This is a genomic window from Streptomyces sp. NPDC001902 (genome assembly GCF_042891295.1).
Taxonomy (GTDB): domain Bacteria; phylum Actinomycetota; class Actinomycetes; order Streptomycetales; family Streptomycetaceae; genus Actinacidiphila.
The window spans coordinates 1-56,676 of record NZ_JBIATA010000033.1 but is presented as its reverse complement, the minus strand read 5'-3'; the positions used below and the strand labels follow the sequence as shown (position 1 = coordinate 56,676).

General features: G+C 73.7%; 48 protein-coding genes (1 of these 48 only partly in view). 29 read left to right on the top strand and 19 right to left on the bottom strand.

Features of this window, described 5'->3' with window-relative positions; genetic code table 11:
* Positions 1–709, bottom strand: partial view of an endonuclease/exonuclease/phosphatase family protein gene (locus ACFYYN_RS37155; protein WP_500549261.1) — the 5' end (the start) only. Its footprint begins 1,055 nt before the window's first position; 709 of the gene's 1,764 nt are visible here — the first part of the coding sequence; it begins with the start codon at positions 707–709; its stop codon lies beyond the left edge, outside the window.
* 343 nt (positions 710–1,052) lie between these two features.
* Positions 1,053–1,952, bottom strand: a complete 900-nt coding sequence (locus ACFYYN_RS37150) for a glycoside hydrolase family 19 protein (RefSeq protein ID WP_500326311.1) — start codon at positions 1,950–1,952, stop codon at positions 1,053–1,055.
* A gap of 280 nt (positions 1,953–2,232) precedes the next feature.
* Between ACFYYN_RS37150 and ACFYYN_RS37145 the strand changes: the two genes are divergently transcribed.
* On the top strand, positions 2,233–3,603 hold the full coding sequence (locus ACFYYN_RS37145) for an FAD-binding oxidoreductase (RefSeq protein ID WP_500549260.1): 1,371 nt from the start codon (positions 2,233–2,235) through the stop codon (positions 3,601–3,603).
* An 18-nt stretch (positions 3,604–3,621) separates the two neighbouring features.
* Here ACFYYN_RS37145 and ACFYYN_RS37140 read toward each other — a convergent pair whose 3' ends face one another.
* Positions 3,622–4,593 (bottom strand): aldo/keto reductase, encoded by a 972-nt coding sequence (locus ACFYYN_RS37140; protein ID WP_500337359.1) that lies wholly within the window; start codon positions 4,591–4,593, stop codon positions 3,622–3,624.
* A gap of 397 nt (positions 4,594–4,990) precedes the next feature.
* On the opposite strand from ACFYYN_RS37140, the gene ACFYYN_RS37135 reads away from it, so the two are divergent.
* The 9 genes from ACFYYN_RS37135 (at position 4,991) to ACFYYN_RS37095 (ending at position 13,869) form a co-directional block, all read left to right on the top strand.
* A complete protein-coding gene (locus ACFYYN_RS37135) occupies positions 4,991–5,785 on the top strand; it encodes a hypothetical protein (protein WP_500549259.1) in 795 nt (264 codons plus the stop codon).
* 66 nt (positions 5,786–5,851) lie between these two features.
* On the top strand, positions 5,852–6,664 hold the full coding sequence (gene ppk2, locus ACFYYN_RS37130; protein WP_500549258.1) for a polyphosphate kinase 2: 813 nt from the start codon (positions 5,852–5,854) through the stop codon (positions 6,662–6,664).
* A 250-nt stretch (positions 6,665–6,914) separates the two neighbouring features.
* Complete coding sequence (locus tag ACFYYN_RS37125; RefSeq protein ID WP_500549257.1) at positions 6,915–7,667, top strand: class I SAM-dependent methyltransferase; 753 nt, start codon at positions 6,915–6,917, stop codon at positions 7,665–7,667.
* 48 nt (positions 7,668–7,715) lie between these two features.
* Positions 7,716–8,681, top strand: coding sequence for a GerMN domain-containing protein (locus ACFYYN_RS37120; RefSeq protein ID WP_500549256.1), 966 nt, complete (start codon positions 7,716–7,718; stop codon positions 8,679–8,681).
* Between the two features lie 84 nt (positions 8,682–8,765).
* The gene (locus ACFYYN_RS37115) at positions 8,766–9,413 is read left to right on the top strand and encodes a CBS domain-containing protein (protein WP_500549255.1); all 648 of its coding nucleotides are present in this window, start codon (positions 8,766–8,768) and stop codon (positions 9,411–9,413) included.
* 88 nt (positions 9,414–9,501) lie between these two features.
* A complete protein-coding gene (locus ACFYYN_RS37110) occupies positions 9,502–10,569 on the top strand; it encodes a zinc-dependent alcohol dehydrogenase family protein (protein WP_500549254.1) in 1,068 nt (355 codons plus the stop codon).
* 165 nt (positions 10,570–10,734) lie between these two features.
* The gene (locus ACFYYN_RS37105; protein ID WP_500549253.1) at positions 10,735–12,678 is read left to right on the top strand and encodes an APC family permease; all 1,944 of its coding nucleotides are present in this window, start codon (positions 10,735–10,737) and stop codon (positions 12,676–12,678) included.
* Between the two features lie 99 nt (positions 12,679–12,777).
* Positions 12,778–13,311: a hypothetical protein gene (locus ACFYYN_RS37100; protein ID WP_500549252.1), complete on the top strand. Its 534-nt coding sequence runs from the start codon at positions 12,778–12,780 to the stop codon at positions 13,309–13,311.
* A 63-nt stretch (positions 13,312–13,374) separates the two neighbouring features.
* On the top strand, positions 13,375–13,869 hold the full coding sequence (locus ACFYYN_RS37095) for a universal stress protein (protein ID WP_500549251.1): 495 nt from the start codon (positions 13,375–13,377) through the stop codon (positions 13,867–13,869).
* Positions 13,870–13,872: 3 nt separating this feature from the next.
* Here the strand turns inward: ACFYYN_RS37095 and ACFYYN_RS37090 are convergent, their stop codons facing one another.
* Positions 13,873–15,381 carry an alpha/beta hydrolase gene (locus tag ACFYYN_RS37090; RefSeq protein ID WP_500549250.1) on the bottom strand — a complete coding sequence of 503 codons (1,509 nt, stop codon included), beginning with the start codon at positions 15,379–15,381 and terminating at the stop codon, positions 13,873–13,875.
* A 96-nt stretch (positions 15,382–15,477) separates the two neighbouring features.
* On the opposite strand from ACFYYN_RS37090, the gene ACFYYN_RS37085 reads away from it, so the two are divergent.
* Entirely contained in the window at positions 15,478–16,392 is a 915-nt protein-coding gene (locus ACFYYN_RS37085; protein WP_500358695.1) for a helix-turn-helix domain-containing protein, read from the top strand.
* Here the strand turns inward: ACFYYN_RS37085 and map are convergent.
* Positions 16,379–17,146, bottom strand: a complete 768-nt coding sequence (gene map, locus ACFYYN_RS37080; protein WP_500549249.1) for a type I methionyl aminopeptidase — start codon at positions 17,144–17,146, stop codon at positions 16,379–16,381. The genes ACFYYN_RS37085 and map overlap by 14 nt on opposite strands.
* A gap of 66 nt (positions 17,147–17,212) precedes the next feature.
* Here map and ACFYYN_RS37075 point away from each other — a divergent pair, with 66 nt between their 5' ends.
* Complete coding sequence (locus ACFYYN_RS37075) at positions 17,213–17,491, top strand: helix-turn-helix domain-containing protein (protein ID WP_500549248.1); 279 nt, start codon at positions 17,213–17,215, stop codon at positions 17,489–17,491.
* Between the two features lie 424 nt (positions 17,492–17,915).
* On the opposite strand, the gene ACFYYN_RS37070 is transcribed toward ACFYYN_RS37075, so the two are convergent.
* On the bottom strand, positions 17,916–19,289 hold the full coding sequence (locus ACFYYN_RS37070; protein WP_500549247.1) for a hypothetical protein: 1,374 nt from the start codon (positions 19,287–19,289) through the stop codon (positions 17,916–17,918).
* Between the two features lie 198 nt (positions 19,290–19,487).
* Here ACFYYN_RS37070 and ACFYYN_RS37065 point away from each other — a divergent pair, with 198 nt between their 5' ends.
* Together ACFYYN_RS37065 and ACFYYN_RS37060 are read left to right on the top strand one after the other, a co-directional pair.
* Complete coding sequence (locus ACFYYN_RS37065; protein WP_500549246.1) at positions 19,488–21,566, top strand: SpoIIE family protein phosphatase; 2,079 nt, start codon at positions 19,488–19,490, stop codon at positions 21,564–21,566.
* 153 nt (positions 21,567–21,719) lie between these two features.
* Positions 21,720–24,161 (top strand): SpoIIE family protein phosphatase, encoded by a 2,442-nt coding sequence (locus tag ACFYYN_RS37060; RefSeq protein WP_500549245.1) that lies wholly within the window; start codon positions 21,720–21,722, stop codon positions 24,159–24,161.
* A gap of 144 nt (positions 24,162–24,305) precedes the next feature.
* Here ACFYYN_RS37060 and ACFYYN_RS37055 read toward each other — a convergent pair whose 3' ends face one another.
* On the bottom strand, positions 24,306–24,803 hold the full coding sequence (locus ACFYYN_RS37055) for a cupin domain-containing protein (RefSeq protein WP_500549244.1): 498 nt from the start codon (positions 24,801–24,803) through the stop codon (positions 24,306–24,308).
* A 164-nt stretch (positions 24,804–24,967) separates the two neighbouring features.
* Between ACFYYN_RS37055 and ACFYYN_RS37050 the strand changes: the two genes are divergently transcribed.
* A complete protein-coding gene (locus ACFYYN_RS37050; protein ID WP_500549243.1) occupies positions 24,968–26,029 on the top strand; it encodes an NAD(+)/NADH kinase in 1,062 nt (353 codons plus the stop codon).
* On the opposite strand, the gene ACFYYN_RS37045 is transcribed toward ACFYYN_RS37050, so the two are convergent.
* Positions 25,914–26,939, bottom strand: coding sequence for a LysR family transcriptional regulator (locus tag ACFYYN_RS37045; protein ID WP_500549242.1), 1,026 nt, complete (start codon positions 26,937–26,939; stop codon positions 25,914–25,916). The genes ACFYYN_RS37050 and ACFYYN_RS37045 overlap by 116 nt on opposite strands.
* 70 nt (positions 26,940–27,009) lie before the next feature.
* Between ACFYYN_RS37045 and ACFYYN_RS37040 the strand changes: the two genes are divergently transcribed.
* The gene (locus ACFYYN_RS37040; RefSeq protein WP_500549241.1) at positions 27,010–28,167 is read left to right on the top strand and encodes a TDT family transporter; all 1,158 of its coding nucleotides are present in this window, start codon (positions 27,010–27,012) and stop codon (positions 28,165–28,167) included.
* 10 nt (positions 28,168–28,177) lie between these two features.
* On the opposite strand, the gene ACFYYN_RS37035 is transcribed toward ACFYYN_RS37040, so the two are convergent.
* Positions 28,178–28,960 carry a glucosamine-6-phosphate deaminase gene (locus ACFYYN_RS37035; protein ID WP_500549240.1) on the bottom strand — a complete coding sequence of 261 codons (783 nt, stop codon included), beginning with the start codon at positions 28,958–28,960 and terminating at the stop codon, positions 28,178–28,180.
* A gap of 253 nt (positions 28,961–29,213) precedes the next feature.
* Here ACFYYN_RS37035 and ACFYYN_RS37030 point away from each other — a divergent pair, with 253 nt between their 5' ends.
* Both ACFYYN_RS37030 and ACFYYN_RS37025 read left to right on the top strand, forming a co-directional pair.
* Complete coding sequence (locus ACFYYN_RS37030) at positions 29,214–30,272, top strand: AI-2E family transporter (RefSeq protein ID WP_500549298.1); 1,059 nt, start codon at positions 29,214–29,216, stop codon at positions 30,270–30,272.
* A gap of 242 nt (positions 30,273–30,514) precedes the next feature.
* Positions 30,515–34,807, top strand: a complete 4,293-nt coding sequence (locus ACFYYN_RS37025) for a discoidin domain-containing protein (RefSeq protein ID WP_500549239.1) — start codon at positions 30,515–30,517, stop codon at positions 34,805–34,807.
* A gap of 196 nt (positions 34,808–35,003) precedes the next feature.
* On the opposite strand, the gene ACFYYN_RS37020 is transcribed toward ACFYYN_RS37025, so the two are convergent.
* Complete coding sequence (locus tag ACFYYN_RS37020) at positions 35,004–35,465, bottom strand: lamin tail domain-containing protein (RefSeq protein ID WP_500549238.1); 462 nt, start codon at positions 35,463–35,465, stop codon at positions 35,004–35,006.
* Between the two features lie 328 nt (positions 35,466–35,793).
* On the opposite strand from ACFYYN_RS37020, the gene ACFYYN_RS37015 reads away from it, so the two are divergent.
* Complete coding sequence (locus ACFYYN_RS37015; RefSeq protein WP_500549237.1) at positions 35,794–36,657, top strand: class I SAM-dependent methyltransferase; 864 nt, start codon at positions 35,794–35,796, stop codon at positions 36,655–36,657.
* On the opposite strand, the gene ACFYYN_RS37010 is transcribed toward ACFYYN_RS37015, so the two are convergent.
* Positions 36,620–37,210: a TIGR03086 family metal-binding protein gene (locus ACFYYN_RS37010; RefSeq protein ID WP_500549236.1), complete on the bottom strand. Its 591-nt coding sequence runs from the start codon at positions 37,208–37,210 to the stop codon at positions 36,620–36,622. The genes ACFYYN_RS37015 and ACFYYN_RS37010 overlap by 38 nt on opposite strands.
* Before the next feature lie 213 nt (positions 37,211–37,423).
* Here ACFYYN_RS37010 and ACFYYN_RS37005 point away from each other — a divergent pair, with 213 nt between their 5' ends.
* Positions 37,424–39,853 (top strand): SpoIIE family protein phosphatase, encoded by a 2,430-nt coding sequence (locus ACFYYN_RS37005; protein ID WP_500549235.1) that lies wholly within the window; start codon positions 37,424–37,426, stop codon positions 39,851–39,853.
* Positions 39,854–40,260: 407 nt separating this feature from the next.
* Here ACFYYN_RS37005 and ACFYYN_RS37000 read toward each other — a convergent pair whose 3' ends face one another.
* The 3 genes from ACFYYN_RS37000 to ACFYYN_RS36990 form a co-directional block, all read right to left on the bottom strand.
* On the bottom strand, positions 40,261–42,402 hold the full coding sequence (locus ACFYYN_RS37000; RefSeq protein WP_500549234.1) for a protein kinase domain-containing protein: 2,142 nt from the start codon (positions 42,400–42,402) through the stop codon (positions 40,261–40,263).
* 114 nt (positions 42,403–42,516) lie between these two features.
* Positions 42,517–43,653 (bottom strand): PP2C family protein-serine/threonine phosphatase, encoded by a 1,137-nt coding sequence (locus ACFYYN_RS36995; RefSeq protein WP_500549233.1) that lies wholly within the window; start codon positions 43,651–43,653, stop codon positions 42,517–42,519.
* 98 nt (positions 43,654–43,751) lie between these two features.
* Complete coding sequence (locus ACFYYN_RS36990) at positions 43,752–44,510, bottom strand: IclR family transcriptional regulator (RefSeq protein ID WP_500549232.1); 759 nt, start codon at positions 44,508–44,510, stop codon at positions 43,752–43,754.
* Between the two features lie 154 nt (positions 44,511–44,664).
* Between ACFYYN_RS36990 and ACFYYN_RS36985 the strand changes: the two genes are divergently transcribed.
* Positions 44,665–45,039, top strand: a complete 375-nt coding sequence (locus ACFYYN_RS36985; RefSeq protein WP_500549231.1) for an effector-associated constant component EACC1 — start codon at positions 44,665–44,667, stop codon at positions 45,037–45,039.
* 82 nt (positions 45,040–45,121) lie between these two features.
* On the opposite strand, the gene ACFYYN_RS36980 is transcribed toward ACFYYN_RS36985, so the two are convergent.
* Positions 45,122–46,099, bottom strand: a complete 978-nt coding sequence (locus tag ACFYYN_RS36980) for a phosphotransferase (protein WP_500549230.1) — start codon at positions 46,097–46,099, stop codon at positions 45,122–45,124.
* A gap of 113 nt (positions 46,100–46,212) precedes the next feature.
* Here ACFYYN_RS36980 and ACFYYN_RS36975 point away from each other — a divergent pair, with 113 nt between their 5' ends.
* The gene (locus ACFYYN_RS36975; RefSeq protein WP_500549229.1) at positions 46,213–46,950 is read left to right on the top strand and encodes a dienelactone hydrolase family protein; all 738 of its coding nucleotides are present in this window, start codon (positions 46,213–46,215) and stop codon (positions 46,948–46,950) included.
* Positions 46,950–47,240, top strand: a complete 291-nt coding sequence (locus tag ACFYYN_RS36970) for a DUF6295 family protein (RefSeq protein ID WP_354800525.1) — start codon at positions 46,950–46,952, stop codon at positions 47,238–47,240. Before ACFYYN_RS36975 ends, ACFYYN_RS36970 begins: the two co-directional genes overlap by 1 nt.
* Before the next feature lie 12 nt (positions 47,241–47,252).
* On the opposite strand, the gene ACFYYN_RS36965 is transcribed toward ACFYYN_RS36970, so the two are convergent.
* Positions 47,253–48,452: a damage-control phosphatase ARMT1 family protein gene (locus ACFYYN_RS36965; protein ID WP_500549228.1), complete on the bottom strand. Its 1,200-nt coding sequence runs from the start codon at positions 48,450–48,452 to the stop codon at positions 47,253–47,255.
* A gap of 179 nt (positions 48,453–48,631) precedes the next feature.
* Here ACFYYN_RS36965 and ACFYYN_RS36960 point away from each other — a divergent pair, with 179 nt between their 5' ends.
* Positions 48,632–49,513: a ribosomal protein L7/L12 gene (locus tag ACFYYN_RS36960; protein ID WP_500549227.1), complete on the top strand. Its 882-nt coding sequence runs from the start codon at positions 48,632–48,634 to the stop codon at positions 49,511–49,513.
* Between the two features lie 48 nt (positions 49,514–49,561).
* Here ACFYYN_RS36960 and ACFYYN_RS36955 read toward each other — a convergent pair whose 3' ends face one another.
* Positions 49,562–50,431: an alpha/beta hydrolase family protein gene (locus tag ACFYYN_RS36955; RefSeq protein WP_500549226.1), complete on the bottom strand. Its 870-nt coding sequence runs from the start codon at positions 50,429–50,431 to the stop codon at positions 49,562–49,564.
* 85 nt (positions 50,432–50,516) lie between these two features.
* A complete protein-coding gene (locus tag ACFYYN_RS36950) occupies positions 50,517–51,500 on the bottom strand; it encodes a MerR family transcriptional regulator (protein WP_500549225.1) in 984 nt (327 codons plus the stop codon).
* Positions 51,501–51,690: 190 nt separating this feature from the next.
* On the opposite strand from ACFYYN_RS36950, the gene ACFYYN_RS36945 reads away from it, so the two are divergent.
* Positions 51,691–53,328, top strand: coding sequence for a carboxylesterase/lipase family protein (locus ACFYYN_RS36945; RefSeq protein WP_500549224.1), 1,638 nt, complete (start codon positions 51,691–51,693; stop codon positions 53,326–53,328).
* Between the two features lie 128 nt (positions 53,329–53,456).
* Entirely contained in the window at positions 53,457–53,696 is a 240-nt protein-coding gene (locus tag ACFYYN_RS36940) for a WhiB family transcriptional regulator (protein WP_499515665.1), read from the top strand.
* 123 nt (positions 53,697–53,819) lie between these two features.
* On the opposite strand, the gene ACFYYN_RS36935 is transcribed toward ACFYYN_RS36940, so the two are convergent.
* Entirely contained in the window at positions 53,820–54,173 is a 354-nt protein-coding gene (locus ACFYYN_RS36935) for a DUF3040 domain-containing protein (protein WP_500326379.1), read from the bottom strand.
* A 119-nt stretch (positions 54,174–54,292) separates the two neighbouring features.
* Between ACFYYN_RS36935 and ACFYYN_RS36930 the strand changes: the two genes are divergently transcribed.
* The 3 genes from ACFYYN_RS36930 (at position 54,293) to ACFYYN_RS36920 (ending at position 56,588) form a co-directional block, all read left to right on the top strand.
* Positions 54,293–54,535 carry a DUF5133 domain-containing protein gene (locus tag ACFYYN_RS36930; RefSeq protein ID WP_500326381.1) on the top strand — a complete coding sequence of 81 codons (243 nt, stop codon included), beginning with the start codon at positions 54,293–54,295 and terminating at the stop codon, positions 54,533–54,535.
* A 521-nt stretch (positions 54,536–55,056) separates the two neighbouring features.
* Positions 55,057–55,236: a hypothetical protein gene (locus tag ACFYYN_RS36925; RefSeq protein ID WP_500549223.1), complete on the top strand. Its 180-nt coding sequence runs from the start codon at positions 55,057–55,059 to the stop codon at positions 55,234–55,236.
* Between the two features lie 152 nt (positions 55,237–55,388).
* Complete coding sequence (locus ACFYYN_RS36920) at positions 55,389–56,588, top strand: glycoside hydrolase family 64 protein (RefSeq protein ID WP_500549222.1); 1,200 nt, start codon at positions 55,389–55,391, stop codon at positions 56,586–56,588.
* The last annotated feature ends 88 nt before the right edge of the window (positions 56,589–56,676 follow it).

The window sequence follows — 56,676 nt, the reverse complement described above, 5'->3', positions numbered from 1 at the left end:
TCCACAGGCCGCCGAGCGCGACGGAGAAGGAAGTGCCCGCCGTCTGCTCGGCGGTGGTGACGGCGTCCACGACCGCGTGCGGGCGCGGGATGACCGGACGCGGCACGAAGCTGAAGGGCGCGGTGCGGGCCAGGATGCCGTAGCCGTCCTTGGCCAGCAGGTAGGCCGTGTACGGCCCGCCGCTCAGCCCGGAGGTGTCGATGCTGATGTCGCCGGACGCCGCGGGGGTGTACTCCCAGGCGAGGGAGGCGCCGTTGCCGGGGACCCGGTCGCCGTCGTAGACGCCGATCCAGTTCTTGGGGTCGGGCGCGTCCGTCGTCCAGTGGAAGGAGACCTTGTCGCCCTCGAACGGCTTGGGGGTCCGCAGCTCGACGAGGTCGCCGGTGGGCGGGCCGGCGAAGGTGAACGGCTCGGTCTTGGCGAGAATGCCGTAGCCGTCCTTGGCCAGCAGGTAGACGGTGTACGGGCCGCCGCTCAGCCCGGAGGTGTCGAGGGTCGTCCTCCCCGAGGTTCCGATGACGTACGTCCACACCAGCGAGCCGCTGCCGCTGCCCGGCTGGCGGTCCCCGTCGTAGACGCCGATCCAGTTCTTGGGGTCGGGCGCGTCCGTCGACCAGGTGAAGGTGAGTTTGTCGCCGCGTTGCGGAGCCGTCGTGGAGTCGAGCGCGACGCTGCTCCCGGATGCGGCGACCTGTGAGAGGGATGGCACGGTGTTGGGTCCTCTCCGCCCCGGCGCCGCCGCGGCGGCGTTCGGGTGGGCAAAGTTGTCTAGATAACTTCGCTCCCAGCAAGCCGTCCCACGGCGACGAACCCGTGAACGACGGGTTGCCGCCGTCCGGGAATCAGGCGGAAATCTGAGGTTGGCGCGCGCGGCGGGACAGGCCGCCATGCGCCCCCACGACCGCCTTGAGCAGCGATGTCACGGGGATCGGCATGCTCCACGACGGGTTCCGCACCCCGAGCGGCGGCCTCCCCCCGGGCCGCCGCTCGGGGGGGAGGCGGCGCCATGCACCGTTCAACGGTGCACGTTCCGCTGCGCGCAGGCGAGGCGTTCAGCAGGTGAGGTTGCCGCCCGGGGCGACGCCCAGGATCTGGGTGAAGCGCTGGTAATTGTTGACGCGGCTCTGCACCTGCGCCGGGTTGCGGCCGTCGCACTCCAGGGACCCGTTGATGGAGCGGATCGTCTGGCCGAAGCCTGCCTGGTTCACCATGGCGTTGTGCGGGGTCATGGTGCCGGGGCCGCTCTGGGTGTTCCAGTACCAGAGGCCGGTCTTCCAGGCCACGGCGGCGTCCTGCTCGACGAGCCAGGGGTTGTGGAGCAGGTCGATGCCGAGGGCGTCGCCGGCCGCCTTGTAGTTGAAGTTCCAGCTGAGCTGGATCGGGCCGCGGCCGTAGTAGGCGGACTGGCCGGCGGGGCAGCCGTAGGGCTGGCTCGTGTCGCAGTAGTGGGGGTAGTTGGCGGTGTTCTGCTCGACGATGTAGACCAGTCCGCCGGTCTCGTGGGCGATGTTGGCGAGGAAGGCGGCGGCCTCCTGCTTCTTCACGGTGTCGCTCCCGGTCTTGGCGAAGCCGGGGTACGCGGAGAGGGCGGCGACCAGGCCGCTGTAGCTGTAGAAGGAGTTCCGGCCCGGGAACATCTGGTTGAACTGGGCCTCGCTGACCACGAACCCGGAGGGGTTGCCGGGGTTGCCCGGGTCGGTCGTGCCGCCGCCGCAGGTGCCCTGGTCGGCCCAGACGCCCCATTCGCCGGTGGTGCCCGGGGTCTCGCCCTGCGTCCACCACTTGGCCTGCCAGTTGTGGCCGCTGTAGGAGGCGGTCATGCCGCCGGTGTAGACGGCGCCGGCGCTCCACGGCGTGGCGCAGGTCGCGGCGGAGGCCGTGCCGGCGGGGAGCGCCACCGCCAGTCCGGCGGCGGCCGTGAGGGTGGTCAGGGCGGCGAGGGTACGTCGCATCACCGTAACTGCTCCTTGTGTGGGGGGAGTTGCGTGTCGCACTCAGCAATGAACCGGATTGGCCTATACCTGTCAAGGTCTAGACCAACATCCCTCGCACGGCCCGGCCACGGCCCCGGGTTGAGGCCCGGCCCCGTCGGCGTAGCGTGGAATCAGGCCGGTGCCGGTGGCGGGCGGGCCCGGGGGGGAAGGTGCGCGTCGCGCCGAACCGCACCGCCGGCCCCAGGCGGGCCCCGCCCCCGGGCGGGCTTGCGTCGTCAGCGCACGAGGAGCGTCGGCCATGGGCAAGCCCTCAATCGACCAGCTGCGGGAGCGCGTGCGCGGGGCGGTGATCACCGCGGACGAGGACGCCTACGACGGGTCACGGCAGGTTCACAACGCCATGATCGACCGGCGGCCGGCCGTCATCGTGCGCTGCGCCAACGCCGGCGACGTCATCGCCGCGGTGGACTACGCCCGGGAGAACGGGCTCGACCTGGCCGTGCGCGGCGGCGGCCACTCCGTACCGGGCTTCGGCACCTGCGACGACGGAGTCGTGGCGGACCTCTCCGCGATGCGCTCCGTCCGCGTCGACCCCGGATCACGCGCCGCCCGCGCGGAGGGCGGCGCCACCTGGGGCGACGTCAACGCCGCGACGTACGCCTTCGGGCTGGCCACCACCGGCGGCATCATCTCCACCACCGGCGTCGGCGGCCTCACCCTCGGCGGCGGCATCGGCTATCTCAGCCGGGGCCTCGGACTCAGCTGCGACAACCTGATCTCGGCGGACGTCGTCACCGCGGACGGGCGCTTCCTCGTCGCCAGCGAGAAGGAGTACGACGACCTCTTCTGGGCGCTGCGCGGCGGTGGCGGCAACTTCGGCGTGGTCACCTCGTTCCAGTTCCGGCTCAGCCCGGTCAAGGACATCTACGGCGGCCCCGTCTTCTACGACCTCCAGGACGCCGGCAGTGTGCTGCGCGCCTACCGCGAGGTCATCGCCGACGCCCCCGAACAGCTGGGCAGCTTCCCGGCGTTCCAGATCGCCCCGCCCCTGCCCTTCATCCCGCCGGAGCGGCACGGCAGGGTCCACGTCGCCACCGTGAGCTGCTGGGCCGGCCCGCTCGACGAGGGCGAGCGGGCGCTGCGGCCCTTCCACGACATGGCGCCGGTCGTCGCCGAGCACATCGGCCCGATGCCGTACCCGGCGCTCAACACCGCCTTCGACGGCCTCGTGCCGCCCGGCCTCCAGCACTACTGGAAGGCCAACTTCGTCACCGAGCTGACCGACGAGGCCATCGCCGCGCACCTCGAGCACGCGCCCGGCCTGCCCGCCGTGAACTCGACCGTGCACATCTACCCGATCGACGGCGCCTGCCACCGCGTCCCCGCGGACGCGACCGCCTTCGCCTACCGCGACGCGTCCTTCGCCACCGTGATCGCCGGCATGTGGCCGGATCCCGCGGCCAACGAGGCCAACGTGGCCTGGGTGCGCGACTACTACCGCGCCCTGGCGCCGCTCTCGGAGGAGGGCGGGTACGTCAACTTCATGGCCGGGGACGACCAGGGGCGGATCCGGGCCAACTACAAGGGCAACTACGACCGGCTCGTCGAGGTCAAGCGGACGTACGACCCCGGGAACCTGTTCCACCTCAACCAGAACATCACGCCTTGACGGCGGCACGGTGGCGGCTCAGGAGAAGCCCACGACGCCGTGCGGCCGGTAGGGGCTCTCCAGTTCCTTCAGCTCCTCCTCGGTGAGGCGCACGTCCAGCGCGGCGACGGCGTCCCGCAGGTGCGCCTCCTTGCCGACGCCCACGATCGGCGCCGTGACCCCGGGCTTGCCCAGCAGCCACGCCAGGGCGATCTGGGCCCGCGACAGTCCGCGCCGTGCCGCGATGGTCGCGACGGCCTCGACGATCACGCGGTCCTCCTCGAGGTAGAGGGTGCCGCCGAACTCATCGGTCTCCTGCCGGGCGCTGACGGCGTCCCAGTCACGGGTCAGCCGCCCCCGGGCGAGCGGGCTCCAGGGTGTGACGCCGACGCCCTGGTCCGCGCAGAGCGGCAGCATCTCGCGCTCCTCCTCGCGGTGGAGGAGGTTGTAGTGGTTCTGCATGCTGACGAACTTCGTCCAGCCGTGGCGCTCCGCCGTGTACTGGGCCTTGGAGAACTGCCAGGCGTACATGGAGGACGCACCGATGTACCGCGCCTTGCCCGACTTCACCACGTCGTGCAGGGCCTCCATCGTCTCCTCGACGGGGGTGTGCGGGTCCCAGCGGTGGATGATGTACAGGTCCACGTAGTCCGTCCCGAGGCGGCGCAGGCTCGCGTCGATCTCGGTGAGCACGGCCTTGCGCGACAGGCCCGCCCCGTTCGGGCCGGGGCGCATGCGGCCGTTCACCTTGGTGGCCAGCACGATCTCCTCGCGGGACGCGTACTCGGCGAGGGCCCGGCCGACGATCTCCTCGCTGGTGCCGTCGGAGTAGACGTTGGCGGTGTCGAAGAACGTGATGCCGGCCTCGACGGCGCCGCGTATCAGGGGGCGGGCGGCGTCCTCGTCCAGCGTCCACGGGTGGCTGCCGCGCTCGGGTGTGCCGTAGCTCATGCAGCCCAGGCAGATCCGGGAGACGTCCAGACCGGTGCTGCCGAGTTTCGTGTACTCCACGTCCATGCCTCCGCGGGGTGGTGTGGTGCCGTCGGTTGCCGAACGGCGCTCCCGAGTATGCAAGCCGGTGGATCTCCGCGTCGACGGGCCCCGGCACCACGCGCGGTGGGGACCGTCAACGATGTCCGACAGGGGAGGAAAGATCCCCTGTGCACCACTGCGGGACTTCCGTCCCGTGAGCGACGTGGGCGATGTCACATGCCCCGATTTGTGCCGTTCATCGTGGCCATGACCTGCGGCTTTTCGGAATCACTCGCTCCGCTTCCGGCGACTGTGCAGGTCAGGCCCTTGCGCCCGCGGGAATGCTCCCGCAGAGTCCTGACGTATCCGGCCCCGGCCGCGCAGCGCGGCAGCCGGCATTCCGGGCGGGGGCTAGCTGAAAGGGTCCTCGTCTCACATGCGCAACCAGGCCAAGCACCGCCGCGGGCGTTCCCTGCGGCTCAAGCTGTCCGCCGCGGCTGTCGCCTCCGCCGCGGCCTTCGGCGGCACCGCGTGGGCACTCCAGCAGTCCGGCTCGGACGGCGCCGGGGCGGACCGCTCGTCCGGCTCGTCCAAGGTCCACGTCACCTCGATCCTGCCGAGCGCGTCCGAGCAGCCGGAGCACGGCCTGGTCGACGCCGACAGCGGCCGGCGTGACGCGGCACCGGAGGCGAAGGAGACGAAGGGTGCCGGCACGACGCCCTCGAAGGGATCGGCCCCGCCCAAGGCGAAGGTGAAGGCCAAGGCCAAGAAGCCCAAGCCGGTGAAGACCACGCCGAAGCCCGCCCACACCGGGCCGGCCCAGCCGAAGCCCCCCGCGAGCACGCCGACCCCCAAGCCCAGCCACACCGCCACCCCGCCGGCGACGCCCACCCCGCCGCCGACCACCCCGCCGCCGACCACGCTGCCCCCGACGCAGACGCCGGACCCCACGCCGCCGGCGTCCACCCCGTCCCCGACCGCGGCACCCACGACGGACACCCCGTACGCCCCCGCCTCCCCGGTCGCCGAAGCGGCCGAGCCCCCGGCGGCGGCCACCCCCCGGACCGCCCCGCAGCGCGCGGACGACGCCGAACTGCTGCCCCCCTTCGCCACGGTTCCGCACCCGCACGCCCACGGCCGCGGTCACGCCCGCGGCCCCTGGCTCCCGTTCCCGGCGACCGCCCCCGGTCACGCCGTCGGCGGCCCGGGCGGCACCGGCCCGCTCGGCTGAGCCTCCCCCGGGGCCCGCCCGGGGACCCGTACCGTGGGCGTCCTACGGAAGCGAGGGCACCGGGGCATGGGTGACAACAAGCGCCAGGACCGCCTGCCGCGCGGCATGTACGAGCGGGAACTGCTGCGGCTGCAGGTCGAGTTGGTCAAGCTGCAGGAGTGGGTCCGGGCCGGCGGGCACAGGCTCGTCATCGTCTTCGAGGGACGCGACGCGGCCGGCAAGGGCAGCACGATCAAGCGGGTGACGGAACACCTCAACCCCCGCATCGCGCGCATCGCGGCGCTCCCCGCCCCGACCGAACGCGAGCGCACCCAGTGGTACTTCCAGCGCTACGTCGACCATCTGCCGGCCGGCGGGGAGATCGTGCTGTTCGACCGGAGCTGGTACAACCGCGCCGGTGTGGAGCACGTGATGGGCTTCTGCACCCCCGAGGAGCACGTGCGCTTCCTGCACCAGTGCCCGATCTTCGAACGGCTGCTGATCGAGGACGGCATCATCCTGCGCAAGTACTGGTTCTCGGTCAGCGACGCCGTGCAGGAGCAGCGGTTCCGGACCCGCCTGGAAGACCCGACCCGGCGCTGGAAGCTGTCGGGGATGGACCTGGAGTCCATCACCCGCTGGGAGGCGTACTCCCGCGCCAAGGACCAGATGTTCGTGCACACCGACATCCCCGAGGCCCCCTGGTACGTCGTGGGCAGCGACGACAAGCGCGCGGCCCGCATCAACATGATCGCCCACCTGCTCGCCGGCATCCCCTACGAGGAGGTCCCCCTCCCCGCCATCGAACTCCCGCCCCGCCCCGAGTCGACCGGCTACCAGCGCCCGCCCCGCGACCTGCAGACCTACGTCCCGGACCACGCGGCGACCTTGGGGCAGTGACCCCACTCGGGCCCCTCGTGCCGGCGGCTGGGAAATCCGTCGGGAAACCGTCCCTGGCGCGCCCGGGAAAGGGGCCGGGGCGGGCGCCGGAGGGGTTGCGGGCGGACTCGCGGAGGGGGCGCGGGCAAGGGCGGCCCGGGGGTGGTGCCGGGGTGGGGGAGGCGGGCGTACGGGCGGTTGGGGCACCCGGGCTGAGCTGGGCTTTCGAGGCTGCGAGCCCTAGCGTCTCCCCATCGGGAAAGGGGATCTGATGGACCGTGGTATCCGTGACGTCGACGACGTGCTGAGGCTCTTGGACGACCTGTTCGCGGCGGGGGCCGACCGCTGGACGGAAGGGGCCGCCGACTGGTGGGACGCGTTCTACGCGGACCGGTCCCGGCCGGTGCCGTTCTTCGTGGACAAGCCGGACGAGAACCTCGTGGAGTGGCTCGACCGGGGCCTGATCGCGCCGGGCGGCCGGGTCCTCGACCTCGGGTGCGGTCCGGGACGCAACGCGCGGTACCTGGCCGCACGGGGGTTCACGGTGGACGCGGTCGACCTCTCCCCCGCCGCGATCGCCTGGGCGCAGGAGCGGGCCCGCGAGGCCGGTGCGGCCGTGCGGTTCCACCGCGGTGACGCCTTCGCCCTGGCCGGGACGGTTCTGCGCGGCCCGTACGACCTGGTCCACGACTCGGGTTGCTTCCACCATCTGCCGCCGCACCGGCGCATCAGCTACCTCGCGCTGCTGGACGGGGTCCTGGCACCCGGCGGGCATCTGGCGCTGACGTGCTTCGCCGCCGGCGCCATGGGGTCCGAGCTCGACGACGCGGACTTCTACCGCGAGTCCCGGCTGCACGGCGGCCTGGCCTACAGCCCGGAGGCGCTGCGCCGGATCTTCTCCGGACTGGCGGAGGTCGAGCTGCGCCGCATGCGCGGTGAGCCGGCCGATTCCGCGTGCTTCGGTGAGGACTTCCTCTGGGCGGCGCTGTTCCGCCGCCCCGCAGGGGTCGTACCCGGTAGCTGACCCTCCCGGGTGATGGCGTACGCGGGCGGGAGCGGGCACTCTGTGCGCATGCCGGAGGGGAGGATCCACATGGACGGTGCCCGGCCCGCCGCCGCACGCCCCGCGCGGGCGCTCGCCGCCGCGCTCGTGCTCCTCGCCCTGCTGTCCGCCTGCGGCGGCTCCGGCCGGGAGGCCTCCGGGGCCCCCTCCCGGACCGCCGCATCCGGCGAACCCGGCACTGCGCCGGCCACGCCGGGCGGCGGGTCGCCTGACCCGACCGCGTCGGCGTCGGCATCGGCATCGGCATCGGCATCCACCACGGCGACGCCCCGCCGGGTCCACGCGGCCGTCTACTTCCTGCACGAGGGCAAACTGTCGGCTGCGCCGCGCACGGTGACCGGCCCGGCGACCGCCGCCGCGGCCCTGCGGGCCCTGCTCGCCGGCCCGAACGGCTTCGAGCGCGGTCACGGCCGGGCGACGGCGATCCCGTCAGGGACGGCGCTGCGATCGCTGGCCGTACAGGACCGCGTCGCCACCGTCGACCTCTCGGGCCGCTACGACGACGCCGTCCCCGGCACACCCGTGGAAGCCCGGCTCGCCCAGGTGGTGTTCACCGCGACGGCGTTCCCCGGCGTCGAGAAGGTGCGCCTGCGCGTGGACGGCGGGCCGCCGGCCGGACTCGGCACGGTCGCCACCGGCCCGCCCGTCGGCCGCACCGACTTCGAGGAGCTCTCCCCCGCCGTCCTCGTGGAGTCACCGCTCCTCGGCGACACCGTCACCGCCCCGCTGCGCGTCCACGGCACGGCCGACACCTTCGAGGCGGAGTTCCGGCTGCGGATCTCCGACGGGGCCGGCCGCACGGTCGCCGACCTACGGGTGGCGGCCACCTCGGGCAGCGGCACCCGGGGCACCTTCGACGTGACCGTGCCCTACCGCGCGGCCGGTGGGCCGGGCACCCTCACGGCGTACGTGCTGTCCGCCGAGGACGGCCGCCGGGTCGTCCTCGACACGGTGCCGCTCACCCTCGCGGGGTGAGCGGGTCCCGGCCGGACCGTGCGCACGCCGCCGCACCGGCCGAGACTGGGACCAGGGGACGCGTCCCGGGTTCAGGAGGCCGCCATGAACGCCGTCCGGCAGCCGATGACGGTGGGCGACGTGATGACGTGCAGGGTCGTCGCGGTCACCCGCCGCGCGTCGTTCAAGGAGATCGTGCGGGCCCTGGAACAGTGGCACGTCAGCGCGGTACCGGTGGTGGAGGACGGGACGCACGTGGTGGGCGTCGTCTCCGAGGCCGACCTGCTGCGCAAGGAGGAGCACCGCGTGGACGGGCCGCGCCCGGTGGGCGGGGTCGGCGCGTCGGGCAGGGCGGCCGCGCTCACCGCCGAGCAGTTGATGACCGCGCCCGCGGTCACCGTGCGCGCCGACGCCTCGCTCGCGCAGGCGGCCCGCGCCATGGCGCGGCACCAGGTCAAGCGGCTGCCGGTCGTCGACGCCCGGGGCATGCTCAAGGGCGTGGTCAGCCGGGGCGACCTGCTGAAGGTCTTCCTGCGGTCCGACGAGGACATCGCCCGCGACGTCCGGGAGAACGTGGTCGCACGGCTGTTCCCCGGCGCGTGGCGGTCCCTCGAGGTCGACGTCGAGGAAGGGGTCGTCACCCTCAGCGGGCTGCTCGGGGACCGCTCCCTGGTGCCGGTGGCTGACCGCCTGGTGCGGTCCGTCGAGGGCGTCGTCGACGTGCGTTTCGATCTGACGCCGAACCGGGTGTGACGGGCGGTCCCGGCGCCGGATGCGAGGGCCGCCCGCCGCGCCCACGCTGGTAGGGGGGACACACCTCAGCCCGAAGGAGCGGAACGCCATGAAGGCATGGGTCTTCCAGGGTCCGGGACGGGCCGCCTGGCAGGAGGTGGCCGACCCGGTCCTCCAGGACGCGAGGGACGCCATCGTCCGCGTCGACACCGCAGCGATCTGCGGCACCGACCTGCACATCCTCAAGGGCGACGTGCCGGACGTCGCTCCCGGTACGGTGCTCGGCCACGAGGCCGTGGGCGAGGTCGTCGAGACCGGCGCGGAGGTGGACGCCCTCCAGCCCGGCGACCGGGTGCTGGTCAGTTGCGTATCCGGGTGCGGACGCTGCCGGTTCTGCCGTGAGCAGGCCTACGGGCAGTGCCTGGACGGCGGCGGCTGGGTGCTCGGGCACCTGATCGACGGCACGCAGGCGGAGTACGTGCGCGTACCGTACGCCGACACCTCCCTGCACCCGCTGCCGCACAACGTGGGCGGGCACGACGCCGTCCTGCTCTCCGACATCTTCCCCACCGCCTACGAGGTGGGCGTGCTCAACGGCGGGGTCCGGCCCGGGGACACGGTCGTGGTGGTCGGCTGCGGTCCGATCGGCCTGGCCGCCGTCGCCACGGCCCAGCTGTGCTCCCCGCACACGGTGATCGCCGTCGACCTGGCCGCGGCGCGCCTGCAGGCGGCGAAGAACCTGGGCGCGGACGCCGTGGTCACGGCGGGCGAGCAGCCCGAGCAGCTGGTCGACGACCTCACCGGAGGGCTCGGCGCGGACGTGGTGATCGAGGCCGTGGGGCTGCCGGAGACCTTCGAGATGTGCACGCGGATGGTCCGGCCGGGCGGCCGGGTGGCGAACGCGGGGGTGCACGGCCGACCGGTCACGCTCCACCTGGAGCAGCTGTGGAACCGCAACGTCACCATCACCACGGGCCTGGTCGACACGTACTCCACGCCCACCCTGCTGCGCCTGCTGGAGGCGCGGAAGCTGCCCACCGGCGCGTTCGTCACGCACACCTTCGAACTGCACGAGACGGCGGAGGCCTACGACGTCTTCGCGGCGGCGGCCGACACCGGAGCGCTCAAGGTCGTCCTGGGCGGACCGCACCATGACGTCCTCGTGCCCATGTCCTGACCGGGCCGGCGGGCGTAAAGGGCGCGTCAGGGACGTAACCCCCACTCTTGACGGAATCTTAACGGCGCGAAGCGGCGGTACGGGACATCGGGCGCCGACCGATGCGTACGCTGACCAGGCCATCTCGTGGTGGCGGGAACCAGTGGCAGCACGTCAGGAGCATCGATGACCTCCCCCGTCCCTACGAGTCGGCTGCGCGCGTGGATGCTCGAGGGCCTGTCGGACATGGCCCGGCACCAGCAAGGCGGGCAGGCGGTCCCGGAATGGCACGACCACGGCCAGCGCTGGTGGCGGGTGATGTGCCTGACGGGTGTCGACTACTTCTCCACCCTGGGCTACCAGCCCGGCATCGCGGCGCTGGCGGCGGGCCTGCTCTCGCCGGTGGCCACCATCGTGCTGGTGATCGTCACGCTCGCCGGCGCCCTGCCCGTGTACCGCCGGGTGGCCGAGGAGAGCCCCCGCGGCGAGGGCTCGATCGCCATGCTGGAGCGGCTGCTGTCGTTCTGGAAGGGCAAGCTCTTCGTCCTGACGCTGCTGGGCTTCGCGGCGACGGACTTCCTGATCACCATCACCTTGTCCGCGGCCGACGCCTCCACTCACCTGGTGGAGAACCCGCACCTGACCGAGGCGCTGCACGGGAAGCAGATGCTCATCACGCTGCTGCTGGTCGCGCTGCTCGGCGCGGTCTTCATGAAGGGCTTCCTGGAGGCGATCGGCGTCGCGGTCGCCCTCGTGGGCCTCTACCTGGCGCTCAACGTGGTCGTCGTGGTCGTCGGCCTGTGGCACGTGGCCACCGCCGGGCACGTGGTAACCGACTGGTCGAACGCCCTGACCACGCAGCACGGCAACGTCCTGGTGATGGTCGGGGTGGCGCTGCTGGTCTTCCCCAAGCTGGCGCTGGGCCTGTCGGGCTTCGAGACCGGTGTGGCGGTGATGCCGCACGTCAAGGGTGACCCGTCCGACACCGAGGAGCGTCCCGCCGGGCGGATCCGGGACACGAAGAAGCTGCTGACCACGGCCGCCGTGATCATGAGCTGTTTCCTGATCACCACCAGCTTCATCACCACGCTGCTGATCCCCGCCGACGAGTTCGAGGCCGGCGGCCAGGCCAACGGCCGCGCGCTGGCCTACCTCGCGCACGAGTACCTGGGCAACGCCTTCGGCACCGTCTACGACGTGTCGACGATCTGCATCCTGTGGTTCGCCGGCGCCTCGGCGATGGCCGGCCTCCTCAACCTCATGCCGCGCTACCTGCCGCGCTACGGCATGGCGCCGCACTGGGCGCGCGCGGTGCGGCCGATGGTGCTGGTCTTCACCCTGGTCGCGTTCCTGGTCACCTGGATCTTCGACGCCAACGTCGACGCCCAGGGCGGCGCGTACGCGACCGGTGTCCTGGTGCTCATCTCCTCCGCGGCGATCGCGGTGACCATCGCCGCCCGCAAGGCGGGGCAGCGCAACTGGACGATCGCCTTCGGGGTGATCTCGGCCGTCTTCCTCTACACCACGGTCGTCAACGTCTTCGAGCGCCCGGACGGCGTCAAGATCGGTGCCTGCTTCATCGTCGGCATCATGCTGATCTCCCTGCTGTCGCGGCTCGCCCGCGCCTTCGAACTGCGCATCACCGGCATCACCACCGACGACATGGCCGAGCGCTTCGTACGGGACATCTCCCACCGCACGATCCGCTTCATCGCCAACGAGCCCGACCGGCGGGACGCCGCCGAGTACCGGGACAAGATCAAGCAGATCCGGTCCGACAACGACCTGCCGGCCGAGGAGGACTTCGTCTTCGTCGAGGTGACCGTCGCCGACCCGTCCGAGTTCGAGGCGGGCCTGGTGGTCCGCGGCGAGGTCCTCCACGACCGCTACCGCGTCCTGACCCTGGAGAGCTCCTCCATCCCCAACGCGCTGGCGGCCTTCCTGCTGCACGTCCGCGACACCACCGGGCAGCGTCCGCACATCTACTTCGAGTGGACCGAGGGCACCCCCTTCGCCAACTTCCTGCGCTTCTTCCTCTTCGGGCAGGGCGAGGTCGCCCCGGTCACCCGCGAGGTGCTGCGCGAGGCCGAGCCCGACCGCAGCCGCAGGCCCCGCGTTCACGTCGGCTGAGCCCCCGTCCGTCAGGGGTGCGCAAAGACCGGACCGGCGCTCGTCAAGGGGCCGTCAGGGCCACGCCCGGCGGCCGCCGCCCTGCCTACGGTCGGCCCCATGGAACGGCGAACGGCTCCCCGGCCCGGGCAGCAGGGCATCGTCGGTGACCGCCATTGGCGCGCCGACCTGCGGCGCGCGCTGGGGTGCGCGGTCGCCTTCCTGTGCCTGGCGGTACCGCTCGACGCGGTCGCGGGGACGCTCACCCCGCGGCGCGCGGCACTGTGGCTGGTCCTGGCCCTGATCGTGCTCGCGCTGCTCCACCGGGCCCGGGTGACCGCGGGCGACGGGTGGCTGGCGGTGCGCGGCACGCTGCGGGAGCGGCGGGTGCGGATCGACGCGCTGACCGTGGTCCGCCAGTCCGCCGGTGTGTCACGGCATCTGGTCCTGTGGGACGCCCACGGCCGGTGGCTGGAGCTGGATCCCCGCGTCCTGGAGGCAAATCCGCTGCTGTGGCATCGGCTGGAGGCGGACGTGCGGCGCTCCCGTACCGCCGGCACGCTCCGCGAGGGGTCCGCGGTGCTCGGGCGGCTCGGCGAGCGGATCGACGGCAGCACGGCACGAGCGGTGATCGATGCGTCCGGGACGGGCTGACAGGTCGCTTCGGTGCGGCCGGTCGCGTGGTCCTTCGTCGTACGTCGAGAAATGAGGCAGTCCGTGATCGAGTCGCCGTACGGGGGCACAGCGGGCGGGGGCCGGCGGGTGGTCGTCGGCCTGAGCGGTTCCCCCGGCAGTCTGGCCGCGCTGCACCGGGCGGTCGCGGAGGCCCGGTCCCGGTCCGCGGGACTGCTGGCGGTCCTGGCGTGGGAGCCGCCCCCCGAGGAGTTCACCTACCGCCGGGTGCCGCTTCCGCCGCGGCGCTTCGACTGGGAGCAGGAGGCGCGGCAACGCCTGAACGTCGCGCTGGAGGAGGCCTTCGACGCCGGCGCCCTGCCCGGGATGCCGGACTTCCGCGCCGTGACGGCGCGCGGGCCCGCCGGGTACGTGCTGGTGAAGGCGGCCGCGCGCAGCGAGGACCTGCTGGTCGTCGGCACGGGGTCGCGCGGCCTGCTGCCGCGTGCGCTGCGCGGTTCGGTCGCCCGCTACTGCGTCGCGCACGCGGCCTGCCCGGTGCTGGCCGTACCCCCGTCCCGGCTGCCCGCCGGGGTCTGAGCCTCAGCCCCGCAGGTGCCCGAGGACGGTGCGCATCGCGTGCTCCACGGCGCCGCGCGCCTGCGCGCCGTGGTCGGTCGTCTCGAAGCCGTGGCCGCCGTCGGGGACGTCGACGACCTCCACGTCCGCCCCGGCGTCCTTGGCCGCGGAGAGGAACTCCTCGACGGTCACCGCGATCTCCGGCCGCTCCCGTCCCACCCGGGTCAGGACGACCGGCGGCGTGCTCGCGCCGTGCAGCGCGGCCACCGGCCGGAAACGGGATGCGGCCAGGCCCCAGTTGGGCAGCGGCGCGAGGACGGGGTAGGTGGCCGCGACGCAGCGCAGCCACGGCGGGGGCGCCGCCAGCCAGTCCGCGGACAGCAGCCCGCCGGCGGAGAAGAACCACAGCGCGACCCGGCCGGCGTCGACCCGCGGATCGGCGCGGACGAGCTCCACCGCCTCGGCGAGGTCCCCGGCGGCGCGCGGGAAGTCACCGAGTTCGTGCAGCCGGTGGTCGACCGTCGCGCCGACCGCTCCGAGAGCCGCCGCGAGGCGGCTGTACCCGACGAAGGCCGGCCAGTCGCGCGGGGTGGGCCGCGCGCCGGCCGGCACCGGGCCGCCGTGCACGAAGACCACGGCCGGGCGGGGTCCGCCACCGCCGTCCGGGAGGTACAGGTCGGTCCGTCCGCGGCGCTCACGGGCCCGTTCGGGCACGTCGAGGAGGAACGGCCGCAGGTGCGCCGGTGGTTCGTCCGTCGCGGCGATCCGGTGGCCCTCCCCGGCGGCGGCCCTCAGCAGGACGCCGGCGAGTTCGCCGGGTGCGGAGAGCATCGGCCAGTGGCCGGTGGCGAGTTCGAAGAAGCCGACGCGGGGGTCCGTGAGCGCCTGGAATTCGGGGTGCCCCAGGGCCACCAGTCCCTCCACCATGGCGATGCTCGAACCGTTGCCGGTGCACAGGACACCGGTCGCCGGCAGGGCGGCGGCCACCCCCGACAGGCGCAGCGGCCGGGTGAGCGTCCCGGCCGGCTGGGGTGCGGCGTCGGCGGCGAGCCGGGCCAGCGCCGCGGCGGGCACGCCGGCCGTACTGCCCCAGCGCTCCCACGCCCCGGGCCCGGGAGGTGCGACGCGCCACTCGTCGTCGCCCGGGGCGGCCGGGGCCGAGAGCCGGGCGCGCAGTTCCTGGTCGGGCAGGAGCGCCAGCGGCGGGTCGCCGTCCCGGGGCATGCCCGCGTCCAGGTGGACGACGCGGGCGATGCGGCCGGGCCGCCGGTCGGCGGCGGCGACGACCGGGTGGATGCCGTAGCCGTGGCCGACGAGCACCACGTCCGTCGCGTCCAGGGAGTCGACGACCCGCAGGACGTCCTCGACATGGGTCTCCAGTACGGTGCCGGGCCCGGCCGGGCGGCCTGAGCCGGCCATGCCGGTGAGGGTCACCGGGTGGGCTCCGGCGCCCGCCCCGCGCAGCCGGCCGGCGACGTCCTCCCACACCCAGCCGCCCGTGTGGGCCTCGGGAACGAGTACGAACACGGTCATGTGTGCCTCCCCGCACGCGGTGGTCCGCGGAGCGGCCGTCCCGGCCGTCCGCACTCGCCGGTACGGTAGGAGCTCCCCCTGAGGGAGGTTCAAGCGGTGGAAGCCGACAGCACGTTGAGCATCGGGGAGCTCGCCGAGCGGGCCGGTGTCTCCGTCAAGACCGTCCGTTTCTACTCCGACCGCGGACTGCTGCCGGAGTCCGGCCGCAGCGCGGGTGGCCACCGCCGCTACGCCCCCGAGGCGCTCACCCGGCTGCGCCTGATCCGCTCCCTGCGCGCCCTGGACCTGCCGGTGCCGGACGTGGGGCGGGCCCTTGAGCGGGAGGACGCCCTGGAGGACGTCGTCGCGGGCCACTTGCGGACCCTCGGCTCCCAACTGGCCGCGCTGCGCTGGCGGGAGGCCGCCCTGCGACTGCTGCGGGACTGCACCGCCGAGGAACGCGCCGAGCGGCTGGAGCTCGTCGGAGCCGTCCCCGTACCACCCAGCACGGACCCGATGGCCCGTTTCTGGCGCCGCTGGCTGCAGCCCGCGCGGCTGCCCGCCCCGGTGCTGGCCCGGGTCGTCGAACTCGCCGTGCCGCAACCGCCGGACGAGCCGAGCCCGGCGCAGGTGCTGGCCTTCGCACGGCTGCACGCCTTCACCTCGGCCTCCTGCCCGCCCGGCGCCGTGCACCGGCTCGCGGCGCACCGCCCCGACGCGGGCCCCCGTCCGGCCGTCCTGTACGAGGGGCTGTACGAGGCCTACGAACTGGCCGCGCCGGACGTCCTGGCCGGACGCGCGCCGGGCGCGGGCGAGGCGCTCGACTGCTTCGTCACCGCCCACGCGCGGTCGTTCGGCGCGCGGGACACCCCCCGCTTCCGCCGCCGGCTGAGCGGCATGCTGGCCGTGGAGCCCCGCATCGACCGCTACTGGCAGCTCGTGGGCGAGCTGCGGGGCCCCGGGCAGCCGACCCCGGGCGCCTCCCACACCTGGCTGCGCTCGGCACTGGAGGACCAGGTCACGGCGCGGTGAGGATGCGCGGACCCTCCTCCGTGACGGCGACGGTGTGCTCGAAGTGGGCGGCCCGGCTGCCGTCCTCGGTGTGCAGCGTCCAGCCGTCGGAGGCCGTGCGGTAGCCGCCGCGTCCCCCAGCCATCAGCATCGGCTCGATGGCCAGGGCGAGCCCGTGCCGCAGCGGGTAACCACGGCCGGGCCGGCCCTGGTTGGGCACATGGGGATCCTCGTGCATCCGGCGGCCGATGCCGTGGCCGCCGAAGTCCGCGGGCATGCCGCACCGGGCCTCGCGGGCGACGGTGCCGATGGCGTGCGAGATGTCGCCGATGCGGTTGCCGACGGTGGCCGCGGCGATCCCGGCGTCGAGCGCCCGCCGGGTGGCGTCGATGAGCCGGACGTCCGCGGGGCGGGGCGTGCCCACGGTGAAGCTGATCGCGGCGTCGCCGGTCCAGCCGTCCAGTTCGGCGCCGCAGTCGACGCTCACCAGGTCGCCGTCCCGCAGCCGGTAGTCGGTGGGGATGCCGTGCACGAGCGCGTCGTTGACGGAGGTGCAGAGCACCGCGGGGAAGGGCGTGGGCGCGAACGACGGCCGGTAGCCGAGGAACGGCGACCGCGCGCCCGCCGCGTCCAGGACGGCCCGGGCCGCCTCGTCCAGTTCCCGCAGCGACACGCCGACGCGCGCCGCCTCACGGGCGGCGGCCAGCGCGTGCGCCACGACGCGGCCGGCCTCCCGCATGGCCGCCAGCGCGGCATCCGTCTTGATCTCCACCATGTCCGTGGCTCCTCTTTCCGTTCCCTGGGTGTACCCAATTCTTATACCGGTATTAGTATCACGGGCATGGTGCGAACTCCTTTGACCCCCTGGGAACGGCAGCGCGGCGAGCGCTTCGGCACGCTGCTGCGCCGGGCCCGCGGCGACCGCAGCATGGTCGAGGTCGCGGCGGCGGCGGGCGTCTCCGCCGAGACCCTGCGCAAGATCGAGACCGGTCGCGCCCCGACCCCCGCCTTCTTCACCGTGGCCGCCCTCGCCGCGGCCCTGGACATCTCCCTGGACGAGCTCGCCTCGGCCTGCGTCCTCGAGGCCGACGAGGCGGGCGGCGCCGCCTTGTCCGCGTAGGCCGCGCCGGGCCGTGTCGCCGCGTGCGGGTGCGTTGTGGTTGCGGTTGGGGGTTTCCCCGCCGCCCTCCCGATTGCCCGGCGCGGTCAGTGACCGCCCCGCTGCGTACGTATGGGGTCGGTGCCGCGCCGGGGCACGCCCCCAGCCTTCGGCCGGGGGGACCCCCACCTCGGCGCTCGCGGCGCTGGTCTACGTCATTCGGCGCCGCGTGCTCCGCTCGTCTCCCCCGGCCGAAGGCTGGGGGAGACGAGCGGCGAACCCGGCGCCGAATGATGTGGGGGTAAACCGCGAGCGTTGAGGACGTGTCCCGGCGCGGCACCGACCCAGGCACACGGTGCGAGACCCGCACTGACCGCGCCGGGCAATCGGGCGGGCGGGTGGACGCCCGCCTCAGGCGCAACGCACCCGCACACGACGACCGGACTCAGCTGCTCCCGAACCCCCCGCCGTCGCCGAAACCTCCGCCGTCGCCAAAGCCACCCCCGTCGCCGAAACCCCCACCGAAGTCGCCGGGGTCGAAGTCCGCGCCCGAGTAGTCGCCGCCCTGCTGGTCCGGCCCGGCACCGCCGTAGGCGTACGGGCCGGGGCCGCCGAGGGAGCTGCCGAGCAGCGTCCCGACGAGGATCCCAGGCAGCATCCCGCCGCCGAAGTAGCCCTGGGCCCAGGGGGCGTAGGCCGGGCCCGCCTCCCAGTACGGGCGGGGGCCGCGAGGCGTGCCGACCTGGCGGGCCATGGGTTCCAGGCCGTCCGCGAGCCGGGCGGCGTCGGCCGCGCACACCGGAACGGTCCGCTCGGCCCCGCCGCTCTCGGGGGTCCACGGCACGTCCTGGACCGAGGGGCCGTGCCGGGGGTCGAAGAAGCACGGCGGGCGGCGCTCGGGCAGCGGCCTGCCCTCGATGCGCGCCTCCAGGGTGGCGAGCGCGAAGCGCCCCTCCTCCAGGGCGCTGCTGACCGGCCGCACGTCCTCCGCGGAACGCGCCCGGTCCATCGCGGTCTTCGCGGTGTCGTAGGCGTCCAGGGCGCGCGTGTAGTCCTCGCGCATGGCGTCGTCGGCCGTCGCGCCGCCCGGGTCGAAGCCGATCCGGCTCAGCTCCTCGCCGAAGGCGGTGATGTCCTCGTCCACCACCGGGCGCAGCTCGTCCAACCGGGCCCTGTCCTGCGCCTCGCGGCGCCGCTTGGCGCGTCGCGACAGCAGGACGGCCCCGCCGCCGCCGGCGACGACCAGGACGCCGAGCGCGACGAGGAGCCCGGCGCCGCCGCTGCCCGAGCCGACGCCGACGGAGTCGTCGCCCCAGGACGCCGGGGCGTGGCCGCGCGCCTGCGGCAGCGCCTCGTCCACGAAGCCGGTGACCATCGCCGCGGGGTCGCCGGGGTCGGAGCGCCGTACGGCCCCGGCCAGGTTCTCGACGGCGTTGTGCGGCATCACGGCGGGGTCCGCCCCCGCGTCGAAGCGGTCGCCGAGGGCCACGACGTACACACCGGTGATGCCGACCTTGGTCCGCAGGTCCTTCAGCAGCGTGGCGGCGGGGAACTCCGCGGTGTCCGGGAGGACGGCGACGAAGACCGGCCGGTCGGCCTTCTCGATGCGCCCGGCGAGGGTGTCCGCGTCGCCCGGCGACAGCACGTCCCGCGCCCGGGGGGCGACGTACACGGGACCGCCGTCGCGCAGGGCCGCCGCGGCCGCGTCGAGCCCGCCCGTGGCGCGCGCCCCGGAGCCCGTCGCGGCGACGAGGCAGAGCACGCCGAGGATCACGGCGAGTACCGGCACGAGGCGGAGGATCCGCCGGACGGTCCCCATGGTTACGACGCTAACCCAGATCGGGTGGGCGCGGCGCTGCGGGAGCCGGCTCCCCGGGGCGGTGCCCGGCTTCTCCGTTAGGCTTTTTTGTCAGAATTGCCCGACAATAAGCGACATTGGCCGGTCTACTCCACCAGGTGGCGACCGGCGGTGCTCGACCGGATGAGAACGCCTCGTTCCCGGGGATGGGTCGTCGCGGTGGACATACAGCAGTCGGCGAAGGATGTCGGTCAGCCCCAGACGGCGGTGGGGCCGGCAGGGGTGTTCCGTGACCTGCTGCCCCTCGCGATGTGGCGGATCGACTCCGAGGGGCGGATCTCCCAGTGGTCGCTGGCCGCGCAGGAACTCTTCGGGCACACCGCGCAGGAGGTGCTCGGCCGCAGCGCCACACCCCTGCTGGTCCCCGTGGCGAACTGGGACCTGGCCGACGAGCTGACGCGCAGGGTGCTGTCGGGCGAGGCGGTCGTGGGCACGCTCCCCGTACGCCACCGTGACGGCCACCTGGTGACGATGGAGATGTGGATCTGCCCCACCGCCGACCCGCAGGGGCGCACCGGGCTGATGGGCATCGCCGCCGAGACCTCAGCGGTGCTGCGCATGCGGGACTCGCTGGCGGCGCTGGAGGGCCTGTTCACGCAGTCCCCGATCGGTCTGGCCATGCTCGGCCCCGACCTGCGCTACGTACGGGTCAACGAGGCTCTGGCCCGTATGAACGGGGTCCCCGCCGCCCAGCACATCGGCAGGCGGGTGAGCGAGGTGGTCCCCGGGCTCAACACCATGGCGCTGGAGACCGTGATGCGCCAGGTGCTCGCCCGCGGCGAGCCGGTGGTGGACTTCCGGGGCGTCGGACGCACGGGCGGCGACCCCCTCAACGAGCGGGTGTGGTCGTGCTCCTTCTCCCCGCTCCTCGGCGGCGGCGGCCGCCGCCTGGGCGTGATCGCCACCCTGATCGACATCACCCGCGAGGAGCGGGCCCAGCTCCAGGCCACCCGCGGACGGCAGCGGCTCGCCCTGCTCGCCGAGGCCGGCACCCGCATCGGCACCACGCTCGACCTGCGGCGGACCGCGGAGGAGGTGGTGCAGGTGCTCGTGCCCCGGGTGGCGGACTCCGCCGACGTGCACCTGCTGGAGGAGGTCCTCGACCCGGACGAGGCCGCCGCCTCCGCCCACGGCATGGTGCGCCGGCTGGCGGTCTCCTTCGCCGATCCGGCGGCGCCCGCCGAGGACCTGGCCGTCGGCATGACGCACCAGGTCCCCCGGGCGTCCGCGTACGAGCAGGTCATGGTGGAGGGCCGGCCGATGCGGCTCACCAGGGCCGACATACCCCGGCTGGTGCCCGGCCCGGAGTACGAGCGGCTGCGCGGCTACCTGCGCACCCTCGGCTCCGCCCGCATGGTCCCGCTGGTGGCCCGCGGCACGGTGCTGGGCATCATGATGGTCACCCGCTCCCGCAGGCGCGAGCCCTTCGACGACCAGGACGACCTGCTCATCGACGAACTCGCCGCCCGCGCGGCGCTCGGCATCGACAACGCGCGGATGTACTCCGCCCAGCGCCGCGCCGCCCTCACCCTGCAGCGCAGCCTCGCCAACACCGCGCTGCCCACGGTGCCCGGGCTGGAACTGGCCGGCCGGTACCTGCCCGCGAGCGACCACGAGGTGGGCGGCGACTGGTTCGACGTCATCGCGCTGCCCGGCGACAGGACCGCCCTGGTCATCGGGGACGTCATGGGCCACGGGGTGCACGCGGCGGCCGTCATGGGGCAGCTGCGGACGACGGTGCGCACCCTGGCCCGCCACGACATCCCCCCGGCCGAGCTGCTCCGCTCCCTGGACGCGGCCGTCGCCGACGTCGGTGAGAACGAGATGGCGACCTGCGTCTACGCCGTCCACGACCCGGCCGACGGCAGCTGCCTGGTCGCCCGCGCCGGGCACCCGCCGCCGGCGGTGGCCGGGGCCGGGAACGAGGTCGCCTTCCTGGACGGCCCGAGCGGAACACCCCTCGGCGTGGGCCGCCGGGACTTCCAGACCGAACGGGTGCTCCTGCCGCCGGGAGGTGTGCTGGTCCTCTACACCGACGGCCTGATCGAGGCCCGCGACCGCAACCTCGACCAGGGCATGCGCCAACTCGCCCGCGCCCTGCGCGATCCCGGCGAGCCGCTCTCCCGGGTCTGCGACCGCGTCCTCGCCCGCCTCCTGCCCCACGGCGCGCAGGACGACGTGGCGATCCTGCTGGCCCGGCCGCTCCACCCCGCCACCGGCCATGAGCCTGCGCACTGAGCGGGCGCCGGCGCCCTGCGGGCCACGCGGGACCGGCCGTGCGGGCCGATACTGGAACCACGCCCCCATGGGCGTCCCTCCCGGGCCCCGGCGGAGAACCACCCCAGGTGACGCAGCTCGCCCGCTTCTCCCGCACGTGCGACGGTGATAGCGATGGACAACCCGGCCAAGACGTTCAGCGAGTCACCGGAGGACCCGTTCTCGGTGCACGCCGCGGCCTCGGTGGTGCTGGACGACCATGCGTCCGTGGTGGGGTGGAGCACCCGCGCCGAGACGCTGCTCGGCCACCGGGCCCAGGACGTCCTGGGCCGGTCGGCTCCCGAACTCCTGCTCCACCCAGGCGACCTGGAGCTGGTCCTGACCGCCACCGCGGCCTGCGTCCGGGCGGGCGGCTGGTTCGGGGTCGTACCCGTGCTGCACCGGGACGGACGGCGGGTGGAGGTCGGCTGCCGGGTCCGCGCCATCGCGAGGGAGGACCGGCGCCGCGAGTGGTACGTGGTCGCGGCGCCCGCCGCCGAGGTCGTCCGGTGGGAGACGGACCGGTGGGTGCTGGAGGGGTTGTTCCGCCGTTCCCCCATCGGGCTCGCGGTCTACGCCCCCGACCTCACCTTCCTGCGGGTGAACCGGGCGATCACCAAGTTCAGCGGGGTCCCCGCGGGGAAGCACCAGGGCCTGCGCACGGGGGACTTCCTCTTCGGGCCGGACGCCGACGCCGTGGACCACCAGTTGCGGCGGGTGCTCGAGACGGGCCGGTCCTCGATCTTCTCCGAGCAGCCCTGCCGGCTGCGCCGCGACCCGCAGCGCGAACTGTACGTGTCCGTCTCGGCGTTCCGGATGCAGGACGCCAATGGGCACGTCCTCGGGGTGACCCAGACCGTCGAGGACGTCACGGAGCGCTACCAGGCCCGCCGCAGGCTGGCCCTGCTCAGCGAGGCCGGGGCGCGGATCGGCACCACGCTGGACGTCGGCCGCACCGCCCGCGAGCTGGCCGAGGTGGCCGTGCCCGGGCTGGCCGACAGCGCCTCCGTCGACCTGCTGGAGGCCGTGCCCCAGGGTGACGAGCCCGCCCAGGACTCGTTCCGTACGGTCTGCCGCGCGGCGGTCCAGTCGGTCTTCCCGGACACCCAGAAGATCATGTACCCGGTGGGGCACACCATCCGCATCCCTCCGGGGTCGACGCAGGCGCGGTCGCTGGCCGAGGGCCGCCCGGTCTTCGAGTCGGACATGGGCCGGGCCCTCGCCTGGCTCGACGAGGACCCCGTGCGGGCCAGGGCCGCCCGCGAGGTCGGCGCGCACTCCCTGATGGTGGTGCCGCTGCTCGCCCGCGGGCTCGTGCTCGGGCTGATCAGCCTCTGGCGGACCCGCGGCCGCGAGCCCTTCGAGGCCGACGACCTCACCCTCGCCGAGGAGTTCGCCGCCCGCGCGGCCCTGAGCATCGACAACGCCCGCCGCTACACCCAGCAGCACCAGGCGGCCCTCACCCTCCAGCACAGCCTGCTCCCCGGGGACGTGCCCTGGCACCCCGCCGCCGAGGTGGCCCACCGCTACCTGCCCGCCAACACCGCCACCGGGGTTGGCGGCGACTGGTTCGACGTCATCCCGCTCTCCGGTCTCCGCATCGCCCTGGTGGTGGGCGACGTCGTCGGCCGCGGTCTGCACGCGGCGGCCACCATGGGCCGGCTGCGCACCGCCGTGCACACCCTGGCCCACCTGGACCCCACCCCGGACGAGGTGCTGTCGCACCTCGACGACCTCGTGGACCGGCTCGCCTCGGAACAGCGCGAGAGCCACGAGAACGCCCCACCGGTCGTCGGCGCGACCTGTCTCTACGCCGTCTACGACCCGGTCTCCCGGCGCTGCTCGCTCGCCCGGGCCGGCCATCCGCCCCCCGTGGTCGTCACCCCGGAGGGGCGGGCGAGCCTGGTCAACATCCCCCCGGGCCCGCCGCTGGGCCTCGGCGGCCTCCCCTTCGAGACTGCCGAGATCGAGCTGGCCGAGGGCAGCATCCTGGCGCTCTACACCGACGGCCTGCTGTGCACCCGCTGCCGCGACCTCGACGACAGCCTCGCGATGCTGTGCGGGGCGCTCACCGCGCCGTCCGGCTCTCTGGAGGAGACCTGCAGCGCCGTCGAGGACACCCTCCTCAAGGCACGCAGCTCCACCGAGGCCGCCGACGACGTGGCCCTCCTCGTCGCCCGGACCCGCGTCCTCGCGCCGGAACAGGTCGCCACCTGGGACCTCCCGCCGGACGCCACCGCCGCCGGACGGGCCCGCACGCTGGTGGAGTCCCAGCTCGCCACGTGGGGGCTGGAGGAGGCGGCCTTCGTGACCGAACTGATCGTCAGCGAGCTGGTCACCAACGCGTACCGCTATGCGGGCGGGCCCATCACACTGCGGCTGATCCGCGACAGCCACCTCATCTGCGAGGTCTCCGACACCAGCAGCACCTCCCCGCACCTGCGCAGGGCGCGGACGACGGACGAGGGCGGGCGCGGGCTGTTCCTGGTCGCGCAGCTCAGCGAACGCTGGGGCGCCCGCTACACGCGCGAGGGCAAGACGATCTGGGCCGAGCAGCCCCTGCAGGCCGCCTTCTGAGCGGCTACGGCACGTGGGCACCGCACCTGCCCGGCGTCCCAACCGACGCTGGTCCCGCACCGCGTCTCGGTGGCTGACGGCCCGAAGGCGGTGCAGGCCCGTCGGTCGCCCTCCGCCCGTACGACGACCCGCCCCGCACGGGGCTCAGCGGGGCGGCAGTGCGGTGCCGCAGCGGGAGCAGTACAGGGCGTCGCTCTCGCCGGCCAGGCGGCCGCAGTCCGCGCAGACGCGGTGCAGCAGGCAGACCGCTTCGCCCGCGTCCGGCGCGGGGGCGAGCCCGGCGATGGTGAGGCCGGGGCGGCGGGCGTGCACTGTGAAGTAGGTCAGCCCCACGGCGCCGGCGGACAGCGCGCGGCAGGAGCCGCGGGGCAGCCAGGCGAGTGCGCCGGGCGCCAGGGTCGTCTGGCGTCCGCCGTCGTCGCCCGACAGGTACCCGCCGCCGTCGACGACGTACAGCAGGACGTCCAGGTCGGCCTCGACGTGCGGCCGGACCTCGGTGCCCGCCGGAAGGCGGATGACGTTGGCGTCGAGCTGGCGGCGGTCCGCGCCGAGCCGCCACAGTGCTCCGCGCTGCCCGACGGGCGTACGGCCGATCAGATCCGCCACCTGGGCGAGGACACCCGGCTCGGGCTTGGTCTCCACGTTCGTCCTCCCTGCAGCAGTGGAACAGCGGAACGGTACTCCGCCCAGGGTGCCGCCGCACGACGGCGGGGCGGCGGGACGGCGGTGTCCCGACGCGACGCGCGCTCCGGGGAGGCGGACCATGGGGGCATGACGCCGGAGCGGACGCCGCCGGGGAGGCCGTGATGCCAGTGGGCCGGATCGGGATGGTCGTGCACGGTGCGCGCGAGGACGCGAGCGAGGCCGCCGCGGCGGTCGACCGCTGGTGCGCGCGGCACGGGGTCCCCGCGGTGGAGATCGACGTGTGGCGCAAGGACCGGCCCCGCCACAGCGGTCAGGAGGAGGCGGCCACGGCCGGCTACCCGGACCTGATCGTGACCCTCGGCGGCGACGGCACCTTCCTGCGCGGCGCGCGGGTGGCCGCCGCGTGCGGGGCGGCCGTGCTGGGCGTGGACCTGGGGCGGGTCGGCTTCCTCACCGAGGTGTGCACCGAGGACGTGGAGCGGGCGCTCGACTGCGTGCACGAGGGCCGGGCGACCGTCGAGGACCGCATGACGCTCACGCTGCGGGCGTCCCGGCCGCTGGAGATCCCCGAGGGCATCGAGTCCCTGCTGCGGTACGGGCGCGGCCCCGCGCTGCCGCCGCCGCGGGTGCGGCCCGGCGACCCCGAGGACGTGGGCTGGGGCGTGCCGATGGCCGTCAACGCCGTCAACGACGTGGTCTTCGAGAAGCTCGCCCGGGACCGGCAGGCCAGTCTCGCGGTGTACCTGGCGGGCCGTCTGTTCGCGTCCTACTCCGCGGACGCGGTCGTCGTGGCCACCCCGACGGGTTCCACCGCGTACAGCTTCGCCGCGGGGGGCCCGGTGGTCTCCCCGCACATGGACGCGATCGTGTTCACCCCCGTCGCGCCGCACATGGCCTTCGACCGGACCCTGGTGGCGGCCCCGGACGAGGTCCTGGGGGTCCGCGTGCTGACCCGCTCCGGCCGGGTCGCGGTCAGCATCGACGGCCAGCTGAGGGGCGTCCTCGATCCGGGTGACTGGGTCGCGGTGTACAAGGCCAGGCACCGGCTGCGGTTGATTCGGCTGGGCCCGACCGACTTCTACGGGCGGGTGCGCGACCGCTTCCGGCTCAGTGATGCCCCGGCCGCGGCCGCCGACGGGGAGGTCCCGCCGCTGTACCGTCCGAAGTCCCCCGTCCCGCCCGACCTGCGGAACCTGCGCTTGCCACCCCTTGACGGGCACTGACCGCGCCCAGCCGAGCGATCCCTGCCAGCTCCCGCGCCGGCCCGGTCAGGTCGCGCCCGCGGGCGCGCACCACGCGCAGCGTCCGCGTCAGGTCGAGTCCGGCCACGGGGACGGCGACGACGCTGCCGCTCGCGAGTTCCGCGGTGAGGGCGAGGGAGCTGAGGACGGCCGGGGCGAGGCCGTCGGCGACGGCGGTCTTGATGGCGGTGGTGGAGGGGAGTTCGAGGAGCGGATCGGTGAGCGCGAGCCCCGTCCCCTCGGCCAGGGCGTGCTCGAGGTGGCGGCGCGTGCCGGAGCCTCGTTCGCGGCTGACCAGGGGTGTCGCGGCGAGTTCGGCGGCGCCGATGCCGGACCGGCGGCGCGCCCAGCGGTGGGAGGGGGCGACGACGACGGTCAGCTCGTCGTGCGCGACCGGCTGGGCGACCAGCCCGCGCGGGACGTCCGGGCCCTCGACGAAACCGAGGTGCACCTCGCCGGCCAGGACGGCCGCGGCCACGTCCTCGGAGTTGCCCGCGGTCAGCGCGACCGTGGTGCGCGGGGCGCCCGCCCGCAGGATGAGCAGCCACTGCGGCAGGAGGTACTCGGCCACCGTCATGCTCGCGGCCACCTGCAGCCGGCTCTCCGCGGTGCCGCGCAGCGAGGTGACCCCGGCGTCCAGCGCGGCTGCGGCGTCGACGGCGGTGCGCGCCCAGTCCGCGACGAGCGCGCCGTGCTCGGTGAGCCGCGAACCGCGCGGTGACCGTTCCAGCAGCTGCAGACCGAGCCGGCGTTCGAGGTGCCGGAGGCGGGAGCTCGCGGCCGGCTGGCTGACGCCGTGGGCCCGCGCGGCGGCACCGACGCTGCCGAGGCTCGCGACCGACAGCAGCAGGTCGTACGCCGCCAGGTCGCTCACGCGCTCGGGCAGGGGCATAAGCCCAGTCTATGAGCCCATCCGGAAGTGCTCCCTACCGGTCGTGCCCGGCCGGGGCGACGCTACGGACATGCCTTCGACGCTCGCCCTTCCCTCCCGGCCCGGCGCCCACCCGCGCACCGGGCTGCTGCGGGAGCTGGACCACCCCTCCCAGCTGTTCCGCGACCTCGGCCCCAACTGGTTCGCCTCGGTGATGGGCACCGGCATCGTCGCCACGGCGGCGGCCGGGCTCCCGGCGCACGTACCGGGGCTGCGGACGGCCGCCACGGTCGTATGGGCCCTGGCGGCCGCCTGGCTGGTGGCGCTCTCCGCGGGCTGGGCGGTGCACTGGACCCGGTACCGCGACCGCGCGCGGGCGCACGCCGGCCACCCGGTGATGGCGCACTTCTGGGGGGCCCCGGCGATGGCGCTGCTGACCGTGGGCGCCGGCACGCTGGCGCTGGGCTCGGACTGGATCGGGCCGCACGCGGCCCTGGCGGTGGACGCGGTGCTCTGGTCGGCGGGCACCCTGCTGGGCCTGGTGACCTGGGTGTGGATCCCGTACCGTGCGATGACCGAGCACCGTGTGGGCGACGACTCGGCGTTCGGCGGCTGGCTGATGCCCGTCGTCCCGCCGATGGTCTCCGCCGCCACCGGGGCCGCCCTCGTCCAACACCTCCCCGCCGGGCAGGCACGGCTGACGCTGCTGCTGGCGTGCTACGCGATGTTCGGGATGAGCCTGATCGCGAGCCTGGTGATCATCCCGCAGATCTGGGGCCGGCTGGTGCGCCACAAGACGGGCCCGGCGGCCATGGTGCCGACCCTGTGGATCGTGCTCGGCCCGCTGGGGCAGTCCGTCACGGCGGCCAATCTCCTGGGGCACGCGGCGCCCACCGCCCTGCCCCGCCCCTACGCCACCGGGGCCGAGGTCTTCGGCTACCTCTACGGCGTGCCCACCTGGGGGTTCGCCATGATGTGGCTGGCCCTGGCGGCGGCGCTCACCGTGCGCACCGCGCGGCGCGGACTGCCGTTCACCCTGACCTGGTGGAGCTTCACCTTCCCGCTGGGCACGTGCGTGACCGGGACGAGCGCGCTGGCGCTGCGGCTGCACTCGACGGCCTTCCAGGGGGCGGCGCTGATCCTGTACGCGGGCCTGGTGGCGGCATGGGCGCTCGTCGCCGTGCGGACCGTCCGCGCCGGGGCCCGCGGCACGCTGTTCCTGCCGCCCGCCCCGGCGCCCCGCGCCTGAACGAAGCGGATCACAGACCCTGCCAGGACGGCTTCGCCGCGTAGGTGGCCCGGAAGTAGTCGGCCAGCTTCAGCTTGGACGCGGCCGCCTCGTCGACGACGACGGTGGCGTGCGGGTGCAGCTGGAGCGCGGAGGCGGGGACGACCGCCGCCAGCGGGCCCTCGACGGCCAGGGCGACCGCCTCGGCCTTCGCCTCGCCGGTGGCCAGCAGCACGAGGTGCCGGGCCTCCAGGATGGTGCCGATGCCCTGGGTGATGACGTGGTGCGGCACGTCCTCGGGGCGGTCGAAGAAGCGCGCGTTGTCCTTGCGGGTCTGCTCGGTCAGCGTCTTGATCCGGGTCCGGGAGGCCAGCGAGGAGCACGGCTCGTTGAAGCCGATGTGGCCGTCGGTGCCGATGCCGAGCAGCTGCAGGTCCACCCCGCCGGCCGCCGCCAGCGTGCGCTCGTACGCCGCGCACGCCTCGACGATGTCCTCGGCGGTGCCGTCGGGTCCCATGAACGACTCCTGGGCGAGGCCGAGGGGCTCGACGACCTCGCGCAGCACCACGGAGCGGTAGGACTCCGGGTGCCCGGCGGGCAGTCCGACGTACTCGTCCAGCTGGCAGATCCGGGCCCGCGACACGTCGGCGCGGCCCTCGCCGGCCAGGCCGGCGAGGGCCCGGTAGACCGGGAGCGGGGTCGAACCGGTGGCGACGCCGAGCAGCGCGTCGGGCTTGCGGCGCAGCAGGTCCGCGATGGCACCCGCGATGAGTTCGCCGCCTGCGGTGGCGTCCGGGACGATGACGACTTCCACTTCGGGACCGCCGATCTGGTGAGGGAGACCGCTAACTGGTTTAGACCAATTTAGCAGTCGGGCGCCCCGGGGATCCACCGCCGGCCCGGGGGTGCCTTCGGGCGAATGCGGCTTGCGCCGCGTTGGCCGGGACCCCGCCGGTGGTAGCAAGCAGGGACAGGCGCGCAGGACGCGGGCGCACGGCGGGCTCGACGGGGAGGTGCGAACGGTGTCCCGAGGACGGCGGAGCCGGATCCGCGTGGGGCGCCGGGAGGTGCGCGGGCCCGCCAGGCGGCCCGGCGTCCGGGTGTTTCCCGCGCTGAACACGGCCGCCGCCTACTCCTGGCGGCTGCTCGTCGTGGGGGCGGTCGTCTACGCCGTGTTCGCCACCCTGGGACGGTTCCACGAGATCGCGGTGGCCGTCTTCCTCGGGCTGGTCGGCACCGCGATGCTGCGACCGCTGGCCGATCTGCTCGCCCGCGTGATCCCGCGTTCGCTGGCCGTCGCCGTCTCGCTGATCGGCAGCATCCTGGTCGTGTTCGGCATCCTGGCCATGGTCGGCGAGGTGGTCGCCGGCGAGACGGCTGGGCTGCAGCGCGAGTTCGGCGCGGGGCTGGCGCGGATCGAGCGCTGGCTGGAGGCCCCGCCGTTCCGGCTCGACCCCAAGGCGCTCGACGACCTCCAGTCGAAGGTCGGGCAGTGGCTGTCCACCCACCGGTCGGCCCTGATCAGCACCGCGCTGAGCGGCGCCGGGCGCCTGGTGGAGGTGCTGACGGTCTTCGCGCTGGCGCTGTTCTGCTCGGTGTTCTTCCTCCACTCGGGGGACCGGCAGTGGTCGTGGTTCTGCGGGCAGTTGCCGCGGACGGTGCGCGGCCGGGTGTCCGTGGCCGGCCGTGCCGCATGGCGCACGTTCACCGGCTACACGCACGGGATCGTGCTGGTGGCGGCGACCAACGCGATCCTGGTGGGGGTCGCCCTGTTCCTGCTGGGGGTGCCGCTCGCGCTGCCGCTGGCGCTGCTGGAGTTCTTCGCCGCCTTCGTGCCGCTGATCGGCTCCCCCATCGCGCTGGCGGTCGCCGCGGTGGTGGCGCTGGCCGCGAACGGACCCGTCGTGGCGGCGGTCGTCGTCTGCCTGATCGTCGTCATCGGCCAGATCGAGGGCCACGTGCTGCATCCGATCGTGATGAGCTGGGCGGTGCGCCTGCATCCCGTGGTCGTCGCGCTCACCGTCATCGGCGGCGCCATCGCCGCCGGGGTCATCGGCGCGGTCGTGGCGGTCCCGCTCGTCTCCGTCCTCTGGTCGATGTACCAGGCACTGCGCACCACGGAGTAGGACGCGCAAGTTTTTGCGATGCTTCCGCAACGCCCTGTCGGCTGCACGACACTCCAGCGCAAGCCCATGCCAGGTGAGATGAAAGCCCGGTCGGGGGCATAGACGCCCGGAAACACCTCTGCAACTATCGGCTCGGGCCGCGCAATTACCAAAGCAATCGATGCAATTTTCTCTGCGTGGCAGCCGTACCGCATGTGACATGTCATGGCACCAACAACTCTGACGAGAGGCACAGGGACGACATGCCAAGGAAACGGTTCATCCAACGGCTGCTGGCGGGGGTGATCGCGGCGGGCCTGGTGCTGCTCGGCCAGTCGGCGCTGCCCGCCGCGGCCGCCGGCGGCCCCAACCTCGCCGCGGGGGCGCCGGCCGCCGCGAGCAGTTCCCACGCCGAGTACGGGGTCGCCAACATCACCGACGGCAACCAGAACACCTACTGGCAGAGCGCGGGCAGCTCCTTCCCGCAGTGGGTCCAGGTCGACCTGGGCAGCAGCACCAGCATCGACCAGGTCGTCGTCAAACTGCCCGCCTCCTGGGAGGCCAGGACCGAGACCTTCGCCGTCCAGGGCAGCCCCGACGGCTCCACCTTCTCCACGCTGTCCGGCTCGGCCGGGCGGAACTTCGGCCCCGGTTCGGGCAACACGGTGACCATCGACTTCTCGGCCACCACCACCCGGTTCGTACGGCTGAACATCACCGCCAACACCGGCTGGCCCGCCGCCCAGGTCTCCGAGCTCGAGGTGCACGGCTCCGCCGTCTCCACCGACAACCTCGCCCAGGGCCGCACCCTGACCGCGAGCAGCGGCAGCGCACCCTACGTCGCCGCCAACGCCAACGACGGCAACCAGACCACCTACTGGGAGAGCGCCAACAACGCCTTCCCGCAGTGGATCCAGGCCGACCTCGGGTCCTCCGTCGCAGTTACCAAGGTGGTGCTGAAGCTGCCGCCCTCGTGGGAGGCACGGACGCAGACGCTGTCCCTGCGCGGCAGCACCAACGGCTCGTCCTTCAGCGACCTGGTGGCGTCCCGCGACTACACCTTCAACCCGGGTGACAACAACACCGTCACGATCAGCCTGAGCAGCACGACCACCCGCTACCTGCGCGTCAACGTCACGGGCAACACCGGCTGGGCCGCCGCGCAGCTGTCGGAGCTGGAGGTCTACGGCCCCGCCACCGGTGACACCACCGCGCCGAACGCGCCCACCGGCCTGGCCTACACCGAGCCCGGCTCCGGCCAGATCCGGCTGACCTGGAACGCCGCCGGCGACAACGTCGGCGTCACCGGCTACGACGTCTACGCCAACGGCGAGCTGCGCACCAGCGTCTCCGGCAGCACGCTCACGTTCACCGACAACCAGCCCGACAGCGCCACCGTCAGCTACTTCGTGCGCGCCAAGGACGCGGCCGGCAACGTCTCCGGCAACAGCAACACCGTCACCCGGACGGGCTCCGGCGGCGACACGCAGGCGCCCAGCCAGCCCGGCAACCTCACCCTCACCCAGCCCGGTTCCGGCCAGATCAAGCTGACGTGGACCGCCTCCAGCGACAACGTCGGCGTCACCGGCTACGAGGTCTACGCCAACGAGGTCCTGCGCACCACGGTGTCGGGCACCACGCTCACGTACACCGACAGCCAGCCCGACACCGCGACCGTCTCCTACTACGTGAAGGCCAAGGACGCGGCGGGCAACCGCAGCGTCGCCAGCGCCACGGTCACCCGCAACGGCTCGGGCGGCACCGGCTCCAACATGGCCGTGGGCAAGCCGATCACGGCGTCGTCCAGCACCCAGAACTTCGTCGCGGCCAACGCCAACGACAACAGCGTCACCACCTACTGGGAGGGCGCCGGCGGCAGCTACCCGAACACGCTGACCGTCTCCCTCGGGGCGAACGCCGACGTCACCTCGCTGGTGCTCAAGCTCAACCCCGACAGCGCCTGGGGCACCCGCACCCAGACCGTCCAGGTGTTCGGCCGGGAGCAGGGCGCGAGCGGCTTCACCAGCCTCAAGGCGGCCGCCGACTACACCTTCAACCCGTCCTCCGGAAACACGGTGACCATCCCGGTCAGCGCCCGGGTCGCCGACGTACGGCTGCAGTTCACCGCCAACAGCGGTGCGGCCGCGGGCCAGGTGGCGGAGTTCCAGGTGATCGGCACCCCGGCGCCGAACCCGGACCTGACCGTCACCGGCATGTCCGTCTCCCCCGGCGCACCGGTCGAGACGGACTCGGTGAGCCTGTCGGCGACCGTGCGCAACATCGGCGAGCTCGCCTCGGGCGCCACGAACGTCACCTTCTACCTGGGCACCACCAAGGTCGGCACCGCCGCGGTCGGCGCGCTGGCCGCGGGCGCCTCGACCACGGTGACGGCGAACATCGGGGTACGGGACGCGGGCAGCTACCCGCTGAGCGCCAAGGTCGACGAGTCCGGGGACGTCATCGAGCAGAACGACACCAACAACACCTACAACAGCCCGACCCCGCTGGTCGTCAGGCCGGTCGACAGCTCCGACCTGATCGCCTCCCCCACCGGCTGGTCCCCCGGCAACCCGGCCAAGGGCAACACCGTCACCTTCTCGGTGGCGATCAAGAACCAGGGCACGGTCGCCTCGGCCGGCGGCTCCCACGGCATCACCCTCACGGTCACCGACACCACCTCCGGCTCCGTCGTCAAGACGCTGACCGGCTCCTACAGCGGCGCCATCGCGGCGGGCGCCACCACGAGCCCCGTCTCGCTGGGCACCTGGACCGCCGCCAACGGCAAGTACACCGTCAAGACCGTCATCGCGCCCGACGCGAACGAACTGGCGGTCAAGCAGCAGAACAACACCAGCACCCAGTCGCTCTTCGTCGGTCGCGGCGCCAACATGCCGTACGACATGTACGAGGCGGAGGACGGGGTCCTCGGCGGGAGCGCCACCGTGGTCGGCCCCAACCGCACCGTCGGCGACCTGGCCGGTGAGGCGTCCGGCCGCAAGGCCGTCACGCTGAACAGCACCGGCAGCTCGGTGGAGTTCACCACCAGGGCCAGCACCAACACCCTGGTCGTCCGCTACTCCATCCCCGACGCCGCGGGCGGCGGTGGGATCAACTCCACCCTGAACGTCTACGTCAACGGCAGCTTCCTCAAGGCCATCGACCTCACCTCCAAGTACGCGTGGCTGTACGGCAGCGAGACCGCCCCCGGCAACAACCCCGGTGACGGCAATCCCCGCCACATCTACGACGAGGCCAACCTGATGCTCGGCACGACCGTGCAGGCCGGGGCGAAGATCAAACTGCAGAAGGACGCCGCCAACGGCAGCCAGTACGCGATCGACTTCGTCAACACCGAGCAGGTCGCGCCGATCGCCAACCCCGACCCCGCGGCCTACACCGCGCCGACCGGGTTCACCCACCAGGACGTGCAGAACGCCCTGGACAAGGCCCGGATGGACACCACGGGCACCCTGAAGGGCGTCTACCTGCCGCCGGGCGACTACGAGACGGGCAGCAAGTTCCAGGTCTACGGCAAGACCGTCAAGATCATCGGCGCGGGCCCCTGGTACACCCGCTTCCACACGCCGACGAGCCAGTCCAACACCGACGCGGGCTTCCGCGCCGACTCCACCGCCAACGGCTCGTCCTTCTCGGGCTTCTCCTTCTTCGGCAACTACACCTCGCGCATCGACGGTCCCGGCAAGGTCTTCGACTTCGCGGGCGTCGCCAACATGACCATCGACAACGTCTGGAACGAGCACACGGTCTGCCTCTACTGGGGCGCCAACACCGACAACATCACCATCACGAACTCCCGGATCCGCGACACCTTCGCCGACGGCGTCAACATGACCAACGGCAGCACGGACAACCACCTCGACAACATCGAGGCCCGTGCCACGGGTGACGACAGCTTCGCCCTCTTCTCGGCGATCGACGCCGGCGGGGCGGACGAGAAGAACAACCTCTACGAGAACCTGACGTCTCTGCTGACCTGGCGCGCCGCGGGCATCGCCGTCTACGGCGGCTACGCCAACACCTTCCGCAACATCCTCGTCGCGGACACGCTGGTCTACTCGGGCGTCACGATCAGCTCCCTGGACTTCGGCTACCCGATGAACGGCTTCGGGACCGACCCGACCAACCTCCAGAACATCTCCATCGTCCGCTGCGGCGGGCACTTCTGGGGCAGCCAGACCTTCCCGGGCATCTGGCTCTTCTCCGCCTCGAAGGTCTTCCAGGGCATCCGCGTCAGCGACGTGGACATCGTGGACCCGACCTACAGCGGGATCATGTTCCAGACGAACTACGTGGGCGGTCAGCCGCAGAACCCGATCAAGGACACGGTCCTCACCAACGTGTCCATCACCGGCGCCCACCGCAGTGGTGACGCCTACGACGCCAAGTCGGGCTTCGGCCTGTGGGCCAACGAGATGCCGGAGGCGGGACAGGGACCCGCGGTCGGCTCCGTCACCTTCAACAACCTCACGATGAGCGACAACTACCAGAACATCAAGAACACGACGTCCACGTTCACCATCAACACCAACCCGTAGCGGAGGAACGCGCGAGCGCCGTGGTCCCGGCCGGTTCTTCTCCGGCCGGGACCACGGCGCTCCGTCCTCGCCGCCGTCCTCGCGCAACACGGCGGCGTGCCGCGGCGGGAATCCGCCGCGGCACGCCGTGAAGGGGTGACGGGGTGGGCCGTGCCGGCCACGGGGATGCGGCGGCACGGCCCGGCTCGGGTGCCGGTCAGCGGCGGCCGCCCCAGGACTTGACGTCCACGACCTGGCGGTGGTCGTTGCGCAGGGTGGCGACGTCGCGGCGGTCCCAGACGGAGTTGCGGCGGTCCTGGAAGACGTCGCGCCGGCCGTCGCGGCCGAAGCCGGTGTGGACGCGCACCTTCGAGTGCCCGGCGAGCCACACGTTGTTGAAGCGGTAGCGGTTGCCGTCCCGGTCCGACAGGCTCCAGCCGCGCAGGTTGACCGAGCCGCGGCCCGTGTTCACCACTTCGATCCATTCGTCACCGCCGCGCCCGCCGCGGCCGCCGCGGCCGTGGCCGTGGCCGTCGCGGGTGTTGACGTCACCGATCACCACGGAGTGGCGGCCGTGGTCGCGGCTCTGCGCAGCGGAGGCCGGCAGGGCGGCGGCGGCCACGACCGCTCCGGAGGCGAGGACGGTGGCGATGACGCGACGGGTGATACGAGCAGACATGATGCCCCCTCAACAAAGGTGCGGTCCTGGTCCTTTCGGGCCGTTCCCGCGGTGCGGATGCTTCGGCGGTTGCCGATGACCCAACTCTGACCCAGCGGCGACGCGCACAACCGGAACAATCGCTTCGCGTTACAGAATGCGGACATATCCGTAACTGTTAGCTGTAAGCGACATCTGTCAATCTCGACTGAAATATCGACTACCTGCGCGATACACCCACCCGGCGGGCATCGCCGCCAGGGCTTTTCCGTGTCACCCACACGAGTGCCCTGATCGTCGGGCGGCCCCCGGCGGCCGGAGGAAGGCCTCCGTAACGGAGAATCGCGCCATGACGACACGCGACACGGACCACGGGGGCGGCCCGGGACACGACCACGGCTACCTGCTGGACAACCGCCGGGCCGAGGCGGGGACACGTTTCGACGCCTTCGCCGAGCTCTTCGACCCCGTGACGTTCCGGCACGTCGACGCGCTCGGCATCGGGGCCGGGATGCGCTGCTGGGAGGTGGGTGCCGGCGGCGCCTCAGTGCCCCTCGGACTGGCCGCACGGGTCGGCCCCGGCGGTGCCGTGGTCGCCACCGACATCGACGTGTCGTGGACCCGGGACGCCGCGGGCGGTGCGGTCGAGGTGCTGCGGCACGACGTCGCCGCCGACCCCGCACCGCCGGGCGGGTTCGACCTCGTCCACGCCCGGCTGGTGCTGGTGCACGTCACCGACCGGGCGGAGGCGCTGCGGCGCATGATCGGCGCGCTCCGCCCGGGCGGCCTGCTGCTGCTGGAGGACGCCGATCCCGGGCTGCAGCCGCTGCTCTGCCCGGACGAGTCCGGACCCGAGCAGCGGCTCGCCAACCGTCTGCGCTCCGGCTTCCGCACGCTGATGGCCGGGCGCGGCGCGGACCTGGCCTACGGGCGGACGCTGCCGCGGCTGCTGCGGGAGGCAGGTCTCGAGGAGGTCGGGGCCGACGCGTACTTCCCGATCACGTCACCGGCGTGCGCGGTCCTGGAGGCGGCAACGGTGCGGCACATCAGGGACGGGCTCGTGGCGGCCGGGCTGGCCACCGACGAGGAGGTCGACCGCCATCTGGCGAACGTCGCCACCGGCACGCTCGACCTGGCCACGGCGCCCATGGTCTCCGCCTGGGGTCGCCGGCCGCTCACCGCGGCGGGCTCCAGTCCGGATCGCGGCCGGTGAGTCCGACCAGCCGGTCCAGCGCCGGCGCGGAGTCCGGGACGGGAACCGGCCGGCCGAAGGGCCCCGAGCGGTCGCCGGAGGCCGTCCGGAAGCCGGTGAGCAGGGCGATCGCGGCCTCCACGGCGGACTCGTCGGGGCGGTGGTCGAGCCCCGTCGCGCGGGCCAGGTCCCAGCCGTGGACCAGCAGCTCGTTCAGCGCGAAACGGCCCGCGGCGTCCGCGGGCAGGGTGATTCCGCCGGCCCTCGTCTCGCCCTCCCAGGCCCCGGGGTCCCGCCAGGCCGCGGACACCTCCGTCAGCAGGACGGGCAGCACGTCGCGCCAGGCGGGCGGGAGCTCGGGGACCGCCGCGCCGGGATCGCCGTCCGTGGTGGGGCCGAAGTCCTTGCGGGCGGCGTCGCGGAAGCCCGCACAGAGCCCGGCGATGTGCCCGATGAGGTGGGCCACCGTGTAGTCGGGACACGGCGTGGGCGCGTCGAGCTGCTCGTCGTCGATCCGCTCCAGGAGCGCGCTCACGTCCCGGGCGGCCGGACGGAGGTCGGGATGGTGCGTCATGGGGTTCCCCCGGGGGTCGGTTGTCGTCACCGGTGAGGACCGGTGCGGTGCCGGAAACTCATCGCGGGACGCGGGGACAGCCCTCCTCCGGTCGCGTCCCGGCAGGTCACGGCGGTGAGGCACGCACCGCGTGCCTCAGATCTTGACGGCGGGCAGTATTGGTCTGTGGGAATCCTTGGGTGTGCCAGGGCCGGGTGGGCGTGACGGGTGGACATGCGCGGCACGCTGTTCGCCGACGCCCCTGACGGTTTCCCCCGGTCCAGAGGCGCCGCCTTCGCCGTCGTGGACGCACGGGGCACCGTGACGAACTGGACCCCCGGCGCGGAGCGGCTGCTCGGCTGGACGACCGCCGAGGCCTGCGGGCCGGTGTCCCGGCTGCTGTGGTCACGCCCCGACGGCGCCCGCGTCGCGGGCATCATGAGCGCGGAGCACTCGGTCTTCCTCGGCCCCCTGCTGCTGCGGCACCGGGAGGGCGAGCCGGTCGCGGTGGTGCTGTGGGGACATCCCCTCCCGCCGGACCACTGGCTGCTGCAGGCGGAGGACGCCGACGCGGTGCGGCAGGACGACCTGCTCGGCGCGCTGCTGCGCGGCCTGTTCACCGAGTCACCGTTCATCATCGACGTCTTCGACACGGACCTGCGTTTCCTGGCCCGCAACGACTCCCAGATCCGCGCGACGGGCTTCCCCGAGGACTTCGTCGGGTGCACCATGCGCGAGGTGGCGCCGCCCGGGCTGCTGGACCCGGACGCCTTCGAGGCGCGCCAGCGGCTGGTGCTCAGCTCGGGCCGGGCGATGATCGGCAGCGAGGTGCGCGGCCGCGACCCCCGCGACCCGGACCGGGACACGGTCTGGTCGGAGACAATCCTGCCCCTGCGCGGCGCCGACGGTGACGTGGTGGCCCTGGCGCACATGGTCTTCGACCTCACCACGGAGGCCCGGGCGCGGGAACGGCTCGACCTGGTCAACGAGGCGAGCGCGCGGATCGGCAGCACCCTGGACGTGCTGCACACGGCGCAGGAGCTGACGGACGTGGCCGTGCCGCGGTTCGCCGACTTCTCCTACGTCAACCTGGTGGACTCGGTGCTCGGTGGTGAGGAGCCGCTGCCCGGGCCGGTCGCCGACACGGTGCCCCTGCGCCGCGCCGCGGCGACGATGGTCCCCGGCGGCCCGGCGCGGACCGTGGTGGCGCCGGGCGACGTGGACGGCTTTGCGTCCCTGCCCGGCACCCCGGCCGCACGGGCCCTGGCCACCGGCAAGCCCGTCCTGCTCACGGGCGAGGAACTGCTGGTCGAGCTGGAGGCCGCCGATCCCGCCCGGGCGGAGCTGATCCAGGGTTTCGCCGTCCGGTCCTGGCTCCTGGTGCCGATGTTCGCGCGCGGGGCGGCGCTGGGCGTGGTGCTCTTCATCCGGTTCACCCGGGCGCACTCGTTCGAGGCGGACGACGTCATGCTCGCGCAGGAGTTCGTCGCACGCGCCGCGGTGTGCATCGACAACGCGAGCCGCTACACCCGCGAACGGGCCACGGCGCTGGCGCTGCAGCGGAACCTCCTGCCGCAGCGGCTGCCGGCGCTGGCGACCGTGGAGGCCGCCGCGCGCCACCTGGCACGGGGCGGCCACGCGGGGCCCGGCGGCATCTGGTTCGACGTCATCCCGCTCTCCGGCGCGCGTACCGCCCTGGTGATCGGCGAGGCGGGCGGGCACGGGCTGCACTCGGCGGTGTCCATGGGCCGGCTGCGGACGGCCGTGCGGACGCTGGCGGACCTGGACATGGCCCCGGAGGAGCTGCTCTCGCACCTGAGCGACCAGGTCAAGCGGTTCCACGAGGAACAGGGCGGGCCCACCCCCGGGATCTCCGCCCCGACGTGCCTCTACACGATCTTCGACCCGATCACCATGCGCTCCGCCGTCGCGAGCGCCGGGCACGCGATGCCGGCGCGGGTGAGCCCCGACGGCGAGGTGTCGGTGGCCGGGACCCCGGCGACGCCCGCACTGGGCACCGGCGGCGTGCCCCTCGAATGCTCGGAGGTGGCCCATGCCGACGGTGACCTCCTGGCCCTCTACACCGAGGGGCTGCTCGCCCCGGCGTCCGGGGACGCGGCGGTGCTCCGGCTCGGCGAGGCGCTGGCCGGGGCCGGTCCCGGGTGCGGGCCCGGCGAGATCGCCGACGAGGCACTGCGCCGGCTCGTGCCGGGCGGGCATCCCGGGGAGGACGTGGCACTCCTGGTGGCACGGCTGCACCGTCTGCCGCCGGACCGCCACGCCACCTGGGACCTGGCGGGCGCGCCGGAGTCGGTCGGGCGGGCGCGCGGGCTGGTGACCGGGAAACTGGCCGAGTGGGACCTCGCGGAACTGGAGTTCACCACCGAGCTGCTGGTCAGCGAGCTCGTCACGAACGCGATCCGCTACGGCTCACCGCCGGTGCGGCTGCGGCTGATCCGCGACCGCCGGCTGATCTGCGAGGTCGGCGACGGCAGCAGCACCTCCCCGCACGTCCGGCGCGCCCTGGAGACGGACGAGGGCGGACGCGGGCTCTACCTGGTCTCGCAGCTCGCTTCCATGTGGGGCACGCGCTACCACGCCCGCGGCAAGACCATCTGGGCCGAGCAGCCGCTGCCCACACCGGACGGGGCCGACGGCGGCTGACCGGACCCGGGCCCGGCAGGGCCCGACCCGGCGAACTTCCCGATTCTGCAACATCGGGACGGTTCGCCGTCGATGGCGTTGACACCGTCGCGACCGAACTCCCACCCTGGTGAATACGTGAGCGACATTTCTACCGAAAAGGGGCTAATCATGGCGATAGGCAGGGAGAAAGGCAGCCGAATCCGGCACCTCGTCGGAGCGTCGTGCGCCGCAGCGCTGCTCGCCGGAACGGTGGGCGTGGCAAGCGCCCAGGCGGCGCCTCAGACGACGAGAGCCACGACGGAGACCTCACGCCTGGCGCCCAGCGAGGACTGCACGAGTTACCACAACGACGGCGACGGCAACCCCGTCTGGGAGCCGCCGGGCTGCACCCCGCCTTGAGTTGAGCCGGCCCACCCGCACGTTCGCTAGAAGGTGATCACCGACACCGAACCGGAGGTCGCGTCGGCCACGTAGACGCGGCGCTCGTCCGGCGACACCGCCACCCCCTCAGGGCTGGAGCCCACCGCGATCGCGCCGCCCACCGTGCGGTTCTCGGCGGTGTCGATCACCGACACCGAACCGGAACCCCCGTCGGCCACGTAGACGTGCCGCCCGTCCAGGGACATCGCCATCCCCGCGGGGCTGGAGCCGACGGGGATGGGATCGCCGACCGTACGGTTCTCCGCGGCGTCGATCACCGACACCGAACCCGATCCCCCGTTGGCCACGTACACCCGGCGCCCGTCCGGCGACACCGCCACCCCCTCGGGGCGTCGGCCGACGAGGACGGGATCACCCACCGTACGGTTCTTCTCGGTGTCGATCACCGACACCGAGGCCGAGCTCCTGTTGCGGCCGAAGCTGGTCACGTAGACCTTGCGCCCGTCGGGGGACACCGCCACCCCCCGCGGGAAGCGGCTGACGGGGATGGGATCGCCGACCGTGCGGTTCTCCGCGGTGTCGATCACCGACACCGAACCGGACGTCCCGTTGGCCACGTAGACCCGGCTCCCGTCCGGCGACACCGCCAGCCCCTCCGGGCTGGAGCCCACGGGGATCGCAGCGCCCACCGTGCGGTTGCTCGACGTGTCGATGACCGAGACCGAGCCCGCGTAGTTGTTGGTCACGTAGACCTTGCGGCCGTCCGGTGAGACCGCCACCCCCTTCGGGAAGCGGCCCACGGGGATGGGATCGCCCACGGTGCGGTTCAGCTCGGTGTCGATCATCGACACCGACCCCGAGCTGTAGTTGGCCACGTAACCCCGGCCCCCGTCCGGGGACATCGCCACTCCGTGCGGGGAGTCGCCGACCTTGATCGACTGCACGGATGCCGGCGTGGCGTGCTCAGGGCCCGGGGAAGGGGATTGCGCCAGGTAGATGCCGCCGCCCACCAGGGCCAGCGCCACCAGCACCACCGCGGCGAGGAGCCCGGCCCGCCGGCGCCGTGGCCGGGGCGGACCGGACCGCGGTGGGCCCTCGCCGCCCTTCGGCGGCAGCGGCCCCGGGGGCGGGCCGGACCGTTCGTGTTCCTCCTGCCCGGCCGGCGGCGGGAGTTCGGCCGGCGGCGGGAGTTCGGTCGTCGGGGCGGCCGACGACTGGGGGCGCGGCGGCTCCGGTGCGGGGGACCGCTCGGGCGGTGGGTTCTCGGCGGGGGCCGCCGGCTCCCCCGCAGGGGCCGGGTGGAGGTGGTACGGCTGGGCGGCGACGGCGGAGAGCCGCCGGGCGGCCTCCTCCGCGCCCATCCGGTCCGCGGGGTCCTTGGCGAGCAGTCCCACGAGGACGGGTGTCAGCCGGGTCTCCCGGCGTGGCGGGGCGGGCGGCTCGAAGAGCAGGGCGCTCAGGGTGGTGAGGGCGGTCTCGCGGTCGAAGGGCCCGGTGCCCTCCAGCGCGTAGTACAGGGTGGCGCCGAGCGAGAACAGGTCGCCCGCCGCGGTGGGCGGCCGGTTGTTGGCCCGCTCCGGGGCCATGAAGCGCGGGGTGCCGAGGATCTCCAGGGTCGCGGTGAGGCGGGTCTCGCCCGAGCTGGGCTCCAGGGCGATGCCGTAGTCGGTGAGCATCACCCGGCCGCCGCCCTCGGTGGGGTAGGAGGGTCGCGAGCCGGGATGGGTCAGCAGGATGTTGGCCGGTTTGACGTCGCGGTGCAGGATGCCCAGCCGGTGGCCCTCCAGGAGGGCGTCGAGCACGGCCAGCCCGATCCGGGCGACCTCCGCGGGCGGCAGCGGCCCGCGCTCGCGCACCACCGCCTCCAGGTCCATGGCGCCGGGGACGAACTCCATGACGATCCACGGGAGGCCGTCCTCCTCCACGATGTCGTGGACGGTGACGACGTGGGGGTGGTTCCGCAGCCGGGCGGCGTGCCGGGCCTCGCCGCGGGCCCGGGCGATGCGGGAGCTCACCTCGCGTTCGGGGACTCCGGGCGGCAGGACGATCTCCTTGACGGCGACCTCGCAGGCCAGCTCCTGGTCGTAGGCGAGCCACACCCGTCCCATGCCGCCGACGCCGAGCCGGCGCAGAAGCCGGTAGCGACCGGTGACCACGCGCCCGACGTCCTCGTGCGCTCCTGTCATGGCACTTCCTCGGCGAGCGGTGAAAGGCCCCTCCTCCACGTATCGCATATCGCCTGAAGTGCAGCAAATCGCCGAAAAAGTGCGCCACTCGTGCGCCTTCCCGCGACCGGAGGCTCAGCCGGCCTGGGCCCTGTGCGCACCGCCGGACACGACGGGGACGGGCAGCTCGGTGACGGACGCGGCGCTGGAGGTGCTGCGCAGCAGGAGCAGCGCGGCGTCGTCGTGCAGCCTGCCCCCGACGTGGTCCAGCAGGTCGTCGTGGAGCGCGGCCAGGGTGCGCGCGGGGTCGTCGGTGAGGTGGCGCGTGACGCGCTCGTCCAGGGGGTAGAAGCGGCGGCCGCGGTCGCGGGCCTCGATGACGCCGTCGGTGTACAGCAGCAGCTGGTCGCCCTCGGAGAAGGGCAGCACCTGGAGCACCGGCTCCTCCCCGGCGAGGGCGCGCAGCCCCAGCGGCGGGACGTGGCCGGAGGACTCGACGGCCAGGACGTCGCCCCCGCGCAGCAGCAGCGGATGGGCGTGACCGCAGTTGACGACCTCCATGCGGCCCGGGCGGGGGTGCCCGACGACGACGGCGGTGACGAAGTCGTCCGGGCCGAGGTTGCGGGCCAGGCTGCGCTCGATGCGGTCGACGACGTCGAGCAGGTCGGGCTCGTCGTAGGCGGCCTCGCGGAACACGCCCAGCACCAGGGCGGCGGTGCTCACCGCCGGCAGCCCCTTGCCGCGGACGTCGCCCACGATCAGCCGCACCCCGTACGGGGTGGGCACCAGGGCGTACAGGTCGCCGCCGATCCGGGCCTCCGCCGCAGCGGCGCTGTAGCGCACGGCCACCTGGAAGGGGCCGACGGTCTCCGGCACGGGCAGCAGCAGCGCGTGCTGCGCCGCCTCGGCGACCGACCGGACGGCCGCGAGCACCCGCTCACGGCGCCCCCGGACCGCGGCTCCCAGCCCGCTCGCCAGGGTGACCGCGGCCAGCGCGGCCACCACGATGGCCAGCTTGTCGCCGTGCGTGCCCTTGTAGGCGCCGAGGACCGCGGCCAGCGCCACCGCGAGCACGCCCACCCGCAGGACGCGCCACGGGCCCCCTACGGCGGCGGCGAGCGCCGGCCCTACGGCGAGCAGAGGCAGCCAGTCGGGACCGCTGCCGCTGACGAAGGCGACGAGGGCCACCCCGCAGATGATCGCAAAGGGCGCTCCCGCGGCGACGTGCCAGGTCGGCCGGCCGCCATGCCGCTGGTCCGGGGCTTGACTCATGTTGGTCCGCAATCCCTGCCTGTGTGAGGCGTCACACCGCCGATGTCCGTTTCCACCAGTTAATGGGTGTATGCACCCCGACCACAAGGGCGGGAATTTCAGATAGTGAGCGACAGACCCCGGGTCACCCGGCTCGCCGTGGAGAGCAGCTTGGTGCGCACGTCTTCGAGTGCGGCGGCCCGGTCCGCGCGCAGCGACACACCGAGCGAGCCCAGCGTGCTGCCGCTGTAGACGGGCACCGCGACGCAGACCGTCCCCAGGGCGTACTCCTCCAGGTCCGTGACGGCGGGAGGGGCGGGAGCGCTCTCCAGGCACCGCAGCAGCTCCGCGCGGTGGGTGATCGTGCGCGGGGTCAGGTCGGCCAGCGGGTGACGGGCGAGGTAGTCGTTGCGGGCCTCCTCATCCAGCTCGCGCAGCACGCACTTGCCGAGCGCGGTGGCGTGCCCCGCCTCCTCGAAGCCCACCCAGAGGTCGACCCGCGGGGTCCGGGGGCCGTCGACGATGTCCGCCACCCGGATCTCGCCGTCCTCGTAGAAGGTCAGGTAGGCGGCGGCGGACAGGTCGTCGCGCAGCGCGGCCAGTGCCGGCCGGATACGGCTGAGCGGCATCTGCGGGCGGCTCGCGGCGTGCAGGGCCTCGAGCTTCTCGCCGAGGGCGAAACCGCCGTCGGCGAGCTTGCGCACGTAGCCGTCATGGGTGAGGGTCCGCAGCAGGTGATAGGCGGTCGCGAGCGGCAGCCCGGTCTCGCGCGCCAGCTGTTTCGCCGGTACGCCGCCCTCGTGTGCGCCCACCGCTTCCAGCAGGCGGAAGGCCCGCTGGACGGACGTGATGAGCGTCGGCCCGCCCTGAGCAGCCATGTTTCCAGCCTGCGCCCGCCGCCCGGCCACGGCAAGCGACGGGTGGCGCACGCCGCCGTACGTCTCGTACCGCTTTGCGCGGATGCCTGCGTCACCGCGTGCGACTGTGCCAGAGTGACGGCACGGCGGTGCTCACCCAGGGGGAACGGTGCCGATGGACCTCATCGTCACGACGCAGGCGCGGGACGCCGAGGACGAGCTGCGCTCGTTCCACACCTGGCTGCTGGACGACTCCTATGTGCGGCGCAACGCCGAGGTCGCCCTCCAGGGTCGCGGGCCCGCGGTAGGCCGCATCGGCGGCGTCGGCGTCGGCGTCGGCGTCGGCGGCACCCTGGAAGGCATCCGGATCGCCCTCGACAGCGGCTTCCGGCTGGCCAACCTCGCCCTGGCCTGGCTCGCCTGGCGCGCGGCCCGCTCCTCGGCCCCCGAGATGACCTTCGAGCACGACGGCGTCACGGTCACCCTCTCCGGGCAGGACGTCGAGACGGCGACCCGCGTCCTCGAGGCACTGCGCCCCACCGACCGGTGAGCCGTGTGGCCGGCGCGGCGATGAGCTCCGGCGGCCCGCTCCGTCATCAGCCGGGAGGAACGGCTCGACCGCTGAGGGGTGTTCATGCCAAGGCGCGCACGGTGGCGGCCAGGGACCGCCAGGCCAGGTCGGAGTCGGGCGTGGCGCGGTGCGGGGAGCGGAAGTCGCCGAGGAAGGAGGCGACGTCCTCCAGTCGCCAGCGCAGCCCGTACAGGGCGAGGGCGTCCGGGTCGGGGCGGCGGCCGGCCGCGTCCTGGTAGCGGTCGAGGTCCTCGGGCCCGGTGACGACCAGCCACAGATCGCGCTCGGGCGGGGCGAGACCGACGGTGTCCCAGTCGACGAGCGCGTGCCCCGCGTCCTGCCGCAGCACGTTGCCGGGGTGCGGCTCGCCATGGGTGACGACGTGTTCCCCTCCCGCGCGTTCGAGCGCGGCGGCACGCCGGTCGAACTCCGCGAGCCGCCGCCGGAGCGCCCCGGCGTGCTCGCTCGTCAGGGCCCTCGCCCGCTCGCCGTACGGGCCCCCGTGCCAGGGGTCGCGCAACCCGGCGAGCGCCGCTTCCAGGGCGGCCCGCCCGGGGAGCGCGAGTCGTGGGCGCGGGACGGGGGCCGGGGGCGGTGTCCGGTGGAGCACGGCGAGGGTGTCCAGCAGGGCGCCGCGTCCGCACGCGTCGAGACGGTCGCCGAAGTCGCCGGCGACGCCGTCCACGTAGGGGAAGACGCTGACCCCGTACCGCGCGCCGATCCTGCGTACCGTGCCGCCCCCGGCGGCGGGCAGCGGGGCGACCACGAACTCCCGGCCCGCGCGTTCCCGCAGGGCGAGTGCGGTGTCCATGGCCCGGCTCAGTCCCTCGAAGGCGGACTCGGCGTCCGCCCCGCAGTGCTGCTTGTGCGTCAGGTCGGCGACGGTGACGAACCAGTGCCGGCCGCGGGCGTCGGCCGCCGTCCAGTGGTGGTCGCCGAAGCCGACGGGCTCGTAGGTCCATGACGCGGCGTCGATCCCCCACGCGCGCAGCGCCTCGCCCAACTCCTCCTCGCCGACTCCCTCGGGCCGTTGTCTCATGCGGCGACCCTACGGAGCGGCTCCCGCCGGGGTCCAGGGCGGGGCGGCGGCAAGGGGAAAGCGCATGCGGCATAGAGTGCTGATCATCCGTCCCCCCGGAAGGACCGACGTACATGTATGACGCACTTCTCGCCGAGACGGTGACCGTCACCGGTCACGGCGGCGACCGCATCGAGGCGTACTCCGCCCGCCCCATGGCCCCCGGTCCGTACGGCGGCGTCGTGGTGATCCACCACATGCCCGGCTACGACGACCCCACCAAGGAGATCACCCGGCGGTTCGCGGCGGAGGGCTTCGCCGCCGTCTGCCCGAACCTCTACAGCCGTGAGGCGCCCGGCGCGTCGCCGGACGACGCGGCCGCGGCGGCGCGCGCCCGAGGCGGCGTGCGCGACGAGCGGTTCCTGGGGGACGCCGCCGGCGCCGCCGAGTACCTGAGGGGCCTGCCGTCCTCCAACGGCAGGGTCGGCGTGATCGGTTACTGCTCCGGTGGCCGCCAGGCGTTCCTCGCCCTGGCCTCGCTGGACGTGCAGGCCGGCGTCGACTGCTACGGGGCCTTCGTCGCCGGCACGCCGCCCGAGGGCTTCCCGCTCCAGGTCGAGCCGATCGTGCACCTGACGAAGGACCTGCGCGGCCCGCTGCTGGGGCTGTTCGGCGCGGAGGACAGCTACCCCTCCCCCGAGCACGTCGCCGAACTGGAGGCCGAGCTCAAGGCGCAGGGCAAGCCGTACGAGTTCCACACCTACGAGAACGCCGGCCACGCCTTCTTCGCCGTGAACCGGCCGAGCTACCGCACCGAGGCGGCGGTCGACGGCTGGTCGAAGGTCCTGGCCTTCTTCAAGGAGCACCTCTGATGTGCACGTACCTCACCGAGAAGATCCGCATCGACGGCAGCGGCAAGGGCGCCCAGGGCTACTTCGGGCTGACCGAGGCCATGGTCTACGTCGACCACCCGCAGCACGCGCCGTACGAGCACACCGTCAACATCGACTTCCTCAACCCGGCCCTGGGGCCCTCGGCCCGGGTCGCCGTCGAGCTCACCGAGGAGGCGGCGCTGGCGCTGGTCGACGCGATCCGCTCCGCGCTGGCGGCGGCCCCGCCGGGGCTGGCCTCCTCCGGGCAGGCCGCACCGGCGGCGCGCTGACGGCGCAGGCCGTCACCCCGGGACCGTGACCTGGATCAGGGCGTGCGTGCCGCTGGTGCGCCACGCGGTGCCGGCGGCGTCCAGCCGGGCCACGGTCCCGGGGGTGAGCCCCGCGACGGTGTCGGACTTCAGCGTGCGCAGGGTGGCGACCGGCCCCGGGAAGTAGGCGGTGACGTCCCCGAACGGCACCGTCGGGGGCCAGAGCCGGTCGTCCACCAGGCGCCGGTAGTTGAGGTCGCCCTTCATCACCGTCAGCCGCGCGGCCGCGAAGCGTTCCCGCAGGTCGTCCGGCATGTCGCGGTAGCCGAGCGGCGCGCAGGCGAAGGGGTGCGCGGCCAGGGTGAGCCGCCCTTCGCGCAGGGCCGCGAGCAGGCGCCCGCCGATGCGGGCGGCCTCGCCGGGGGCGGCCGTCATCCGGCGCAGGCAGGACAGGACGTCCTGGGTGGTGGCGTCGGAGACGTAGTACGGGCGCGGTTTGACGAGCAGGTGGACCTCGTCGGCGCGTCCGCTCGCGAGAAGGCCGTCGACGAGGGCGAGGTCGGCCAGGACCTCACGGGCGCTGTTGTCGGTGACCACGACGACCGTGCCGCCGTCGAGCAGGGACCACAGCCGCTCCGACTCGTCGGCGACCAGGGTGCCGGACGCCTCGGGGGCGGCGGCATCGGCCACCATGGTGAAGCCGAGGTCCGCCTGGTTGCCCCACACGGCGGCCGCGAGCAGCACGTGTTCCCGCTCGGCGGGGGCGAGCCCGGGCAGCCCGTCCAGGGCGGCGAGGTCGGCGGCGAAGCCGGGACCGTCCAGCTCGGCGTCCTTGAACGGCGCGAACAGGTCCACGCCGTGCCACGCCCCCGCGGCGAGGTAACCGGCGGGGTCGAGCAGCCGGCGGTAGAAGTACGACTCCGACCACAGGAACGGCAGTTCGGCCCACGGCCGCCCGAAACGGCCCTCGCCCCACTCCTCCCACGCCGCCAGGTCCGGCGCGTCCCGCGGCAGCGGGGCGACCGTGCCGGACCGCGACTCCTCCAGCAGCACCGCGAAGTCCCGGCGGCGCTCCGGGCCGTACGGGACGGCGTCGAGGATGCGCCGGACCAGCACCGGGTGCCGCTCCTGGAAGACGCTGCGGGCGAAGGAACCGGGCTCGTCGCAGGTGATCGGCGGCGCCTGCGCAGGCGCGGGGCCGGGGGTGCCGTCCGGGTGTGCGTGTCCACCCATGCGTCGTCGTCCTCCAGCGGTCGGGGGCGGGGCAGCGGTCGCGGGCATTCTCACAGGAAGCGGCGGGGAAGTGGCGGCGCCCGGGCCGTGCGCGGGCGCACGGTACGCGGAGTTCCCCTCGGGCGGGGCTTCGGGCACGCTGTCCGCGGCGGGACGGCCGGGAGCGACGGGGAGGGCTCATGACAGGGGCGCAGCACATGGGGGCCGGGGGCGACGAGGTGCCGGTGACGGCCGTGCTGAGGGAGGTGGGGCCACGGGCGGCGGAGGTCGTCGCCGTGCTGGGCGGACTGACCGGTCTGGGCGCGGAGCACTGCCGGGCCCTCGTCCGCGGGACCCCTCTCGTCGTGCTGCGGAACGCGCCGAAGGAGGACGCCGAGTCGGCCGTCGCCGCGCTGCGCGCCGCCGGGGCCACCGCCGAGGTCGGGGGTCCCGAGCGGACGCCGGACCTCGACCGGGCCCTCACCTGGGGACGGGAGCGGCCGCTGCCGCCGGAGGTGGCACGTCTGCTGCGCGAGGTGGGGGCTCCGTCGCGGCTCGCGGCCCATCTGCGGCTGGTGCACGACGCGGCATGTGAACTGGTCGACTGGGTCCGGCAGTACGGCCCCGCCCTGGTCGTCGACCGTGAGGCCGTGCTCTTCGGCGCGGCCACCCACGACATCGGCAAGGCACTGCACGTCGCCGAGTTGTCCGGGCCGGGCAACGCCCACGAGACGGCGGGGCGTGCACTGCTGCGGGCGCAGGGCGTCCCGCCGCGCCTGGCGCGCTTCGCGGCGACCCACGGTTCGTGGACGGACGCGGCCGTCACCATGGAGGACCTGCTGGTGAGCGTGGCCGACAAGGTCTGGAAGGGCAAACGCGTCACGGAGCTCGAGGACCTGGTCGTCGACCGGCTGGCCGCGGCGACCGGCGCCGAACGCTGGGAGGTGTTCCTGGCGCTGGACGGGCTCCTCGGCGACATCGCCGCCGGCGCCGACCGCCGGCTGGCCTTCCAGGCGTCGTTCCCCGCGGTCCGGGAGGCGGGGGGTCGCACCGCCCGGGGGCCGGAGCCTGGCGGTGGGTGAGGCCCTCTCCCGGCTCCGGCCACCACCGTGGACACCGCGTGGACACGGTCAGCGCAGGTGCCGCACGAAGAAGTCGGCTGCCTCCCTGCCGACCCGGACGCGGACGTCCGGGTCGGCGGGCTCCGGCGCGAAGAAGTCGTCATGGCGGACGTGGGGGCCGGCGCAGCGGACGCTCGCCGTGGGGACGTGTTCCGCGTACGGCCTGGTGTCGACGTCGTACGGGTTGACCGTGTCGGCACCACCCCAGCGGATCCCCACCGGCACCCGCACGGCCGCCAGGCTCCGCGGGGTCACGAATCCCCCGACGCCCGGGGCCACTTGGAAGACCGCCCGCACCCGCGCGTCCGACAGGTCGGCCCCCGCTCCGTCGAGCGCCCCCCGCGCCGACGGGTCGTCCGGGTACTTCTTCCGGTGCGCCTCGAGCACACCGGGGAACTCGGGGATGTCCGGCACCGGTACGGCCCCCGACAGCACGGCCCGCAGGACGTCCGGGTCGAGGCGCGCCCCGGCGAGCGCCACCGCCGTGTGGGCGCCCACGGAGAAGCCCGCCGCGCCGACCGGCCCCAACGGCTGTTCCCGGGCGAGCACGTCGAGGGCGAAGGAGACGTCCCGTGGCCGCTCCCACACGTGGAGGAAGCCCTCCGGCTCGTAGCCGTCGACGAAGTTGTTGCCGTGGTGGTCGAGGGCCAGCACCCGGAAACCCGCCTCGCGCAACGGATCCACCAGCCACTCCATGGCGCCGCCCGAACCTCCGGTGCCGTGCGACACGACGACCAACGGGGAGGACGCGGCCGGGGGTTGCGCCGGCTCCCACAGGTAGAGCCGCACGGGGCGCGGGCGAGCCGGCTCCCGCCAGTCCTGGCGGGACTCGTCGTACAGGACGCGTATCTGTGGCTGCTCCGGCCCGGAGATCGTCATGACGCCATCGTAGGAAACGCGACGGCCGGCCGCGCCACGGCAGGACGGGGAAGCCGTTCGCCGCGCCGACCGCCGTACGCGCGCTTCAGCGGTCGGTCTCGCCCGGAACCACTCGGTGCGCACGGACGGGAGTCCGCGGAACCGGGCTCCCCGCAGGTGCACCGTCGGCCATCGAGATCGACAGCCCTTCGGTCAGCCATCTGTGGGCCACCGTCATGTTCAGCACCCGCCCGCCGGTGACGGTGCCGACCAGGGCCCAATAGCGTTCCAGGCGGGGGTCGAAGCCGGACGACCTCGACACCAGCCCGTGCAGGTACGCGCGGAAGGCGGGGGTGTCCGACTCCCGGCGGGCTCGCGCGTGGGCGGACACGAAGGCGTTCACCGCATCCCCGGCGCCGGGCCGCAGGCCCTGGGCCAAAGCGGCGGCCGTCGCAGCGGCGGCATCGTCGATCTCCGCGTAGAAGGCCGGGCCGTCCCTCATCTCCTCGTCGTGGTCCTGGGTCCAGCGGGTGAAACTGGGTGTGGAGATGAGCAGATGAAGCTCGGCGTAGGCCAGGACCGTAGCGGGATCGGGGTCCTGCGGGGGGTCGGGGCAGAGCATGGCGATCATGATGTCGAGCCGGCGCTTGGGCATGGCCGCGGACAGCTCGCGATACCAGTGGTCGGTGAGGGTGCGATGCGCCTGCGGGAGCCGCTGCACACGGGAGAGGATCTCCAGACGCCGGAGCCGTTCCTCGCTCGGGGCCTCGTCCAGGGACTTGAGTGTGGCCTGACGCCACCGCAGTTCGGTCAGTCGTTCCTGCACCGCTTCGAGCTCGGTCGCCACCAGTTCGCCGAGGGAGCGCTCACCGGTGACCACCTGCGTGATGGTGGCGATCGGAGTGTCCAGCGCCCGTAAGCGTCTGATGAGACGGATCCGTTCCCACGCTTCAGGACCGTAGCGGCGATGACCACCGGCGCTACGGCCGGCCACGGGCAGCAGACCGCTGTCGGAGTAGTAGCGGAGGGTCTTCACCGGGACCCCCGTTCCGGCCGCGAGTTCACCGATGCTCCACGTGTCTTGCGTCACAGGCTCTTGAACCTCCAGCGCGCGGGAGGTCCTAGCGTACTGATCACCGGCCACGTCGGTCCGCACCGTTTTCCCCACCGCTCAGGCCTCGTTCCGGCCTCATGCGACCTCGTCCGACCACGAAGGGTGGATACGCATGTCCCCGACCATGACAGCACCGCGTCCAGGCCGAAGAGACAGGCTCCGTGCGGTGCTCTTCCCCTTGCTCTGCGCGGTGGCACTACTCGCGGGCACCGCCGTGCCGGCGACCGGCGCACCACCCGGTTCCGCGCACTCCGCGGGGCCGGGCGGTACCGTCGTACGGACCGACCACGGCCTGGTACGCGGTGTGTCACACGGCTCGTACGCCACCTTCGACGGCATTCCCTACGCTGCCCCGCCGACCGGACCACTGCGCTGGCGCGCCCCGGTGCCCGCCGCCGCGTGGCAAGGTGTCCGGGATGCGACGGCGGCGGCTCAGCGCTGTGTGCAGATGCCGGCACCAGGTGCGGGCGCGGTGCTCGGGTCGGAGGACTGCCTCTACCTCAACGTCACCATGCCGACGCCGAAGCCGGCCGGGCGGAAGCGGCCCGTGCTGGTGTGGACGCACGGCGGTGCGTTCCTGGGCGGTTCCGGCAGTGACTACGGCACCGAACAACTGGCGGTCCGGGGTGACACGGTCGTCGTGACGGTCAACTACCGGCTGGGGATCTTCGGCTACTTCGGCCACCCCGCATTGGGCTCCGCCCCGCCGTTCGGCCTGGCGGACCAGCAGGCCGCCCTGCGCTGGGTGCGGGCGAACGCGGAGCGCTTCGGCGGCGATCCGGGCAACGTCACGCTCTTCGGTGAGTCCGCCGGCGCCCTCAGCATCTGTGCGCACCTCACCTCGCCGGCGGCCGCCGGACTCTTCCGGCGGGCCGTGCTCCAGAGCGGCTCCTGCCACATGACCTTTCCACGCGGCGCTCTGGGACCCGGCACACCGGCGTACGAGCCGTTCGCCCCACAGCGCGAGGTCCAGACGGCCGGGGCGGAAGCCGCCCGGCAACTGGGCTGCACCGAGGGTGGCGGAGACGAGGTGCTGGCGTGCCTGCGCGGGCAGGGCGCGGATCGCCTGGCCACCGCGCAGCTGATGCAGTCCTTCAACCGGCCCGCCTTCGGCAATCCGCTGCTGCCCGTGGCGCCGGACCAGGCGTTGGTGACCGGACGCTTCCACCGCGTGCCGGTCGTCCAGGGCACCAACCACGACGAGATGCGGATGTTCGTCGGCCTGTCGCTCGCCGCGTTCCCGATCCGCACCGAGGACGACTACCGCGCCCGTCTGGTGGACGCCTTCGGGCCCGCAGCCCCCGCCGTCGAGGCACGGTACCCGGCAGCAGGACACCCCACGCCCGCACTGGCCTGGGCCGCGGTGCTGACCGATCGATCCCTCACGTGCACCACGCTGGCAGCCGGCCGGGCCATCGCCGCCCGTGCCCCCGGCCTCCCGCTCTACGGCTACGAGTTCAGCGATCCGGACGCTCCCGTCCTCGCCGGTCTGCCGGCGAACCCGGGCTTCCCCTACGGCGCGGCGCACGGCTTCGAGATGCCGTTCCTGTTCGCCGCCTTCCCCACCGAGCGACCGCTGACCGACGCCCAGCGCGCCCTGTCCGACCGGATGGTCGACTACTGGACGAACTTCGCGCGCACCGGCAACCCGAACACCCCCGGCGCCCCGCTCTGGCCTGCCCTGCACCCTTCGTCACCTGTCGCGCGGTCGGTGCAGTCGTTGGCTCCCGGACCAGGCGGAATCCACCCCGTCGACGCGTACTCCGCGCACCACTGCTCGTTCTGGGACCGCCTGCCTCGGTGAGCCTCCGCGCGATCGGCTCCGGATCGGCTCCGGATCGGGCGGCATCGGCTGCGCCACACCGGGTACGCGACGCAGCACGGCAATGTCCGTGGCACCCCCGAACGCTTCCTCCGGAAGGAGTCGAAACGATGGGCTGGTGGCGAAGCGCCGCTTGCGCAGACGAGGATCCGGAACTGTTCTTCCCGGTCAGCTCCTCAGGCCCGGGTGCGGGGCAGGAAGCCCGCGCCAAAGCGGTCTGCGAGAGGTGTCCGGTGGTCGGCGACTGCCTCGAGTGGGCACTCAGTACCGGGCAGTCCCCCGGCATCTGGGGCGGCACGTCCGAGGAGGAGCGCCGCGCGCTGCGCCGCCGTGCCGCCCGCAGCGGGTGAGCGGTCCCCCCGCCCCGATCGCGTCCCCTGTGGTGCCACCCGCGGGCGGCACCCGCCCTGACCCGGACGCCCCGGCCGGGGCGTCCGGGGGCCCACACGGCCGTGGGACGCGGCGGCGCCGGGTCAGCGGCGACGGCCGCGGCGACGCCGGGCGCCCGCGCGACGGGCCGGACCCGGCAGGCGGACCGCCACGAACAGGGTGACCAGCCACGTCACCACGAAGGCGCAGACGACCGCCAGCAGCGTCGTGACGGTCGCGGCGATCAGCAGCCCGAAACACACGATCGCCAGCAGCGCCAGCAGCAGGGCGCGTGGCCGCCGCAACAGGTCAGCCGGCCCCGGGCCCGGGCGTGGGTCCGGCTCCGGGTCCAAGCGCATCGTGCGCAACTGACGTTCCAGCACGTCGTCGTCGCGCAGCAGGTCCTCGATCTCCGCCAGCGCACGCCGTTCGCGCTCCGTGAGCCCCGAACCCTCCATCACCGCCCCCTCCACCACCCACCCATGCCTGTCCCTTACCCCGAATGGCGGAAGGGATGAGGGGTACTCGGTCGCGGAGTCGGAGAATGTCCCGGTGTCGTGACGGAGGGATCCCGATCATGTTGATGGCCCATCCCGTGGTTCTGCACATGCTGGTCGAGCAGTACGAGACGCTGCGGGCGGCGAACGCCGACGACGGCGGATCCGAGGCGCGCAGCCGGGTGGAGGACGTGGCGTACACGCTGTGCGTCGCCACGGGGACCACGGACGTGGAGGCCGCGCTGGCCGCCGCCCGCAGCAGGCTGCCGGGGGCACGGCCGGCGGACGGTCGGGGCCACGGTCCCTGCGACGGGGCCGCGTGAGCGGCGGACTCCCGGGTACGCGCCCCTCAGCCGAAACGGCCCGAACCGGGAGGAACGCATGACGACGAACGCCACGCCCCCCAACGATCCGGTGCCCCCGAACCCCACCCCGTCGCCCGGCCCCCTGGGCCCGGAGCCCGGTCCGGCGCCCGGTCCCGTGCCGCCGGGCGGCCCGGACCCGCTGCCGCCCACGCCCGCGCCGCCCGGGCCGGACCCCGTGCCCCCGGACCCCACGCCGCCGGGCCCCGGACCCGAACCCGGACCGCTCCCGCCTCCGGGCCCCAGCCCGCAGCCCGCGACCTGAGGGGAGCCGGCCACGCCCGCGGAGGGGGCGCCTGCGGAGCACCACCGCGAGCAGGACGCGGAGGACGTGGAGGCTCACCTGCTCCGCGACGGGCGGGAGTTCGCCGTGACCGGCGAACTCCGGCTCGACGCCGAGGAGGACGAGGTCGAACCGGCCCGCCTCATCGTCGCGGCCCGCCGCCGGCGGCCGCGGAGTCGGACGGCGTCCGGTCGCCGGGTTGGCCGCCCGGGCCCGGCTGACCGGCCTGGCCGAGGTCTTCCTGCGCGTCCGCCCCGACAACTCCGCCGCGCTGCGGTGCCGCCTCGGGGCGGGCTCCGTCCCGGTCCCCGCGGTGCGGGCCGCGGAGTGGAACGTGCCGCAGCCGGTCGCGTACGGGTGGCTGCGGCACGCGGGCTGAGACGGCACCACCGGGGGCCCGACCGCACGGGGTGCTCAACAACCCTGACGCATGGATTGACATGTTCGCCTCACGCCTCGACGCTTGAGAGCGCTCTCAGCACCATTTCGCCCCTCGTGGCGTCCCTCCGCCCCCACACAAGGAGGAAGCGCATGCACATCCGACGCAAGCCCCTCGCGGCCCTGCCGGCCGCGCTGCTGATGACGGTCGGCCTCACCGTCCTCGGCACCACGTCCCCCCGCGCCGAGGCCGCCGTCCCCGCCACCATCCCGCTGACGATCACCAACAACTCCGGGCGCAACGAGCCCGTGTACCTCTACGACCTGGGCACCGAGCTCGCCACCGGCCGCCAGGGCTGGGCCGACGCCAACGGCACCTTCCACCCCTGGCCGGCCGGGGGAAACCCGCCGACCCCGGCGCCCGACGCCTCGATCGCCGGACCCGCCGACGGCAGGTCCGTCACCATCCGGCTCCCCAAGTTCTCCGGCCGGGTCTACTTCTCCTACGGCCGGAAACTGGACTTCCGGCTGACCACCGGGGGCCTGGTGCAGCCCGCGGTGCAGAACCCGTCCGACCCCAACCGGGACATCCTCTTCAACTGGTCCGAGTACACGCTGAACGACTCCGGGCTGTGGATCAACAGCACGCAGGTGGACATGTTCTCCGCCCCGTACGCCGTCGGACTCCAGCGCGCCGACGGCAGCACCGTCACCACCGGGCACCTCGTGCGGGGCGGCTGGAACGGCTTCTTCGCCGCCCTCCGTGGCCGGACGGGCGGCTGGGCGAACCTCGTCCAGACCCGCGCCGACGGCACCGTGCTCCGCGCCCTCTCCCCCGGCCACGGGATCGAGACGGGCGCGCTCCCGCGCACCGTGATGGACGACTACGTCAACCGCGTCTGGCAGAAGTACTCCACCGCGACGCTCACGGTGACCCCCTTCGCCGACCGGCCCGCTACGAAGTACCACGGACGGGTCTCCGGCGGCGTCATGAACTTCACCGACGCCTCCGGGACCGTCGTCACCTCGTTCCAGAAGCCCGACGCGGACAGCGTGTTCGGTTGCCACAAGCTGCTCGACGCACCGAACGACCTCGTGCGCGGCCCGATTTCGCGCACGCTGTGCGCCGGTTTCAACCGCACCACCCTGCTCACCAACCCCGCCCAGCCGGACACGGGCGCGGCCGGCTTCTACCAGGACTCCGTGACGAACCAGTACGCCCGGGAGATCCACGCTCGGATGGCCGACGGCAAGGCGTACGCCTTCGCCTTCGACGACGTGGGCAACCACGAGTCGCTGGTCGACGACGCCAACCCGCAACAGGCCTCCCTCACGCTGGACCCGCTGGACTAGGTGCTGTTTCTCGGATCTCCTGACGTGATCATGCGTGTGGATTGACGCTGTTCAGCATGGTTGGCCGTGGAGACCTGACGAATGCGGA

Coding starts and splice junctions, on each gene's coding strand:
- ACFYYN_RS37150 (WP_500326311.1), bottom strand. CDS start 1,952: ATGCGACGTACCCTCGCCGCCCTGACCACCCTCACGGCCGCCGCCGGA.
- ACFYYN_RS37145 (WP_500549260.1), top strand. CDS start 2,233: ATGGGCAAGCCCTCAATCGACCAGCTGCGGGAGCGCGTGCGCGGGGCG.
- ACFYYN_RS37135 (WP_500549259.1), top strand. CDS start 4,991: ATGCGCAACCAGGCCAAGCACCGCCGCGGGCGTTCCCTGCGGCTCAAG.
- ppk2 (WP_500549258.1), top strand. CDS start 5,852: ATGGGTGACAACAAGCGCCAGGACCGCCTGCCGCGCGGCATGTACGAG.
- ACFYYN_RS37125 (WP_500549257.1), top strand. CDS start 6,915: ATGGACCGTGGTATCCGTGACGTCGACGACGTGCTGAGGCTCTTGGAC.
- ACFYYN_RS37120 (WP_500549256.1), top strand. CDS start 7,716: ATGCCGGAGGGGAGGATCCACATGGACGGTGCCCGGCCCGCCGCCGCA.
- ACFYYN_RS37115 (WP_500549255.1), top strand. CDS start 8,766: ATGAACGCCGTCCGGCAGCCGATGACGGTGGGCGACGTGATGACGTGC.
- ACFYYN_RS37110 (WP_500549254.1), top strand. CDS start 9,502: ATGAAGGCATGGGTCTTCCAGGGTCCGGGACGGGCCGCCTGGCAGGAG.
- ACFYYN_RS37105 (WP_500549253.1), top strand. CDS start 10,735: ATGACCTCCCCCGTCCCTACGAGTCGGCTGCGCGCGTGGATGCTCGAG.
- ACFYYN_RS37100 (WP_500549252.1), top strand. CDS start 12,778: ATGGAACGGCGAACGGCTCCCCGGCCCGGGCAGCAGGGCATCGTCGGT.
- ACFYYN_RS37090 (WP_500549250.1), bottom strand. CDS start 15,381: ATGACCGTGTTCGTACTCGTTCCCGAGGCCCACACGGGCGGCTGGGTG.
- map (WP_500549249.1), bottom strand. CDS start 17,146: ATGGTGGAGATCAAGACGGATGCCGCGCTGGCGGCCATGCGGGAGGCC.
- ACFYYN_RS37075 (WP_500549248.1), top strand. CDS start 17,213: ATGGTGCGAACTCCTTTGACCCCCTGGGAACGGCAGCGCGGCGAGCGC.
- ACFYYN_RS37070 (WP_500549247.1), bottom strand. CDS start 19,289: ATGGGGACCGTCCGGCGGATCCTCCGCCTCGTGCCGGTACTCGCCGTG.
- ACFYYN_RS37060 (WP_500549245.1), top strand. CDS start 21,720: ATGGACAACCCGGCCAAGACGTTCAGCGAGTCACCGGAGGACCCGTTC.
- ACFYYN_RS37050 (WP_500549243.1), top strand. CDS start 24,968: ATGCCAGTGGGCCGGATCGGGATGGTCGTGCACGGTGCGCGCGAGGAC.
- ACFYYN_RS37045 (WP_500549242.1), bottom strand. CDS start 26,939: ATGCCCCTGCCCGAGCGCGTGAGCGACCTGGCGGCGTACGACCTGCTG.
- ACFYYN_RS37040 (WP_500549241.1), top strand. CDS start 27,010: ATGCCTTCGACGCTCGCCCTTCCCTCCCGGCCCGGCGCCCACCCGCGC.
- ACFYYN_RS37025 (WP_500549239.1), top strand. CDS start 30,515: ATGCCAAGGAAACGGTTCATCCAACGGCTGCTGGCGGGGGTGATCGCG.
- ACFYYN_RS37020 (WP_500549238.1), bottom strand. CDS start 35,465: ATGTCTGCTCGTATCACCCGTCGCGTCATCGCCACCGTCCTCGCCTCC.
- ACFYYN_RS37015 (WP_500549237.1), top strand. CDS start 35,794: ATGACGACACGCGACACGGACCACGGGGGCGGCCCGGGACACGACCAC.
- ACFYYN_RS37010 (WP_500549236.1), bottom strand. CDS start 37,210: ATGACGCACCATCCCGACCTCCGTCCGGCCGCCCGGGACGTGAGCGCG.
- ACFYYN_RS37005 (WP_500549235.1), top strand. CDS start 37,424: ATGCGCGGCACGCTGTTCGCCGACGCCCCTGACGGTTTCCCCCGGTCC.
- ACFYYN_RS37000 (WP_500549234.1), bottom strand. CDS start 42,402: ATGACAGGAGCGCACGAGGACGTCGGGCGCGTGGTCACCGGTCGCTAC.
- ACFYYN_RS36995 (WP_500549233.1), bottom strand. CDS start 43,653: ATGAGTCAAGCCCCGGACCAGCGGCATGGCGGCCGGCCGACCTGGCAC.
- ACFYYN_RS36990 (WP_500549232.1), bottom strand. CDS start 44,510: ATGGCTGCTCAGGGCGGGCCGACGCTCATCACGTCCGTCCAGCGGGCC.
- ACFYYN_RS36985 (WP_500549231.1), top strand. CDS start 44,665: ATGGACCTCATCGTCACGACGCAGGCGCGGGACGCCGAGGACGAGCTG.
- ACFYYN_RS36980 (WP_500549230.1), bottom strand. CDS start 46,099: ATGAGACAACGGCCCGAGGGAGTCGGCGAGGAGGAGTTGGGCGAGGCG.
- ACFYYN_RS36975 (WP_500549229.1), top strand. CDS start 46,213: ATGTATGACGCACTTCTCGCCGAGACGGTGACCGTCACCGGTCACGGC.
- ACFYYN_RS36970 (WP_354800525.1), top strand. CDS start 46,950: ATGTGCACGTACCTCACCGAGAAGATCCGCATCGACGGCAGCGGCAAG.
- ACFYYN_RS36965 (WP_500549228.1), bottom strand. CDS start 48,452: ATGGGTGGACACGCACACCCGGACGGCACCCCCGGCCCCGCGCCTGCG.
- ACFYYN_RS36960 (WP_500549227.1), top strand. CDS start 48,632: ATGACAGGGGCGCAGCACATGGGGGCCGGGGGCGACGAGGTGCCGGTG.
- ACFYYN_RS36955 (WP_500549226.1), bottom strand. CDS start 50,431: ATGACGATCTCCGGGCCGGAGCAGCCACAGATACGCGTCCTGTACGAC.
- ACFYYN_RS36940 (WP_499515665.1), top strand. CDS start 53,457: ATGGGCTGGTGGCGAAGCGCCGCTTGCGCAGACGAGGATCCGGAACTG.
- ACFYYN_RS36935 (WP_500326379.1), bottom strand. CDS start 54,173: ATGGAGGGTTCGGGGCTCACGGAGCGCGAACGGCGTGCGCTGGCGGAG.
- ACFYYN_RS36930 (WP_500326381.1), top strand. CDS start 54,293: ATGTTGATGGCCCATCCCGTGGTTCTGCACATGCTGGTCGAGCAGTAC.
- ACFYYN_RS36920 (WP_500549222.1), top strand. CDS start 55,389: ATGCACATCCGACGCAAGCCCCTCGCGGCCCTGCCGGCCGCGCTGCTG.